A 57,671-nucleotide genomic window follows, 5' to 3' on the forward strand; every position below is an offset into this window, starting at 1 on the left:
AAGCAGATCAAGATCAAGATCAAGAGCGGCTCGCTTCGCATCGTGGTTACTGAGGGTCGCTACGTCAGAGTTGTATAGATAACCATGGCTATCGGGGGCAAGCCCTAATGCCAGTCAGTTAAGCGAACGAAATGCTCAAAGCGGCGAAGATCAAATGTGGGAGGGGGCTTGCCCGCGAAGACGTCGGCCCAGCAAACATTGATGTTGGCTGACCCACCGCTATCGGGGGCAAGTCTCCTTCCACAGTTGGTCATCCACGTATCCGAATCTGGTCACTTACCCCTAGAATGGCTGCTACTCCACCTCTGGCTTTTTTTGGGGCACTCATGCACATCTCTTCCGGCCGCTGGGTCTACGGTTTCTTGCTGACTCTGCTGACCGCCTTTCTGTGGGGCATTCTTCCGGTCAAGCTCAAGCAGGTCCTGCAGGTCATGGACCCGATCACCGTCACCTGGTTTCGTCTTACTGTGGCCGGCACTTGTTTGTTCGTGTACCTCGCCGTCACCAAGCGCCTGCCCAGCCGCAAGGTGCTCGGTCCCAGGGGCGGTTGGCTGGTGGCCATGGCGGTGTGCGGGCTGGTGGGTAACTACGTGCTGTATCTGGTTGGCCTTAAGATGCTCAGCCCCGGCACCGCCCAATTGGTGGTGCAGATGGGCCCGATCTTCCTGATGATCGCCAGCGTGTTTGTCTTCAAGGAGCGTTTCAGCCTGGGGCAGGTCCTCGGCCTGGTGGTGCTGATTATCGGCTTCGGCCTGTTTTTCAATCAGCGCCTCGTGGAGTTGCTGACGTCCCTGGGCACTTATACCGCCGGGGTGCTGACCATCCTGCTGGCCACCTCGATCTGGGTGTTCTATGCCTTGGGCCAGAAGCAATTGTTGACGGTATGGAATTCCTTGCAGGTGATGATGGTGATCTACCTGTTCTGCGCGTTGCTGCTCACGCCGTGGGCGCATCCCCTGGAGGCATTGCAGTTGAGCCCCCTTCAAGGCTGGCTGTTGCTGGCGTGCTGCATGAATACGCTGGTGGCGTATGGCGCGTTTGCCGAAGCGCTGGCCCACTGGGAGGCGTCGCGGGTGAGTGCGACCCTGGCGTTGACGCCGCTGGTGACCTTTGTCGCGGTGGCGCTGGCGGCGTGGCTGTGGCCGGATTATGTCCAGGCCGAAGAGATCAACGCCCTGGGCTACTTCGGCGCATTCGTGGTGGTCTTGGGGTCAGCTGCAGTCGCCCTGGCGCCGTCGCTGCTCGCCGGGCTCAAGGCCCGGCGGCTGCGCATGGCGGTTTAGCTACCGAGCATGTTTTCCGGACGTACCCACTGGTCGAACTCGGCGTCGGTGAGGTAGCCCAGCTCCAGCGCGGCTTCGCGCAGTGTCAGCCCTTCGGCGTAGGCTTTCTTGGCGATCTCTGCCGACTTGTCGTAGCCGATATGCGGGTTGAGTGCGGTGACCAGCATCAGCCCGCGCTCCAGGTGTTCGGCCATTTTCTCGGCGTCGGGCTCAAGACCGGCGATGCAGTGCTCCTGGAAGTTGTTGCAGCCGTCGGCCAGCAGGCGGATCGATTCGAGCAGGTTATGGATGATCACCGGCTTGTACACATTCAACTGCAAGTGCCCTTGGCTGGCGGCCATGCTAATGGTCACGTCGTTGCCCAGCACCTGGCAGGCCAGCATCGACAGCGCTTCGCACTGGGTGGGGTTGACCTTGCCCGGCATGATCGAACTGCCCGGTTCGTTGGCCGGTAGCTTGACTTCGGCCAGGCCGGCCCGTGGGCCTGAACCCAGCAGGCGCAGGTCATTGGCGATTTTCATCAGCGCTACGGCCAGGGTTTTCAACGCGCCGTGCAAAGTCACCAATGGCTCATGGCCGGAGAGGGCGGCGAATTTGTTCGGCGCGGTCACAAAGGGCAGGCCCGACAACGCTGCCAGCTCGGAAGCAATCGCCTCGCCAAAGCCGTGGGGTGCATTGAGCCCGGTGCCCACCGCTGTGCCGCCTTGGGCCAGCTCGCACACGGCGGGCAGGGCACTGCGGATCGCCCGCTCTGCGTAATCGAGCTGGGCGATAAACGCCGAGAGTTCCTGGCCGAAGGTGATCGGCGTGGCGTCCATCATGTGGGTGCGCCCGGTCTTGACCAGCTTCATATGCCGTGCAGCCAGCTCCGCCAGGCCACCGGACAAGGTCGCAATCGCCGGCAGCAACTGCTGATGCACCGCCTGCACTGCAGCAATGCTCATGGCAGTAGGGAAGCAGTCGTTGGAGCTCTGGGAGCGGTTGACGTGGTCATTGGGATGCACCGGGCTCTTGCCGCCGCGGTTATTGCCTGCCAGTTCGTTGGCGCGACCGGCGATCACTTCATTGGCGTTCATGTTGCTCTGGGTGCCACTGCCGGTCTGCCAGACTACCAGAGGGAACTGGTCGTCATGTTGACCCTCGAGGATCTCGTCGGCGGCCTGTTCGATCAGCCGGGCGATATCGGCGGGCAGGTCGCCGTTGCGGTCATTGACCCGGGCGGCGGCCTTCTTGATCAGGGCCAGGGCATGCAATACCGCCAGCGGCATACGTTGCTCGCCAATCGCGAAGTTGACCAGCGAACGTTGGGTTTGCGCGCCCCAATACGCATCATCAGGGACCTGTACTTCTCCCAGGCTGTCGGTTTCGATACGGCTCATCGGGCACCCTCCTTATCCAGTCGTGATTGGTCAGTTTAGGCCCTGACGGCTGCCGTGGGTTCCCTAAATCGGTATTTGTGCCATTGCGCCCCGCAAAACCAGGGCCTGCGTGGGGTGGGGTTGAGCCGCGAGGTTTTTTAGGCGCAGAATGGGCGCCCTTGGGGTCTTACCTCGCCTGCTAGAAAAGGAAACTCGATGACTCGTCTTCGTGCCATCTGTACCGCGGTTGCTCTGGTTTGCGCCAGCGGCCAGGTTTTTGCCGATACCGCCAGCCACAACGCCAGTGCCGAAGCCTTCCTTACCCTGGCCCATGCTGACAAGCTGGGGACCCCGGTGTACATGCAAGTGCAGCAAATGTTCGCCCAGCGCTTCGAACAGACCAAGGCGCCTGCCGCCAAGCAGTCTGTACTGGACAGCTACCAGGCCAAGGCCAACGCTGCCCTGGACCAGGCTATCGGCTGGCCGAAGCTTAAACCGGACATGGTCAAGCTCTACACCACCAATTTCAGCGAATCGGAACTCAAGGACCTGGTAGCTTTCTACCAGTCGCCACTGGGCAAGAAAGTCCTGGAAAAAATGCCACAACTGACCCAGCAATCGGCCCAGATGACCCAGGCCAAGCTGGAAAGCGCGGTGCCGGTGGTGAACAAGCTGTTGGAAGACATGACCAACGAGCTGACGCCAAAAGCCGCCGCACCGGCCAAGAAGAAGTAAGCAGGAATGACCATGCAACAGCGTATCGAAACGGCGCTCGCCGCCCTGGAGCCGCAACACTTGGACGTGCTGGATGAGAGCCATATGCATAGTCGTGGGTTGCAGACCCACTTCAAGGCCGTGCTGGTCAGCTCGCAGTTCGAGGGGCTCAACCGCGTCAAGCGCCACCAGAAGGTCTACGCCACCCTGGGTGACCTGATGAGCGAGTTTCATGCGTTGGCGCTGCATACCTATACGCCTGATGAATGGGCGAAAATCGACGCAGCCCCGGCCTCGCCGACCTGCGCCGGCGGGCATTGAGCGCAGCCCCGACCCGCGCGAGCGGGTCGGGGCGATGCCAGTACCTGGATACACAAAACATCCTCCAGCACCACCTTTCTCCACACCTCATCCCTAGGCTTTCAGGATTACATATCCAGCACTAAGGTCTTGAGGTCATGTCTGCTTCCATCCATCGAAACACGCCGTCCCTGGCTGCATTCGACCCGCGTGGGTTAACTGTTCGTAACATCGATTACCACCGCTCAAGCGCAGAGGTTGAACCGCAGGCGCGCATTCATCGTCAGGTGTTTGGCAGTACGGGCATGATGATTGAACAATGGGACCCACGTCTGTCGCAGTTGTCACGCTCTCAGCCTGACACCCCGGCTAATCAACGCACGGTCTATAGCCTTGGCGGACAAGTGTTGCGCACCGACAGCGTGGACGCCGGCTGGCGACTGACACTGATGGGCGAAGCCGGGAATTTACTGGAAGAGTGGGATGGGCGTGGCGCTCACCAGACTCATCACTACGATCAATATCTACGCCCGGTCGCCGTCTTCGAGCAGGCGGCCAATGACGAGCAAGCGCTGTGCGTCGAGCGTATTGCCTATGCTTTACCCTCGGCTGAAGAGGCTGCACGCAACCGCTGTGGCCAAGTGGTTCGCCACGATGACGGTGGCGGCTCGGTGTTCCACGAATTCTATGGGCTGCACGCGCAGGTTGAGCAGCAGACCCGACGCTTCCGGCAGGCGGATGCTGCGTTGGATTGGCCCCAAGCCGATGCACAACGCGAGGTGCGCCTGGAGCCCGAGAGGTTCCAGACCTCCATTGGGTTTAACGCGCTGGGTGAACGCTTGCATCACACGGACGCCAAGGGTAATCGCGTCGACTACGCCTATGCCGTTGACGGCCTACCGGCGAGTATCTTCGTCACCCCCATGGGCGGCGCGTCTACGCAGGTGCTCAGCCAGCGCGAATATAACGCAGCCGGCCAGGTGCTCAGTGAACGCGCCGGCAACGGTGTTGTGCGCACCATGCAATACCGCGAGTTTGATGGTCGCTTGCGGCAAATGACCGCCCGTCTGCCCGCACAACCGGGCGCAGCGTTGCAAGACCTGAGCTACGACTATGACGGCGTTGGCAACATCGTGCGCATCGATGACCTTGCCCAGCCGACGCAATGGTCGAGCAACACCCGAATCAGTTCGGCCAGCCTTTATGAGTACGACACGTTATCGCAACTGACCAAGGCCACCGGCCGCGAAACCGCCGGCAATACCGCCGGTCCTGCGTTACCGGCGAGGGTGGCGTTTGGCTCGACAGACGACAGCGTATGGCGTCGCTACACCCAGCGGTTCAGCTATGACGTTGCCGGCAATTTGCTTGAGTTGCAGCATGTGCCCAGCAGCGGCACGGGCTTCACGCGGCAGATGAGCGTGGCCGCAGGCAGCAATCATTTTCTGCCGCAGGCCGATGGCAAGACCGCGCCCGGGTTGGGGCAGGGTTTTGACGACAACGGCAATCTGCAAACGCTGGGCGGCGATCAAAAGATGGCTTGGGATGTGCGCAATCAACTGGTGCGCCTCACGCAGCTGCGGCGCGAGGGCGGCAATGACGATGAAGAACGCTACGCCTACGATGCCACCGGTCGGCGCATCCTCAAACGCCGGGTCTCCCAGGCCCGGGGCGTGGTGCATACGGCCGAGGTGCGCTACTTGCCGGAACTGGAAGTTCGCCATGACAGCGCAACGGGTGAGCAACTGAATGTACTCAACCTCGATGTCGGTACTACCACCGTCCGCGTCCTGATTTGGGATCGCCACCCCTCGGGCGTCCGCCAGGACGCGCAGATCCGTTACGGCTTATCGGACCACTTGGGCAGCAGCACTATGGAGCTGGGCGAGCAGGCGCAACTGCTTAGCCAGGAAAGCTATTATCCCTACGGCGGTACCGCGTGGTGGGCGGCGAAAAGCGCCAGCGAGGCGAGCTATAAATTCATCCGTTATTCGGGCAAGGAGCGCGATGCCAGTGGGCTGTCCTACTACGGCTTCAGGTATTACGCGCCGTGGTTGTATCGCTGGATCAGCCCGGACCCGACCGGCGATGCTGACGGTTTGAATTTGTACGCCATGGTCGGCGGCAACCCCGTCAGCAAGATCGATGAGCAGGGGCTGACGGCGACACCGGCTTTGGAACAACCTCGGCAGACTCAACTACGCAGGCTTTCCATCAGTCGCAGGCTCGCGCATATGCAGCTCATTTTGCGACCCAGGATACAAGCGGCTTCATCGGCTGCCATTCGCGATGGTTTATCCGCCTATATTTCCAATACCTTCTGGACGGGTGTCGATCTGGCGGTGTTCAGCAACATCCAGCCGATGGCGCAACGCAATCAAATCTTGCGCATGACCGTTGCGGCACTGGATGCAGTGTCCACGGCACATATGAGCACTGGTATTGTCGGTAACTGGACGCAATATGCACCCCATGTAGGCGCTGTTCTTGCAGGTGCCGCGGGCATGGGATATGCCGTTTATGGCGACTCGATAGGTGATCAAGCCGAGCACAGCTGGGACCCGGTAGCGGTCCAGCGGTTGGGCGGGCATGTGCGCGCGCTCTCCAGGGAACTCGCGCAGCAGGTCCTCCGTGGGCACGGTACTGGCGTCTCCTGGGGCAGCACGCCCCTGCGCGGCAGGTTGACGCGCACCGCCGGGGCGACGGCGGCCTATGCTCTTGCAACCGTGGCCAACGCGGTATACGGCGGGGATGTGCCTGCGCTGATGCAGCCCAATGTCTCACCTGCAATAGAAGCCTACGATGCAGCGGCGGGAACGATGATTCGTGGTGGTCACCCAACGGCTGTCCACGATCCCCATGACCAGACCCTGCAGCTGCCAGACCCTGCCGCGACGATGCACGGTGGGCTGAGCAGAATGTTCAATCAGGTGTGGACGCACTGGGCCGCGTCCGGTGTCGAGGCATTGGCCGTTGCGCTGACGGGCTTGCCCATGGCCGCCCAAGGCCGAATGACACGCAACCTTGTGATGGCGGCCCGCGGCATGATTGCCGCGCTGACCGAATGGCGCAGCTTGTTCGTACAGTTCGCCAGGGGCGGATATTCGACCTTGGCGACGAGCTGGCGCCCAAGCCCACGCTCCAGGTAGGGGGGGAATGGGCCGCCGTCCTGTCGGGTTGCCACGGATTCAAGCCTGCGTTGACCGTTCCCACTCTGCGTGGGAGCGAACAAAAACTGGAAAGCGCACGCGCTTTGACGATCCGGTCAACCGGGCACTTATCGTTCGTCTGTCAGTGCTTTGGAGGGGTAGCTTGCAGCTCTTCGTAGGTATCGTTTTCATCCTCATTGACGGTGTACCAGGCCCAATAGGTGGTACGCCGCATGAATCCTGCTGCGGTCAATGTCTTCGTCGGGCGGCCGAGAGGGTCGTAGAACTGTCGGTCGCTGTGGCCCAGCTCACGCATGGAATGATCATTGACGTAGGCGTGCTTGTCAGCGAAGTAGGGGCGGTAGATGCGAATGACCAGGCCCTTGTTGTTGTATTCAACACGCTCGCTGACGCGCCAGCGGGGGTCGGCATGCACTTGGCGCAGCTGTTTCTTGAAAGTGCCGGGTACCGTATCGGGTATGTTGTCGACCAGCAGGTTGCCCTGGTCGTCGAGCGCATTGGCCAGGCCTGGCTCAGTCTTTTGCTTGGTCTGCAAGGTACGACCAAAGCCATCCCAACAGGTCAAGGTCATGCGGATCTGTTGGGCGGCATCGTCCGGGTAGCGGTCGGCTTGCAACATGAGCCCATGCACCGGGGTCCGGCTGGCTTTGTCGATCAACGCCTGGAGTTGTTTGTCGCTGTCGCTGAGCCCCTGGCGACCGCTACCCTGGCGCGCTCGTGCACTCAGACGTGCCCTCGCACCCGCGCGGATATGCCCGCTGGGGAGCAAATAGGCTTTGGCGACCCACTCCGGCTTGACCATGGCCAAGTCGACCGCGCCCATCCAACTGAACGGGGCGTAGCAGTGTAGGCTGGCCATGCTCTGCAACACGCTTTGCGCGTTTTCTATGGCAAACGCGGGCGTTACATCCTTGAGCGGGCGGTAGCTCTCCAACGCGGCGAAACCCACTGTGAGGTTATGTTCGTGGCCGCGAAAAGTGTTGACGAGCATTTGCCCAAAACCGTCATACAGCGCTTCTTGAATATTGCCATTGGGGTCGACAATTTTTGTCGGCAGCAGCAGGCGATAGTCGTATTCGGCTTTGGTCACACAACCGTCCGGCGTCTTTACACGCACGGTTTGCAGCGTATAGGGGTCATAGTTGAGTGTTGTTTCGCCATGGGCCTTGGTGGTCCGCAGCGCCCTTAACCGATAAAACTGGGTAGCCTTGCCATAGCGCGGAAAGTGCCGGCGAATCGACCATAGACGATTTTCCTCGGGCGGCACCTCGCCGTCGAATAGAAAAAACAGCTCCATGGAGTGATAGCCGCTGTCGCTGAGCTTTTTTACCAGATCAACCGCAGGTTGGTCAGGCATCGCCGGTATGTGCTTGTAGACATTCAGGCCGTTGTCATCCAGCTCTGCGGTTTCCAGGTAGTCAGTCAAGGCCTGGGCATTGGCGACGCCGGGCTCCAGGGTTTTACCGAGGCCACCGGCTTGTCGATAGCGCTGCACCGACAAACTGCTCAGCTCGCGTTTGGCACCTGCGGCCAATGGCCCGTCGTGGTTGTCGATGAACTTTTCATAGGCGATACGCCCAAGCTCTAACCCACCGGCCGCTGGCGCTTTGCCCAGCACCAGGGCATTGTTTCGTTGGCGGTACGGCAAGGCCAGACGCCAGTTTTGTGCGTCGTCCAGATGAATGTGCTGTGCCAGCGTTTCGCTCAGGTAATAGAACTGCTGTGCGCTGTCATGGGTATCGCGCCACCAACGCTTGTGATACTCATCGACCAGCACGGCGGGTGGTGAGCCGTAGGCGCTGGTACGGCGGGCGTAATGCAGGGTGACACCATGCACCAGGCAGCCATAGGCGTCCCAGCGCAGGTTGATCTGGTGCTGGCACACGGGATCGTCTTCCACCCCTTCATACTGATAGCTGATCGACTCCAGAGCTAATGGCAGTAGCCGGGCATAGGGCGTATGGGCATTGTTCGGCGCCAGTTCGCGGATCAGATAACGCTGTTGCTTGACGCAATAGGGTAGGGTGTCGTGCGCCGGCTCCGCCGCTGCCACCTCCACCCGTAGCACACTGCCGCTGAGTGCACGTGCCACTTCGCGTGCCAACGGTGGCGCAGGATCGCTGATCAAGTCGTCGTGGTGATCCAGCGGCTGTGCCCCGGACGTCGCTTTGTAGCGGCTGACCAGCGTGGGGCCCATGGCTTTGGCCTGGGGGTCGTGAGTGCTATGGCCGAGGGTAGGCATGTCGATGGATTGCCCGGTATGAAACCAGGTTTTGGTGCGCACGGGGGCGCTGAAACCCTGGGTGTGTTGCGTGTCTTTGCTGCTCTCGGTGTCGGTTTGCAGCACAAGCCCGAAACCACCAAATTCGCGGTCCGTGCGGTCGTAATAAGCCTGGCGATAGCGCCATTGTTGGGTCAGTTGGTTGCCGGTAATCTCGTCTCGTTGGGTTTGTTGGCTGACCAGCAGCAGCGCAAAGGGTAACTGGCTGATCGCAGGTTGGCCCTTGGCATGCAGCTCGCGTTTCTCGTCCAGCCACTCTTGGGCACTGCTGCGATATTTGATCGACGCCTGGGCGCCCATATTGTTGTAAGTGCGCGTGAGCAGCCAGGGCTTCTGGCTGAAAAAGTCATAGCGCCAGTGGCCGGGGGTCTGGTGGGCTGCGGTCAGGATCAGGCTTGGACAGCCCAGGCCGAGCACATCGATAACGCTGACCTGGCAGTGGTTGTCATACTGCACGCCCTCTGGCCAAGGGACGTTGATCGCCTGTGCCTCAAAGCCGTTGCCGCCTTTGTTGAGGAAAATACTCAAGTGAGTGGCGCTCAAATACAGCAGGTCTGCCGCGCCGCCGCCATTGAGGTCGACGAGCAGTACATGCGCCGCATTGAACGTTTGATAACGAAACGGCAATGTAGCCAATACAAAACCCCGGGCGAAACGACCCCGACCCAGGTTCGGCCAACATTTCACTTCGTTATGCCGGATACGCACCAGATGCTGTTGGCCTGTGGCGAGTACATCGCTGAACGCCACCAGTTCATTGGGTGAGGAGGAAATGATCGGCAACCCATCGTCGGGCGTATACGGCACCTCAGTGGCGGGTGCGAAGCCGGATGTTCGGCGATTTTCATACAGGCGTACGCTACGCGGGCCGATCATCGCAAAGTCATGACGGCCTGCCCCCATCAAGTCAGCGAGCATGCCCTGGGGGTGGAAGAACTCCGACGGGAATGCATCGAACGGCGTATAGACTGACCAATTGTGCTGTTCGTCCTGGCTGAAAAAACCGTTGAGCCCGGTCCCGGCCACCAGCCAGTCCAAACGCCCGTCGCCATCCACATCGGCCAGCGCCTGGTGGATGGGCCGCGTGCTGTCGGCGACCGGCACCCGCGTCAACTCCCGCGCCGCACCGTAGCTCACCTCGTCGCTGGTTTGCGGGTGTTGCGGCCTCAGCGGTTCACGGTAATACCAACTGTTGTCTGCGCGATACAACATACCGGGCAGGCCGTCGCCGTACAGATCTACCAGTTGATAACGATCACCGTCATGCAGCTTGGGCAATGCATTGAATGCCTGGTAGCGGCCCGGGTCGACCTTGAGATGGCTCGATTGATAAAAACACTCCAGCGGCGGGCGGCTCACGCTATTGCCCGCGCTGTCGAAGGCCTGCTCATGGACCCCGCTCAACAGGCTGACATGGCTGGGTGCGTGGTATTCCAGCAGCAAGCGCTTGGCCAGTACCGGATCGGCACCCATTCGCGCTTCTTTGGGGAAGTGGTGAAACATCAGGATCTGGCTGCACCGGCGCAGGGTGCGTAACTCGAAGCCGAAGGCAAAATCCGAGCAGGGGTCGGGTCGTTCCGGCCAGTCCCGGATTTTCTGGTACGTCGGCCGCCGATCCAGTTCAAGGGCGCGTTCACCATAATCAAAGAGCAATTGAAAGTGCCAGCCCACGTCCGGTTTATCGTCGGTCTGCCAGAGGTAAAGCTGCTCGTGCTCACGGGCGGTGAAGTTGCCGTAGCAGACACTTTCCAGGTAATGCCGGGCTCGACAATCCCTGGGGTAGCGCGTGTTATCGGTTTCTTTTGTGTAGTGATAATAAATGTGCTCACCGTGGGCATTCAGGCTTTCCTGCAACAACCACTGCGCCACGTGGTGCGCGTGGTCCGGATCGGCAATTCGGGCCAAGGGGGTTTTTCCGTAAAAGTGCTGACTGCCATCGGCACTGTGTATCAGCCAGAAGCCGGCGGTGTCGGTTGCCGATTGCCAGTGTTCGATACGGTCGAAGCGGGTCTCGACCCTGGGGAAGTGGCGGGTGACCGTATACGCGATGGACAGTGGCAAGCCATTGAATGAAGCAAGGCGGCTGCTGCTGATCACGCCGTTGGCGTCGCGTTCAGGTAGCCAGATTTGCGCGTCGGGGCCCACCAACACATCGTGCATCGTGTAGTCAGGCACGCCATGGGAGGTACGCCGGCTGACGGCGCCCAGGGGCAGCCCCCAGCCCAGGCCGAAGGGGCCGTTACCGGCGCCGCTGTGGTAGGTCAGCGACATGGCCGGCGCATAGCCGCGCGCGGGAGAGATCGGCAAGGGAATTTCAAAGCTTGCTGTACCACTGGAGCCGATATCGCCCCAGCCCTTGCCGGTGCCTTGGATGGCAGCACCGCCTTTGGGCAGTGTCGGGGTATTGACCTGCAGTTTGAGAGTGTCGTCGCTCATGCCTGACCCCAACTGGCTGCGGCGGGGGGGCAAGGGTGTGTGTGGTCAATCAGTTGAGCGAGCAAGGAGCTGCTGTCGGCTTGCATATTCATACGTTCCTTCACTCCCGCCGATGGGTTCGGCGGGCAATGAAAAAACGCTATCACGCAGGTTGACGGGGCCGGGCATAGGTATTTAAACCGCCGCAGCCCAGTATCTGTGGCGATAACGCTTGCTCTCGTTGGGCTGCGTAGCAGTCCCAATGGTATTCAGTCCTTGTAATTAGACACATAAAACATCCTCGTAATACCCCCACTGCACAGAGCAGCTCCCTAGAGTTTTTTTGACCTTAGCTAGTCAGGTCATGAGTTCATGTCTAATTCTTTGCATCGAAATACACCTACCTTGAAGGCCACGGATCCTCGCGGACTGGCTGTACGTACCGTTGAATATCACCGCCAGAGCGTGACCCAGGCTCCGCAGGCACGGGTTACCCGACAGGTTTTTGGGGCCAGTGGTTTTTTGTCCAGTCAGTGGGACCCGCGGCAATGTGCGCGGGGATCTGGCGGTGTGGCATCGCAATCGAACATTTTCAGTCTGTCGGGCGAGACGGTTCGCACCGAGAGCGCCGATGCCGGCTGGCGCCTGATATTACGCGGCGAAGCGGGCCAGCCGTTGCACACCTGGGATTCGCGTCAAGCCCATCAGGAGCAACGCTACGACCGTCTGCTACGCCCGGTGGCAGTATTTGAACAGACTGCGAATGAGCCACGGCCGCGTTGTGTAGAGCGCCTGGCCTATGGGGCAGCCGAGGTGGCCGGCAACCGTTGTGGACGGCTGATTCGTCACGCGGACCCGGCCGGTGTTGTGTTGATGGATGAGTACGGGATCGGTGGGAACGTCATCAAGCAGACTCGACGGTTTCGCATGGACACTTCGGCAGTTGACTGGCCATCGAGCGATGACAATCAAGCTGAACAGCTGGAAACCAAAGCCCATACCACGACCTGGCGCTACGATGCCTTGGGGGCGCTGCTGGAGCAGATCGACGCCAGGGGCAATCGCCGGCACTGGCGCTATGGGCGGCAAGGTTGGCTGCAGGAGGTTGCGCTGACCCTGCGTGAGGGCACACGCCAAGTGTTGATGAACCAGCGCGTGTACAACGCCAGCGGCTTGGTGGAGTCCGAACGGCTAGGCAATGAAGTCACCAAAGTGGCGAAATACGCCGCTGAGGATAATCGTTTGCTGCAGTTGACGGTGTATCGCAAGGGCGAGGCTATCCAGCCTTTACAGGACCTTGTGTACGAGTACGACCCGGTCGGTAATATCCTCAGCCTCAGCGACCAGGCCCAGCCGACTCAATGGCACAGCAATGCGCGCATTGATGCGGTCAGTCGTTACCAGTACGACAGTCTTTACCAGTTAACCCAGGCCAGCGGTCGGGAAAATGCTGTTGGCAGCGGTGGTCAGGCAGCCCCGGGGCGGGTGGCGTTTGGTGCAACCGGCGACGGACTCTGGCGCAATTACACCCAGCATTATACCTACGACGAGCATGGCAACCTGACACGCCTGCGCCATGTGGCGAGCAGTGGCGCAGGGTATACCCGGGACATGAGTGTAGCGGTGGGCAGCAATCGCGCCTTGTCGGTCACTGACGGTGCGGCGCAACACTGGGCGACGATGTTTGATGCCAACGGTAACCAGCAATCGCTGGGCGGCGGCCAACGGTTAGGCTGGAACGTGCGTAATCAACTCACCCATGCCACCCAGGTGCGGCGTGAACAGGGTGATCCTGATGTGGAAAATTACCTCTACGACGGCCAGGGCCAGCGGGCTGCCAAGATCAGAAGCCAACGGGTCGCGGGTAAACCCCATACGCAACTGACGTGCTACTTGCCGGGTTTGCACCTGCATGTACAACCTGGCAAGCGTTTGAACGTGCTGGAGATTGATACGGGCGGCGGTCGTGTCACGGTGTTGCAATGGGAGCACGGTCGCCCCAGTGATATGAGCGCCGAGCAGTTGCAATTCAGCATCCTCGATCACCTCAGCAGCAGTTTACTGGAGCTGGACGAGCACGCGCAGTTGCTGAGCCAGGAGCACTACTATCCGTATGGCATGACGGCGTGGTGGGCTACCAACGATACGCAGCGAGCCAACTATAAGGTTCGCCGCTACGCGGGCAAGGAGCGCGACGCGACAGGGTTGTATTACTACGGATATCGGTATTACGCGCCGTGGCTGCAACGCTGGATCAGTCCGGACCCACTGGGTGACGTGGACGGCTTGAATCTGTATGCGATGGCGCTGGGCAATCCCTTGCGGTTCAGGGATGTCGATGGTGGGCAAACGTTGTTCGGCGAGCAATTCCAACCAGGTCGAGGCGATATCCTTTTCGGCTTGGCGAATACTGTGCGTAGCTATCGTAGCTTCTGGTCGAAGCTGACAGCACGTGGGGACATCATGGCCGCCTATGTCGGAATTGATGAAATAGGGCCGGCAACAGCGGCGCTGGCAGAAAGCGTCAGTGCGCACGTTCGGTACGGGCTCGGCAGGATCAGCCAGGCCAGGTACAGGCAAACGATCAGTGAGCAAGGCGTACAGGTCGCACAGCAGTTCTATGGCGCTGTTGTGGCGAAGTATTCGGGCTGTACATCGACCACCGCCAACCGGGAGTTCGCGAAGAAATTTGTCAGTGATCTTGCTTCTGGCGACTATTCATTCGAGCGCACCCTTGAAGACTACATAGACGTGGACTTGATTGACTTCCAGCATAAGCTGGTCAGCCGCATCAGTAAGTCGGCCTTGAAGACCCTGACGGCTCCTGAAAGCATGCGCCATGTGCATTTTGCTCTTGATGATCTGGACCTGAATCGGGTAATCGATAAGTCCCAGTCTTCTGCCACAGGTTCGGAACTGCGCTGGCTTTATCGGCATCGACAGCAACTGGCAGGCCGCGTGACGTTCTATCGGCATCAACAGCGGGTCGATGCGCCTTGGGAGTCCAACTCGTCCGCGTGGCGCAGCTATAAACCCGCCAGTTCCAGGGCTTCAAGGCGGGCGGTACGCTGATTGAACGAATCACCGTGGCGGTGACTCAGCGGCATCGGCCACGGTGGTTACATGCTTAAGGTTTAGAGGTTTGCCCTGCCGGAGGCGGCTCCCAGGTATCGTTTTCATCCTCGCTGACGGTGTACCAGGCCCAGTAGGTGGTTTGTCGCATTCCCCCTCGGGCCGTGAGAGTACGGACGGGCCGCCCCAGGGCGTCATGAAACTGTGTGTCGCTGTGCAGCAGGGGGTTACCGTCGATGTGCCTATGGTGGTCGGCGTAATAGGTGCGATACACCCGAATAATCAGCCCCCTGGGGCTGTATTCGGTGTGCTCGTTGACGCACCAGCGTGGGTCAGCCTGAACCGTCTGGAGGGCGCCGTTTTCGACCCTCAGGTCACCCTTGTCGTCCACGGCATAGGCCGGCCCCGGCTCGGCTTTCTGTTTACTTTGCAAGATGCGGCCAAAGCCGTCCTGGGCGACCAGGGTCATGTGGATGAGCTGTTCCTGATCGTCGGTATAGCGATCAGCGGCCAACATCAGGCTTCGTGCGGGTTCGCGCCTGATCTTTTGGATCAGGTCAGCCAAGGCTTTCTCACTCGCGCTCAACGTGCTGGCCTTTTTTTTCAAGCGCAACCTGGCGGTGGCGCGTATGTGCCCGTCGGGCAAGAGGTAGCGCTGAGTGACCCAGTCCGCCTGCCTGTCTGCGGTGGCGATCGAGCCCATCCAACTGAACGCGTCGTAGAGCCAGGCTTTGGCCGCTTCGCGCAGGAGGGTTGCGGGTGTTTGAATTGCGAGTTCAATAGGTGTGTCTAGCGGCCTGCGATACGCTGACAATTGCCCGAAACCGATGGACTTTCCCGATTCTTGCCCTTGAATGCTGGTCGCGATCAAACGACCGAACCCATCGTAGAGGGCTTGCTCGGTCGTGCCGTTGGGATCGGTGATACTGATCGGCTGCAGCAGACGGTAGTCGTGCTGGACGCGGGTGATGCAGCCGTCGGGTTGTTTCACCTGGATGACCTGAAGCCCGTAAGCGTCATAGGTCAGCGTGGTTTCGTTCTCGGCCAGCGTCAGGCGCCAGGTGCGTAAGCGATAGAAGTGCTTGGCGTTGAAGTAGCGTGGAAACTGACGGCGGATCGACCAGAGGGAAGGCGCTTGGCGTTCCTGATCATTGGCATGGAAAAACACCGCCATGGGGCGATAGCCGATTCGGCGCAGTCGGCTCGGAAGGTCTTCGGCGGGTTGGCCCGGCATGTCGGGAATGTTCTCCAGCGCCTGCAGCGCGTCAGGGGCCAGCTCCGCGGTTTCTTGATAATCAGCCAGCCCCTGGAAGGTTGCAGTTCCAGGGGCCAGGGTCAGCCCCTTGCCGCCCGGTTCACGATAGTACTGGATCGACAAGCCGCTCAGCTCGCGTGGTGCTCGCGGCCCCAGCGGTCCTGACAGCCGGTTGATCAACGTCTCGTAGTTGATCGCCGTCGTGTTCAACCCGGCAGGTGGCTGGCCGTTGGGCAGGGTCCAGGCGTTGTCGCGTCGACGATAGGGCAAACCCAATCGCCATTGGTCGTCGTTTGATAGATGAATCCATTGCGCCAAGGTTTCGCTCAGGTAAAAGACCTGCTGAGCCGGGTCGTGGGTATCACGCCACCATTGTTGCTGATGCTCATCCTTGAGCAGTGCCGGAGGCGCATCGCGGGCTGCCTTGCGCCGCGCGCCGTGCACAGTGACGTTGTGGACCAGGCTGCCATAGGCGTCCCAGCGCAGGTTGACCTGGTGTTCGCAGACCGGATCATCGGGCACCTGTTCGTATTGATAGTGTACCGACTCCAGCGTCAGCGGCAGCATGCGTGGCGTGGGGTCTGAGCCAGCCTGGGGCAACCGACGGACCAGATAGCGGTACTGCTGCACCGAGCTGGGTGTGCGCTTGGCCGAGTCAAGGTCGAACACCTCCACCCGTACCGGCAGGCCCCTGAGCGCGTAGGCTGCCGCCCGCACTTGCGGTGGCGTGGGCGACGCAATCAAGCTGTCGTGATGGTCTGTCGGTTGCGGCTGTTCGGGTGCATCGTGTATCGCCAGCAATGTGGGGCCGAGTTTGGTGGCGTCGGCGTCATGGCGGCTGTAATGGTCCTGGGGCATGTCCAGCGCTTGGCCGGTGTGAAACCAGCGCTTGGTTTGCGAACCTGCTACGGGAACTTCGCTATTGCGGGTTTCTTCGTCGGTTTGCAGCAACAAGCCGAAACCCTGGAAGGCGCGCTCATCGGCATCGTAATACGCCTGGCGGTAGCTGAAACGCTGAGTCAGCCGCTGATGACTGATCTCATCGCGCCATTCCTGGTGGTTAATCAGGTTGAGCGCGAATGGCAGTTGGCTAACGGCAGGCTTGTCTTCACTTTGATATTGCTTTTTCTCGTCCAGCCACTCCTGGGCGCTGCTGCGATAGCGCACCTCGACTTGCGCGCCGAGGTTGTTGTTAGTGCCGCTGAGCAAACAGGGCTTGCGATCAAAAAAATCGTAGCGCCAATGGCGCGGATGCGGGTGCGTGACGCTGATGACCAGGCTGGCGTAACCATTGCCTTGCAGGTCCGCCACGTTCACCTGGCACAGGGAGTCGTACTGTACGCCGGATGGCCACGGTAATACCAAGGGGGTTGTGGCAAAGCCATTGCCGCCCTTATTGGTGAAAATGCGTACTTCATCGGTCGTCAGGTACAGCAGGTCGCTGGCACCGCAGCCATCCAGATCGGCCAGCAATACGTTGGCGGCGTTGAAGGTCGTTTCTCTGAAGGGCAGGGCAGCCAACACTCTACCCTTGGCGAACCGCCCATGGCCCAGATTGGGCCAGCATTTGATTTCGTTGTGACGGATACGCACCAAGTGCTGCTGGCCGCTGCCAAGTATGTCGCTGAAGCCGACCCAGTCGGCGGAAGAACGGGTGAAGGACGGCAAGTCGTCGCCGTCAACCCTGTGCGCCTGCTCGACGCCCTGTCCGAAACCGCTTTGCCGATTGGCGTACAGGCGCACGCTACGCGGGCCCACGAGCGTGAGATCAGCCAACCCGCTGCCCATCAGGTCGGCAAATATCGCATGGGGGTGCAAGAACTCCACCGGGAACGCGTCGAACCGTACGAAACCCGCTTCTTTGCGTTGAGGGGCCAGGCTGAAGAAGCCGCTCATACCCGGTCGGGCCAGCACCCATTCCAAACGTCCGTCCCCGTTTATATCAAGCAAGGCCTGATAGACCGGGCGTGAACGGTCTGCCACCGCAATAGCAGGCAGTTCTTGAGGGGCAGCGTATGCCACTTGATCGCCTGTGGACGCCTCGGCTCGCTGAGGTGCGCGGTAATACCAGGCTTGATCACCGCGATACAGGATCCCCGGCACGCCTTCGCCGTATAGATCCACCAGTTGATAGCGCTGGCCGTCATTGAGACTCGGCACGTCAACGAAACGCTGGTAGCGCCGGGTATCCAGTTTCAGGCCCGAGGATTGATACAGGTATTCTTGCGGCGGCAGGCTGGTGAGTGTTCCTTGGGCATCAACGGCCTGCTCGTAGACCGCGAGCAGAGTGTTGAGCCCGTTGCGAAAGGTGTGGTGTTCGAGCCTCAGGCGCCTGACCAGTATAGGGCTGGGCCCCATGTCGGGCTCATCCGCAAAGACGTGAAACATCAGGATTTGCCGGCATAGGCGCAGTGTTCGTAATTCAAAGCCAAAGATGAAGTTGGAAAACGCATCTTCGCGTGAGAGCCACGGGGTGAGGGCCTCATAGGAAGGCAGCGCGTCGCTGGCGGTGGTGCGTTGGCCATAGTCGAACAGCAAGTAAAAATGCCATGCCTGACTGGAAAGGTCGTCGCTTTTGAGCAGATACAGTGTCTCTTTTTCCCTGGCCTTGACGTTGCCATAACACACTTTATGCAGATAACGCTGGGCTCGGCAGTCATGGGGGGCAGTGCCGGTATCGGTAGCGGTCTCGGCCAGGTACTGGTAGCCGATATGCTCGCCATGGGCGTTCAGGCTTTCCTCTAGCAGCCATTGCGCCACATGGCTCAGGTTGTCGGGATCAGCGATGCGCGCCGCGTAGGTTTTGCCGTACACATGCCGGCTGCCGTCAGCCGCCTGGATCAGCCAGAACCCGGCGGCGTCGCCGTCTGAGTGCCAATGCTCGATGCGCTCGAAACGCCGTTCGACCCTGGGAAAGTAGCGCGTGACGAGGTAGCGGCGACCCAGCGGCACCTGGTCAAAATGGTCACGCTGCGTCTGTACAAGCGTGCCCTCAGTGGTGCGCTCGGGCATCCAGTGCTGTGCATCCGGGCCCTGGAACGTATCGGCTGCGGTGTAATGGGGGACGCCCTGCTGGGTGCGCCGTGTGACGGCACCAGGCTTGACGTCCCAGCCAAAGCCGAACGCACTGTTACCCGCCGTGCTTTGATAGGTCAATGACAGCGTGGGTGCATAACCACGGCCAGTGGAAATCGGCAACGCAACCTCGAAGGTCGCCGTACCATCGGTGCTCACGTTGCCCCAGCCTTTGGCGACCCCTTCGATGACGGTGCCGGCATTGGGCAGCGAAGGCACCTTCAGGGGCGATTCATTCGCTGGGTTGCTCATGTATCGCTCCTGCCAGGCCTTGCGGTATAGCGCACATGGACAATGATGTCGGTGATGGATTCAAGCAGGGCTTTTTGTTGCAGCGGATTGGTAAAGTTCAAGCGCCAGCACGACACTGCCCCGGTGTATTCAAACGGCAGGTAACGTGGATCGTTGTCGAAGTTGAGGGTAAACAGGCCGTCGTCGTCCAGCCCGCGTGACAAGGCGATTTGCTGGTGTGCCCTGAAGTCGGTCCTGGTGGTGCCGTCGGGCATCTGGATTTCATTTCGGGTCTGGGTCAGTGTCGCCTTGATGTCTTCATAAGGTCCCAGCAAGGCAGGTAGTGAGACGCTGACGTGCTTGATCCGGCGCAGGGTGTGCCCAGGGTAGTCCTCATCCAGCAACGCTTGAGTCAGGGCGAAACTGATCGTACCGCTGCTTACCAGTTGCGCCTTATGCTCAGCCCAGGTTTTGGCGGGAGCGGTGATTTCGGCTGGGCGTTTGTCGGTTGTGACCAGGCACTCGATCAGGCGATGGCGCAGTGACACGGTTTTGCTGATTTCCAGCTCGCGTGGTGTGTGTTGCAGGTACGCGGTGTTCATTTTTACCAGGTTCAGTTTCAAGCTTTCGGCACTTAACAGTCCGCGGGATGTGTGATGCCAGGCCCCAGCTTGAAAGAACTGTCGGCTGTCGGCGGTCTCATACTGCCAGCAGGCTTCAGCGGCCAGGCAGAGGGAGTGGACGCTGTCATACAGCGCGTAATAGAAGGTGCTCAGTTGTGCAGTGAGCCATTGATAGAGTTGTGCTCCGGTAAAGCGCATGCCGAGCATTTGGTAGGCGGACTTGGCTTGGGCCAATGCGGTGCGGGCGCTGTGTAGTTGCAGGCGAGTGGCTTTTTCCTGCTCGGCATGCACCAGCAGCAGGGTGTCGATCTGGGCCAATTCAAGGCGGGCCTGTTGCTCGGCATGGGCCCACTCCTGAGCGCGACGATTTAACTGTTCAGTGCGCTCCAGGTCATTACCGTTGGCGCGAGCGGTGTTGGCTTCGCCCTGGGCGAAGGCCTGGAAGGCATGGAACGCGCCCTCAAAACGCATGCCACCGAACGACGTACCGAAGATATTGGGCGCGAGCATGGCGGCCCCGGCGCCCATCCCGGCAATCGCGACTTTTCTCTCCCACGCGGCGCTCTCCAGATAGTGCTGGCCGGCCGAAATTTCACCGGTGCTGACACCTTCACGCAACTGACGCGTCACGAATTCCAATCGCCCCTCGACGATTGCTCGGCTGCGGCGCAGCGCGTCTTTGTTTTTTTCATCGATGGCCAGGGCCTGGGTCTGCTGGGTCAGCACCAGTTCGGCCAACTGCCAGGCGTTTTGCTGTTGCACCTCAAGGTAGTGCGCCTGTTCCTTGCGCTCGATCAGCGTGAGCAGCGTATTGCCGAACTGCGCCAAGCTGTCGACCGCACTCAAGGCGTGCCCCAGCATGACCTGGAACCGGTAGTGACCCACTTCAGGACGGCTCGGTAGATAGGCACTGGCGCCACTCGCAGCGCCCTGTGCGTTGCGCGTCAGCAACGCGGCAGGTGACAAGGGGGGCGCAAAAAGTGTCTGGCGTAAAGGCTTGCCCGAAATATCCAGATGATGGCGTAGCCCGTGCAGGCGACTCTCCAATGTGTCCCAGCGTGCTACCAGTTGCGTATTCAACGGCCGGTATAAATAGGGGCTGTCTGTAAACCAGGCGTGTTGCCCGGTGAATTTGCACTGCTGGGACAATAGCGAGGTGTATTCGGGTTGATGTTCCAACCGGCGTATTGCCTGGGAGGATGTCGTCGCCAGTGCGTACAGATCACGCGACGTCCAGGTATCGGCGCGCGTGACCGTCGGACGCATGCCGAGCAGGTTCTGCGCCTGGATGTACCAGAGTTTGGCTTCTGCCAGGCTGTCGGGGCTCAGTTGGCGATAAGCCGCATCGCCCCGGTTGATCAAAATATCCACATTGAGGTGGTACAACGCTTTGCGCAGGTATATCGGAAAACTCAGCGCCCGGTAATGCGGGCTCTCGGGGTGTTGGCAGGCGTAGCTCAGCTCCACGGGGTGGCTTGGCAGCGCGCCGAGAGCCCCCTTGTTCGGGTGGTGAGGGTCAAGCAGGTAGTGCAACCAGGTTTCGGCGTAAGCGTATTGCTGTTGCTGGTTGAAGTAATGGGCGATGGTCCAGGGTAAATAGATAAACAGTTCGCGCAGACTTTTACCGTGGGCACCCTGAAAATCCAGAGGATCGGGGGAGGCACCTGCGTCCAGCGCCGGTTCCGTCCAGTCCTCGGGGGATCGTAAAAATGATGAGTCGAAGCCGAGCGTGGCAGTCTGGGTCAATTTACTCGCAACGGTGGTATTGAGCCGGATTGCTGGGATAGCCGGGGCGAAGCTTGTGGAAAAATCAATGTACTCGGTTGTCTCTCCGGTTTTTTGCTGCTGGCGCGTGATACGCGGGGAATGCGCAGACTTGTCAACGGCAACGGATGTGGCAAGGGAGCATTTGACTGCCTTGAGCGCGTAGCCGAGAACCTTCACCTTATTCTCTTGGCTCTCAAGCGTGATGACCCCATGGATCACCGTGATGGCTGAGGCGGGTTGCTCATTGGGTAACGTTATCCGTGTACTCGCCAGGTGCCCGGCTGCTAATTCGGGCGAGGCACCCGCCAGACTTTCGTGTTCGGTGTCCGTGTAGTTAAGGATTTGGGCGGTGTTGTTGTTGATGGCTTGCGGAGTCGGCACGTCGGTGAGTTTGGACTGCATGATGACGTGCTTGTAGAAACGCAAAATGGGCGCGGAAGTGTGGGTGGACTCTAGCCTCACGTCGTTCACAAAGTGCAGTTTCTGGTTGGCGGTCTCGTCACCGGGCAGGTTATAGCCGCTGTAGCGGTCGAGGATCGTCAGGAAGGGATCCTGATAATGGGTATATAAGTGCAGGAATGCATTTTTTTTGAGAAGCTTCCCGGCCAGGGAGAATTCAAAGGCGGTATAGGATTGACCTTCATACCCTCTTCTCAAGTCTTTCCTCGTTACCGTCTCTATTTTGTCGAGGCTGAACAATATGGAGCCTCTGTCATAAATGGCGTTGGAATAGCTTTTTCCGGTCCTGGGGTTTTTGAAAAACATCGAGTGATACGTAGCCTTCACTTCGGGGAATATCGCGCAGTCGATCCTCAGGACTGAGCCGCTGATGAGTTCAACTTCGGATAAAGTCGGGTCATGCAACGCAGAGTTGGTGACCAGGGTAATGCTCACCTGGGCGTAATGGGAGGCAAGGGTGATGCTGTAAGTCTGCAGGAAGGGCTTAGCGATTTTCGAGGTAAAGACGAACTCGTTGGTGACGGGATCAAAATTTGTGGTGGCAGTATCGGTAGCGACTATATCGGTGCTTTTGGATTCAAAGTTCCACTTCTGTTGATCCTCTATCTGGGGGGTGTGAGCTTCCAGGACTACCGTGCTTTTGTCCTCTCCCTGCGCTACGTGAGTCTTGAATTGTAAGTTGTCCTTGTTTATATCGAAAAACAGACGGAAGTATTGGTGGGCGAACGAGGGGAGCACCACGCTGGAAAATACGTTGTCCTGATCGACGCCGCCCAACAAAGCGGTCTGCAGTGGCGTATTTTTTGTGGACTCATAGGCTTCCAGCAACCTCACGGTTTCCTGCGCAACTTCTGAACCCGGCACGATCTTGTATCGGCCAGGGCTGCCCGCACAAGCGACGATTTTTATCCCTAATGACTGATCGACACTGATGGCTTGGAAGAACTCGCCCATTTGGCCGCTGCCATGATTGAGCGTATTGGCCGTTATACCCAGGAACAGGGTGTGAGGGGAACGGCTATCGACCACGGCAATGGTCTGCGTGATGCTGATTAGTTGCGCCGACGTGAGCGCGTTGATGCTGCGCATAACGCAGTGCTCTTCCAGGCCCGTGTGCGGAAGGCTCCAAGTGCCATCCAGTTTTTTATAGGAGAAACACAGGCGAAACTTCACGAACCGGCTGTTCAGCCACTCAGCCTGGCGTTGTTTTTCGTCGTAGTCATCGTTCTCGTGGTCACCATTGCCGTTTCCCGGTGCCTTGAAAGATTGGTAGGGGGCGGGCTTGATGCTCTCGGCCCAAACAATGAACAACCGATGATTGAACATCACGGGGCGGATACTGTGGGCGGGCGTATCGGCGCAAAACGTCAGGTTGAGGGGTGTCCAGTCTGTCCAGGCAAGGGGCGCAGGTCCCTCGGGCTTGACGGTGGAGCGTTTGGACAGGTCCAGCGAACGCCAGTAATAGAGCTCATCGCTGGTGGATTTGCCGACGAAGTAATAGGTGCTGGTATCCCACTGTTTGACATTGCCATCGATGTAGCCATTGAGCGTCTGAATGTTGGCGACCTCTTCGAACCGTGACAGGTAGCCTTGTACGGCGTTCTGCACGGTGTCGGGCTGGATTCGATGCTGGTTGAGCTCGTTTTCCAGTTGCTCGAAGCTCTGGCTCTTGTCCTCGCGCAGCGTGGGGTCGAGGAAGTTTTGCGGGTGATAGCGCAGTTGCTGGCTGGCGCTCCACAGGGGGTAAGTGTGCAGGGAGTTCTGCCAGGCCAGGGTCTCGTGAGACGACATGCCCTGGGTTTCATAACCTGGTTCGAGGCCCGAGTGAATCCGGTTGATGTAATGCTGCAGGCTGGTGATCGCACTGGCGACCGGGCTGGTTGGCACCGCTTGGCTGACTTGTACGTCCAGTAGCCAGTAGTCGTACAGGTCGCTGGGTGCGCGCAACGAGTCTTTAAGGGCGGGGCTGATGCAGTGAGCCAGATAGTAGCTCAGCATGGCATCACGCCAGGCTTCATTGAGGCGCTGGTCGAGGGGCTCAGACATGGTCATTCCTTGAGTCTGCTGGTAGAGAGTAAGCCGTTATTGATGTGCGGCGATGATGGCTTCGCCCACGAGCTTCCATTGACTGAAATCGCTGGCGTTATCCAGTTCGCTGGTGTTGAGCAGCGTTTGGCTGGAGAGCCGGGTGATGGTGCAGGCTTGTCGACAGCGCATGATCCAATCCAGTTGGTCCATGGACTTGACCGTGCCTGTGGGCAAGGTCTCAGTGAGTACCCGCAGTTCTTTTTCGTCCCACCCCAACCATTGGCTGAGCGTGGTATCGAGGGGTTGAGGCCCGTTGCTGTTGGCGCTCTGGAAGTACGCCAAAAGGCTGTCCTGCGCCAGGCCATACGTATCGCAGCAGTCTCTGAAACGCTGCAAAAGATAGAGTGTGCCCAGGCTCAGCTCGATCAGTCCTGTGGGTGATTTTTTGCTGTCAAGCCAATGGGGGTTGATCAGTAATTGACGCAGTGAGGCGCTGTTGACCGGCAACGGCAACAGCGTGGTGATATCCGGCGCCAGCAGGATCAGGTGTTTGGGCTCAGTCTGCGTTTTTTTGAAATGCAGGTTGTAGTAGAGCTTAAGCTCATTGCTGTAAAGGGCCGGCGCCGGGTGTTCCAGGAACTGTTGGATGCACGCCTCAAGTCCCTTTGGCAGTAAGTCGACCCAGCGCTTGAGCGCTGGGTTATCAGTGGCGGGTTCCAGCAGCAATCGCTGGCGCAACTGCGTTACGCTGGTGTTACTGTCCCTGAGCCAGGTGACGGCCCAGTCCAACTGCATGAGTACATCGAGAAAGTCTTTCTCGGTGCTCAATGTGGGGGTGGCCAGCTTGCTCCAGGTGGACGGGCCGAGCAGGTCGGCCAGCTGTTTGCAGTGCAGCACAGAAAGGCCGAAAACCTGGGCGATGCGTGCCAGCCGATAGATCCGGGAGTATGTGACAAGGTTCCTGAGGACAGGGGTGGGGAGCACGTCTGTCAGCAGTTGCAGCGAATCCGGGGTGTCACTCAACGCCAACGCGGCGCAAAGCTGCTGGCGGGTATGCGAATCGAAGACTTGGTCGTCCAGCGCCAGTGGTCGCCCGGACAACAGTGTGCGATTGAACACCTGATCGAATAAGGGTTGCTCGTTGGCGCTGGCCTGTACGGGCAGGCGATCCAGCCACGCCGCAAACTCCAGCGGCTTGAGCCGGTAGCGCCCACGGAGGTAGCGGTAGACACCTAGTGCGCGCAGGGTGGTGTGGCTTATCTGAAGAGCGGCGTTGGCGGTGCCCTCAAGCACCATGGCGTTGACGATCAGCGTATCCAGTTCGGCAAACGGTAGATCGACCCACTTTTGCAGGCGGATCATCCGATGCAGACGGTCGAACCGGTCGGGGCTGGTATTGAGTAGTGTCGCAATTTTCCCGCCGTCGGCGTGGCCGACTTCCAGCTTGGGCAGACGGTCTGTGCCATTGACATAGCGGGCACCATAGATCAGCAACGTTTGTTTAGGCGCCGAGCGGGAGGCATGGGGGGCGAAACTGTTTTGCGCCAGGAGGGCTTGCAACTGGGTACTGTCCAGCGCCGTACATTTCAAAAAGTCGTCAAGGTTTTCTGGTGCACGGGATCTGCCAAAGTAGGTTTCAAATAGTGTGCTCTCCGTGACGGGCGGTTGCGTCAACAGCTTTTGCTGCTGCGGATTCAGTTCGCTTAGCAGGCATTGCGCGTCACCATTGCGCTTTTTGACCGTGCCGTACAGTGCGTTGCCGGCATCGTCAAACGGCAGCCGCTTGCTGAGTCGATAATTCAATTCGCCCAAGGCGTGTTGGGTTCCCGACAGCCCCAGGCGGCATTGCAGGTGATGATGGTGGTAAGGCAGCGTCAAGGGGTAGTGTTGCTTGCTGAGCAGCAGGTGCAACTCTTCTTGCGGGTGATGGTGTTTGATCTGGTTGCGCAACAGGTCATCGATCAGCGTCAGCAGCGGGCGCTGGGCAAAGGTCGTGTCGTGGTCAATCAGTAAGTTTTTCAGGTCCGGGCGCCGCTGGCTCAGGAGGATTTTGTGTTGCGTTCCCGTCCCGTTGTTTTCAAGCTGAGTTGCAAAAAGAAACAGTGTGCGCAGGTAGGCAACCGGTGAGTCGATAGCGGCGATGGCACCGGGATGACAGACGTTCCCCCAATCCTCGTTGAGCAGGCTGGGTACGTTGGATCCCAGGTCGCGTTTGCTACGCGTGGAGGCTGGGGGGGCGTTGACTGGTTGTTGGTCGTACAGCCATTGTAATTGCGTGGCGTAGGACGACGCGTTTTCGTAAGCGTGGGCGCCATCGTCATCATTGTAGCGGGCCAGTTGACGGATGAACTCGGCCTTGGGCAGCTCGACGATGTCGAAGACGCTGGTGAAGCCTAGTTGGTTCATGGCGCTGGTGAAGTCGACCTTCCCAACACCTGGAGGGGCGGGCCGTTCCACCAGTCTGGCCAATAAAGAACGGTTTGAAGTTTCCATGTCATCGATCTTCCTGTGAGCCCAAAGGTGGATCCAATGGACGACGCAAGACGCTATCACGCAGGCTGTACGGGCCGAGGTCAGCCAATGCCGTGAGTGAGCCAGGGAAATATCGGTGACTGAGTGTCGATGCAGTGGTGATGTGGTTTTGCTAGAATGTGCGCCGCGCGGCTTGGCCTGCATTTTTCTGCATCCGGTTCACCCCTTACGAGGGTAGCCACCTGGAGACAACACCCATGACTCAACCAATTGTCGTGGCGGCACTGTATAAGTTCGTCACCCTCGAAGATTACGTCGCCCTGCGCGAGCCCCTGTTGCAGGCGATGGTCGACAACGGCATCAAAGGCACCTTGCTGATCGCCGAAGAAGGCATCAACGGCACCGTTTCCGGCAGCCGCGAAGGCATCGATGGCCTGATGGCCTGGCTGAAAAAAGACCCTCGCATGGTCGATATCGACCATAAAGAGTCCTACTGTGACGACCAGCCCTTCTATCGCACCAAGGTCAAGCTCAAGAAAGAGATCGTGACCCTGGGCGTTGAAGGCGTCGACCCGAATAAGAAGGTCGGCACCTATGTTGATCCGAAGGACTGGAATGCGCTGATCAGCGACCCGGAAGTGCTGTTGATCGACACCCGTAACGACTACGAAGTGTCCATCGGTACCTTTGAGGGCGCAATCGACCCGAAAACTACCAGTTTTCGCGAATTTCCCGACTATATAAAAGCCAACTTCGACCCGGCCAGGCACAAGAAGGTGGCCATGTTCTGCACCGGCGGCATTCGTTGCGAAAAAGCCTCGAGCTATATGCTCAGCGAAGGCTTCGATGAGGTCTACCACCTTAAGGGTGGGATCCTGAAGTATCTTGAAGAAGTCCCTCAGGAAGAGACTAAATGGCAGGGCGACTGCTTTGTGTTCGACAACCGTGTCACCGTACGCCACGACTTGAGCGAAGGCGACTACGATCAATGTCATGCCTGTCGCACGCCGGTGAGCATCGAAGACCGCGCATCCGAACATTATGTGGCCGGCATCAGTTGTCCCCATTGCTGGGATAAGCTGCCGGAGAAGACCCGTCGCAGCGCGATCGACCGCCAGAAACAGATCGAACTGGCCAAGGCCCGCAATATGCCGCACCCGATTGGCTTCAACTATAAGCAAACCCCTTCCGAGGCTTGAGCCATGTCCGCGCGCCTGCTCTATGTAATGGACCCGATGTGTTCCTGGTGCTGGGGCTTTGCTCCGGTAGCGCAGGCGCTGGTTGAGCAGGCCCAGGCGGCCGGCGTGGACGTGCACCTGGTGGTGGGCGGCCTGCGCACCGGCAGCGGCGCGGCGTTGGAGCCGACCACCCGGCGCTATATCCTGGAGCACTGGCAGGCCGTCACCGAGGCCACCGGCCAACCGTTCAAGCTCGAGGGCGCGCTGCCTGATGGTTTTGTCTACGACACCGAGCCGGCCTGCCGCGCCATCGTCACGGCGCGCAGCCTGGCGCCGGATTGCGCATGGACGTTGCTGGGCCTGATCCAGCGTGCATTTTATGTCGGGGGCCGCGATGTGACCCTTGCCAGTGTGCTGGTGGAACTGGCGGAGCAGGCGGGCATACCACGCATCGAGTTTGCCGGCGCTTTCGACCGCGCCGAGCAGCATGCGGCGACGGCGGCCGATTTTACCTGGGTGCAGGATTTGGGCATCGCTGGCTTCCCTACCTTGCTGGCCGAGCGCGATGGCCAACTGGCCTTGCTGACCAACGGCTACCAATCGCTGTCCGAACTGTCGCCTTTGCTCGCCCGCTGGTTGGAGCGAGCCGCCTGTGTATGAACAACCCCAACGCACCGACCGCCTGACCTGGGCGGAAATCCGCCGCCTGGCCCTGCGCCACAAGAGATCCCTGTGGGTCGCCAACGGTGTCGCTGTACTGGCGACCCTGTGCAGCGTGCCCATCCCGCTGCTGTTGCCATTGCTGGTGGACGAAGTGCTGCTCGGCCATGGCGACGCTGCGCTCAAGGTGATGAACCACGCATTGCCCCTGGGTTGGCAGAAAGCCGCCGGCTATATCGGCCTGATGCTCTTGGTGACCCTGGCCCTGCGTTGTGGCGCGCTGGTGTTCAACGTGGTGCAGGCGCGCCTGTTTGCGCGCTTGGCCAAGGACATCGTCTATCGCATCCGCGTGCGCCTGATCGAGCGCCTCAAGCGCATCTCCCTGGGCGAGTACGAAAGCCTGGGCAGCGGAACGGTCACCACGCACCTGGTGACCGACCTGGATACCCTGGACAAGTTCGTCGGTGAAACCCTCAGCCGTTTTCTGGTAGCGATGCTGACACTGGTCGGCACCTCGGCGATCCTGGTGTGGATGCATTGGCAACTGGCGCTGCTGATCCTGTTGTTCAACCCGCTGGTGATCTACGCCACAGTGCAGTTGGGCAAACGCGTCAAGCACCTCAAGAAGCTCGAGAACGACAGTACTTCGCGTTTTACCCAGGCGCTCACGGAAACCCTGGATGCCATCCAGGAAGTGCGCGCCGGTAATCGCCAGGGCTTTTTCCTTGGGCGCCTTGGCCAGCGTGCCCAGGAAGTGCGCGACTACGCCATTCATTCCCAATGGAAAACCGACGCGTCCAGCCGCGCCAGTGGTTTGCTGTTCCAGTTCGGTATCGACATTTTTCGTGCTGCGGCCATGCTGACCGTGCTGTTTTCCGACCTGTCCATCGGCCAGATGCTCGCCGTGTTCAGCTACCTGTGGTTCATGATCGGCCCGGTGGAACAACTGCTGAACCTGCAATACGCCTACTACGCGGCCGGTGGTGCGCTGACGCGGATCAACGAGCTGTTGGCGCGTGCCGATGAACCGCAATACGCAGGCGGCGCAGATCCGTTCAGTGGGCGCCAAACCGTCGGCATCGAGGTGCGTGGCCTCGACTTCGGCTACGGCGAAGACCTGGTGCTTGACCAATTGAACCTGGCCATCGCACCGGGTGAGAAGGTTGCGATTGTCGGCGCCAGCGGCGGCGGTAAAAGTACCCTGGTGCAACTGTTGCTGGGGCTTTACACCCCGCAGGCGGGCAGTATTCGTTTTGGCGGTGCGACCCAGCAGGAGATCGGCCTGGAAACCATTCGCGAGAACGTCGCGGTGGTGCTGCAACACCCGGCGCTGTTCAATGACACCGTACGCGCCAACCTGACCATGGGCCGCACGCGTTCCGACCAAGCCTGCTGGCAGGCACTGGAAATCGCCCAGTTGGAGGCTACTGTCAAGGCACTGCCGCTGGGCCTGGACAGCGTGGTAGGGCGCTCTGGCGTGCGCTTTTCTGGTGGGCAACGGCAACGCCTGGCCATCGCCCGCATGGTGCTTGCCGAGCCTAAGGTGGTGATTCTGGACGAAGCCACTTCGGCGCTGGATGCGGCTACCGAATATAACCTGCACCAGGCACTGGCGCGGTTTCTCAGTGGGCGTACTACACTGATCATCGCCCACAGGCTGTCTGCAGTGAAGCAGGCTGACCGGGTGCTGGTATTCGATGGCGGGCATATCGCCGAGGATGGCGATCATCAACAACTGATCGCCGATGGCGGATTGTATGCAAAACTGTACGGACATCTGCAACAAGTGCGTTGATTTAGCTTAGGCTGTGCTATCGGAAGCGGATTTTCGCGTGCGTATTGAGCTGTGCATGTGCAAGGGACTTCATGAAGCAAAAGCGGACTCTCGGAACGCCACGGTTGTTGGGTATTGTCTGGCCCTTTATCGCCGTTGTCTTGTTCCAGGCATTGTTAGGCTGCGGCAGTCTCTACGTGCTTTCTGCGGTGCGTGGCTATGTGGCTGGTGAAAGCTTGTGGTCCAAGGGCCAGAAGGACGCGATCTACTACCTGACGCTGTATGCCGATAGCCGTGACGACGCCACTTACCTCAAATACCAACAGGCCATTGCCGTGCCCCAGGGCGGGCATGAGTTGCGTGTCGCCCTGGACAGTGCCACGCCTGACCTGGCTGCCGCACGCCTGGGCATCCTCAAGGGCGGCAATCACCCGGATGACGTCCCCAGCCTGATCTGGCTGTACCTTAACTTCCGTCATTTCAGTTATCTGGAAAAAGCCATTGAACTGTGGACAGTTGGCGATGCTTATCTGGAACAACTGGATGAACTGGCCCGGGAGATGCACCGCGCCATCGGCACTGACCAGGTCACGGACAATGACGTGCGTAGCTGGAAGGCGCGCATCATCGCCATCAACGAGGGAGTGACCCCAGCCGCAAAGGCGTTCAGCGATGCCTTGGGCGAAGGTTCGCGGGTGATCCTGCGCCTGTTGTTGATCACCAACCTGGCCACCGCCCTGGGCTTGATCGTGCTGGCGCTGCTGCGCACCCATAAGTTGCTGGCCCAGCGCCATGCATTCGCCGATGCCCTGCAAGCGGAGAAGGAGCGTGCACAGATCACTCTGGAGTCAATTGGCGATGGGGTGATTACCACTGACGTCGACGGTGCCATTGCCTATATGAACCCGGCGGCCGAGGTGTTGACCCACTGGAAGTCGGAGCAAGCCCAGGGGTTGCCGCTGGCGGCATTGTTCAAGTTGCTGGATGAAAACGCCGAGCCCGACGGTTTCACCTTGATCGAGCACATCATCAAGGGCCAGCTCAGTGGCGGCAGCGAGCATTCCAAGCTGATCCAGCGCCTGGACGGCAGCACCGTCTCGGTCACCCTGGTCGGCGCGCCGATCCGCAGCGCCGGCAAGATCAGTGGTGCGGTGCTGGTGCTGCACGACATGACCCAGGAGCGTCAGTACATCGCCAACCTTTCCTGGCAGGCGACCCACGACGCCTTGACCGGCCTGGCCAACCGTCGCGAATTCGAGTTCCGCCTTGAACAGGTGCTGCAACACGCCACACGCCAGCAAACTGGGCGACATGCGCTGATGTTCCTCGACCTCGACCAGTTCAAGCTGGTCAATGACACCTGCGGCCATGCCGCGGGCGACGAGTTGCTACGCCACATCTGTGCGCTGTTGCAATCGGACTTGCGCGAGGGCGACACGTTGGCGCGCCTGGGCGGCGATGAGTTCGGCATCCTGCTGGAGAACTGTCCGCCGGCGGTGGCGGAAAAGATCGCCGAGAGCTTGCGTCATACCGTGCAGAGCCTGCACTTTGTGTGGAAGGGCCGGCCGTTCATGACTACCGTCAGTATTGGCCTGGTGCATATCTCGCAAACCCCGACCACCCTGGAAACCTCGCTGCGCGCTGCTGACATGGCCTGCTACATGGCCAAGGAAAAGGGCCGCAACCGCGTGCAGGTCTACCACGCCGACGATTCCGAGCTGTCCCTGCGCTTTGGTGAGATGGCCTGGGTGCAGCGGCTGCACATGGCCCTTGAAGAAGATCGCTTTTGTCTCTACGCCCAGGAAATTTCGCCTTTGGGCCAGACCGAAGCCGGCAACGGGCACATCGAAATTCTCCTGCGTCTGCATGATGAGGCGGGGCGAATCATCCTGCCTGACAGTTTCATCCCCGCGGCCGAACGTTACGGCTTGATGACTTCCCTGGATCGCTGGGTGGTGGAGAACGTATTCAAGATTATCGCCCGTTGCATGCATGAACGTCCGGGCCGCCCCATGGCGATGTGTGCGATTAATCTGTCAGGCATAACTATCGGAGATGATGACTTTCTCGGTTTTTTGCGTGAGAAATTCGGCACTTACAACATACCGCCAGAAATGATTTGTTTTGAAATAACTGAAACCAGTGCTATAGCCAATTTGGGTAGTGCGATTCGCTTTATTAATGAACTCAAAGCCTTAGGCTGCCATTTTTCTCTCGATGACTTTTGCGCCGGAATGTCCTCATTCGCATATTTGAAACATTTACCTGTAGACTTCCTGAAGATCGATGGAAGTTTCGTAAAGGATATGCTGGACGACCCGATTAACCGCGCCATGGTCGAAGTGATCAACCACATCGGCCACGTCATGGGTAAGCGTACGATTGCCGAGTTTGTTGAAACACCCCAGATCGAACAGGCGTTGCTTGAGATCGGTGTGGATTACGCTCAGGGCTACCTGATTGAACGCCCGCAGTTGTTTACCTTTGATAGCTTGCAGTGTCGACCTGCGCGACCGCAGCCACTGTTATTCAAGGCGCCCGGCACTTTCCGCTGAAACATTTGCTGGTCTGTACAATCACACTTAAAAGGAGCCCTACAGTGATCGACACCTTCAACAGAACCGGCCCGCTTATGGAAGCCTCGAGTTACCCCGCCTGGGCGCAGCAATTGATCCAGGCCTGTAGCGAGAGCAAGCGCCGGGTTGTCGAGCACGAACTGTATCAGCGCATGCGCGACAACGCCCTCAGCGCCCAGACCATGCGCCACTACCTCATTGGTGGTTGGCCGGTGGTCGAACAGTTTGCCTTGTACATGGCGCAGAACCTGACCAAGACCAAGTTTGCCCGCCACCCGGGGGAGGACATGGCACGACGTTGGCTGATGCGCAATATCCGTGTGGAACTCAACCATGCCGATTATTGGGTGCACTGGGCGCGTGCCCACGGCGTCAGCCTGGAAGAACTGCAGGCGCAGGACGTACCGCCGGAACTGCACGCACTGAGCCATTGGTGCTGGCACACCAGTTCGGCCGATCCGTTGATCGTCGCGATTGCCGCCACCAACTACGCGATCGAGGGGGCGACTGGGGAGTGGTCCGCCGTGGTCTGCTCGACCGGTGTGTATGCTGCCGCCTTCCCTGAGGAAGATCGCAAGCGCGCGATGAAGTGGCTCAAGATGCACGCCCAGTACGACGATGCCCACCCGTGGGAAGCCCTGGAAATCATCTGCACCCTGGCCGGCACCAACCCGAGCAAGGCGCTCCAGGAAGAGCTGCGCCAGGCGGTGTGCAAGAGCTATGACTACATGTACCTGTTCCTGGAAAGCTGCATGCGCCTGGAGACCGCGCAGAAAGACCAAGACAAGGCGGCGGTTCGCGAGCGCCCAATGCGCGTCGCCAGCGAGGCGTGAGGTAAGTGCGATGGCGGGGGCTTACCCCGCCATTGCCAAGCGGTTACGGCCTTCGCGCTTGGCCACGTACAACGCGTTGTCTGCCCGGCGCAGCAAGCTTTCAGCCGACTCGGCCGCCAATAGCGTCGAGCAGCCCAGGCTCACCGTCAATTCGATCCGCGTGCCCTCCACCCAGTAGTCCTGGGCTTGTGCCGCCTGGCGCAGGCGTTCACCGACCATCCTCGCGGCCTCGCGACCGGTGTTGGACAGCAGGATCAGAAACTCTTCCCCGCCAAAGCGGAACACCATGTCCACGTTACGCAACTGGCGCTTGATCGCCCCGGCCACGGCGCGCAGCACGCTGTCGCCAGCGGCGTGACCATGGGTGTCATTGATTTTTTTGAAATGGTCGATGTCCAGCATCAGCAACGACAGAGGGTGCAGGTGCCGTCTGGCCATGTCGATTTCCCGTTGCAGGGTCTGGTCCATGGCGACGCGGTTGCCGGTTTCGGTCAGCGGGTCACGCAGGGCGCTGCGGGTGGCGGCGCGGTAGAGCAGGGCGTTGCGCATCGGGTAAAGCAACGTTACCAACAGCGCCTCGAGCTGGTTCAGCTCCTCTTCGATCAGGCGTTGGTTACGGCGCAATACCAGTTCGCCCAAGTGCTCGCCCTCGTGGCTCAAGGTGTAGCTCACCGAATGGTGGCCACGATGGCCGAACTCCAGGCGCAGGTCGCTGGCGGCATGGCGATATTGCAACGCATCCAGTGGTACCAAGCGCTGTATTTCGCGAAAGAACAGACTGAGGATACGCTCCGGCTCAAGGCTGGTTTGCAGCTGCTGGCTCAATTGCTGGCGAAGTTCGGTGAGTGTTGCAGGGCGACGTGGGCGAAGGGAAGGCTGACCCAATCCCAGGCGCTGCAATTTGGCACTGTCGAAGTCAATTGCGTTGGTCTGGGTGGGTGTTTTCATAAACGAATGGCCTCTAAGCACTTGGCTGTCTTACAGGCGGGATGAGAGTGGCGAACGCCAAGCGTCTTACTGTTCCTTCAGTACCGTAAAACATTGGAAACAGTTTAAACCGCTTTGCCTCGGGTTATAACCCCGGGGCACTGCCGCACGTCTTGTCATCGCCCAACCTGCTTGAAGAGTATTAGAGCGAGATTCGTGCCAAGTTTATGCAGTCAACAAAACTCCTTATAAATCAATCGACTGTATTTAATGTCAGAAAAGTCTGGAAAACAATGGCGCCAGTTATTTGGCTGGTTGGAGCTAGAGTTGCTACCGCTTGCTCAGTTTTACTCTTTGCGGGTCAGGTTGTTTGCCGAAAATAAAAAATATCTGGATTGAGCCGCAAATACAGCACGGCTCCCATCACGATAAAATCCAGGCATACGTTAAGGTCGAGAGGTATCGCCGAGCAGCAAGGCTAGACCAGGGTGCTGCGATCGATCTGTGCGATTGAAGTAACCCCGGTCAGGGTCATCGCCACGCGCATTTCCTTGGCGAAGATATCCAGCAGGTTCTCCACCCCGTGCTGGCCCTCGGCGGCCAGTGCATAGGCGGCGGCACGCCCGAGCAGGCATGCCTTGGCACCCAGGGCGAGCATGCGCACCACGTCGAGCCCGGAGCGAATGCCGGAGTCCACCAGCACGGTCAGGTCGTCGCCCACGGCTTCGGCAATCGGCGGCAACGCCTTGGCCGTGGACAGCACGCCGTCGAGTTGGCGGCCGCCATGGTTGGAGACCACGATACCGTCGGCGCCGAAACTCACCGCATCCTTGGCATCCTGTGGGTCGAGGATGCCCTTGATGATCATCGGGCCTTTCCAGAACTCGCGGATCCATTCCAGGTCTTTCCAGCTGATCGACGGGTCGAAGTTGTTGGCGAGCCAGCCGATGTAATCTTCCAGGTGGGTGGGTTTGCCCAGGTACTTGGAGATATTGCCCAGGTCGTGGGGGCGACCCATCAGGCCTACATCGAAGGCCCATTGCGGTTTAGTGATTGCCTGCAACATGCGCCGTTGCGCCGCGTATGGGCCGGACATGCCCGAGTGAGCATCGCGGTAGCGCGCGCCGGGTGTCGGCATATCCACAGTGAACACCAGCGTGGTGACTCCAGCCGCCTGCGCCCGCTCCAGCGCGTTGCGCATAAAGCCTCGGTCCTTGAGCACATACAGTTGGAACCAGATCGACTGCGGGCTTTGCGAGGCCACTTCTTCAATCGAGCACACCGATACCGTCGACAGGCAGAAGGGAATGTTTTTATTGGCCGCCGCCTTGGCCGCTTGCACTTCCCCGCGCCGCGCATACATGCCGGTCAGGCCCACCGGGCTGAGGATTACCGGCATCGCCAGTTCAGTGCCGAACAGCTCGGTGCTCAGGCTCAGGTTGTCGACATTGCGCAGGATGCGCTGGCGCAGGCTGATCTCGGCCAGGTCCGAACTATTGGCGCGCAGCGTGTGCTCGGCATAGGCGCCGCCGTCGATGTAGTCGAACAGAAAGCGCGGCAACTTGCGCTTGGCTGCAGCGCGGTAGTCGGAAGCGGACGAGATGATCATCTACGGTGTCTCCACAGGGCAAAGTGCTACACCATAAGCAAAGTTGTGACATGATAAAAACAACTTTTATCGCTGCTATCCAGTCGCAAAGGGAATACTGATGAACCTGCGAACCTTGCGTGCATTTGTCGAAGTGGTACGCCAAGGCGGCTTTTCCCAGGCGGCCGACACGGTGGCGCTGACCCAGTCCACCGTCAGCAAGGCGGTCAAGACCCTGGAGGATGAGTTGGGCACGCCGCTGCTCAATCGCCTCGGCCATAAGAACGAACTTACCGCTGCCGGTGAAATTGCCTACCGCCGCGCCCTGGTGATACTCGCCGAACGCAACGACCTGGTGGCTGAAATCAATGACCTGCGCGGCCTCAAGCGTGGTGTGCTACGCATTGGCCTGCCGCCCGTAGGATGTGGCGTGTTGTTTGCCGCTATGTTTGCCGCTTACCGCAGCCGTTACCCGGACATCGATATCGAACTGACCGAATACGGCAGTAAAAAACTGCGTGAATGCCTGGAGGCGGGGGAGGTCGACCTCGCGGCCCTGCTGTTGCCGGTAGATGAAGGCTTCGACTACCAGCCAGTACGCAACGAACCCCTGATCGCCGTGCTGCCTATCAGTCACCCGTTGGCGCATCGCAAGCGCATCGACTTTACCGACCTGGCGGACTCGCCATTTATCCTGTTCGAAGCCGGCTTCGCCCTCAACGCCAAGATCCTCAGCGCTTGCGAGCGCAAGGGCGTGACCCCCAAAGTCACCGCCCGCAGCGGGCAGATCGACTTTATCGTCGACCTGGTCGCCGCCGGCCTAGGCGTTGCCTTTCTGCCACGCATGCTGGCGCACAAGCATCAACACGCCGGCATCGCCTTGCTCCACCTGGACGAACCCCACACCGACTGGCACATCGCCCTGGCCTGGCGCGCCAGTGCCCACCTGCCACCTGCGGCGCGGGCCTGGCTGGATTTGGCCCTGGAGCCGGGGTTCTCGAGCGGTCATGGGAGTTAATTGCGACGAACGTCAGGGAACGCTTGACTTCTTCTTTTTAATCAGTAACATACGGCGCATTCCGCGATAGCTCAGTTGGTAGAGCAAATGACTGTTAATCATTGGGTCCCTGGTTCGAGTCCAGGTCGTGGAGCCAGATAGAGAAAAGCCTGTAGAGATACAGGCTTTTTTTTGCCTGGGATTTGACCCAGCAATCCAAACGCTTAGCGCGATTCCCATGACGCCATCTCTAATCCTTCGATTCAGAGGTAAGGCCAATGAAAGTCGCTGCAGTCGTTTCAACCAAACGCGGGCCGGGTAAAACCACGGTTGGCGCCAAACCAGGCGCGTTCTGCGCCGACGCGGGTCTTCGTACTCGTCGATCTCGATACCCAGCCGTCACTGTCCTCGTTCTATACGCTAACGCATGAGGCGCCGGGAGGGACCTTCCAACCTTTTTGGTTTCAAAGCGTACAAGGATTAACCAGGTTTACGATAGCGGTCATCGTCATGCTTGCTCTCCCATGCCCCGTGGCCTTTACATAATCCTTTTCAGTGCCCACTAAGGTTCGCTTTCCTGGTTGGAGCATGGTGTCCACGATGAGTTTTTTCTTCGCTATATCCGGTTTAAAACTCGGCTCTACTGGCCAAATCTGCACGGCGTAGTGTTGCGCGAACAAAAACAGATTTGGAGTGGTGTCTACCGGCGTTTGTAGGTGCGCGCACATGACATCGCTGGCTTGTACTTCAAAAATTGTTTTGTAGTGGGGCTTGTCGTAACTGGCCAATATCAATTTTGTCCGAGTCTGAACCCCCAGCGCTTCCTGAGGATGGCAAGGCGTCAGTTCACCATAGGCGTAGGCGCACCAATTCACCTGGGTCATTGTGACAATTTCTTCAGGTTTTAATGACAAGTCTTTCTGGATGCTCAACTGGTCTTGCGGCTTTTCGTAAGGGATTGCTGCACAACCAGTGAGCAATGTGAGCGTGAGCAGAGTGATGAAATTGAAATACATTGCTTTCCTATCCTTGGTGGAGCTCGATTCGCAGCGATTCTACCGTCAAAAGCCTGCGTGGATTCAACGCAGGGTCAGATGAATTCAACGCTATTGAGCCCCAAGCAAGCCAGGAAGATCCTGTGGCTCGTCGGCATCCGTCGATTTACCCCCTGTGGCGGTGTAGCAGTCGTCTGCGCTGCGCCTGCCATCAGGGTAGACAATAAAGCCCCCGCGCCCATTGTGACATTCGTGCAGGTATACCGACGCCAGCTCGCGTTGCTTATCAACATGGGCATTCAAGCGCGCGATATAGATACCGACCGCAACCGACACACAAACAATCAGCACCACACAGGCGACCAACTGGTTGGCATAGCTGGCGTCGACGTCGTCAGCATGCACAGGTGACATACCACGACCCTGAGTGCTCGATGTTGTGGCCAATCGGAAACCAGCTATTGCCTCCCATACGCATCCGCTGAGCTTGTGGTGGCAGGCAACCGAGCAGCAGTGTGAGGAAAATCAAGGCTAGCAGGACGCCTTTGATCATCGAAGACAGGTTCATGGCGATGACGAGCTCTGGACTAGAGGAACTCCAGCTTAATCAGCGCTGGGTTAACGTCAGGTAAACACCCGTAGGGAACCGCTCGACTTCCGTTATCCTTCAAACCTCTGCGCACTCCCTGTCCGAGGTTTTTTCCGTGCATATCCACTTGCTGTTGGTCGAGGACAACCTGGATCTGGCCACCACCGTCATCGAGTACCTGGAGATCAGCGGCATCGTCTGCGACCACGTCACTAACGGCCAGACCGGGCTCAACCTGGCCCTCAACCAGCATTACGACGTGATTCTCCTGGATATCATGCTGCCGCGACTGGACGGCCAGCAATTATGCGAGCGGTTGCGTCAGCAAGGCATTCAGACCCCCATCCTGATGCTGACCTCGCTGGACGCTTTATCAGACAAGCTCGCCAGTTTTGCTGCGGGCGCCGACGACTACCTGGTCAAGCCGTTCGAGCTGGCTGAACTGCTGGCCAGGATTCGCGCACTGAGCCTGCGCCGCAGCGGTCAGACCAGTCGCCTGCAAGTAGATGATCTGGTGATGGAACTGACCACCCGCAAAGTCAGCCGCGCGGGGCAGGAGCTGCATTTGTCACCCATTTGCTGGACCTTGTTGGAAAGCCTGATGCGCGCAAGTCCCCAACCCGTTCCCCGAGAACGCCTGGAAGCGAAGATCTGGGGCGATGAGCCACCTGACAGCAATACGCTCAAAGTACACATGCATCGGCTGCGTAAGGCGGTAGACAAACCCTTCGGCCGGCCGTTGATCCATACCCTGCCGGGTGTCGGCATTCAGGTGAAAGCCCATGCGTAACGGCCTGAGCTTGAAATGGGTGATCAGCGGGAGTTTCCTGTGTCTGATTGCGGTGGTGCTGGTGATCTACAGCAGGCTGCTGCCTGAATTTACCGTGCGCGGCTTGTTCTATACCGCCAGTGCGATGATGGAAGAGGAAGCCCAGTATTTTGTCAGGCACTACAAGCAGGACCCGACCACACCGACTCCGCACAATTATTTCTATACCAGCGTCATCGGCAAGGAGGCGTTGCCGCAGGACGTCCGTGAGTTGCTCAATACACCGCCGAATCTGTCCTTCGGTGCGGTGAATATCTTCGGCGATCTCTATTCCGATGACGACGACGAGCCATTCCAGATCATCCTTGAACAGCCCCTGGGTGACGGCAAAACCCTCTACATGTACGACATCGACCACGATAAAGAGGCCGGGGGGGAGGTCGAGACGCCATTGTCTGACGCCTATTTTGATCAGGTCATAGAGAGCGTTAAGTTCATCAGCCTGGCGGTATTCGTGCCGGCGCTGATCATCATCGCTTTGCTGGTGTGGTGGTTGGTCCGTCCGCTGGGACGTTTGGTCCAATGGTCCGGCACCTTGAAAAACCCTGATGCCCTGGCCAGCAGGCGGCCTGGTTTCAACTTCAAGGAGTTCAATATGCTGGCCGATGCCCTGGCCAAAAGTGTCGAGCAAGTGCAGGCCGCCAGCCAGCGTGAAGGCCGCCTGTTGCGCTACACCAGCCATGAACTGCGAACGCCATTGGCGGTGCTCAAGGCCAATATCGAACTCCTGGCCCTGCAATCCGGCGGTGTGCTGCCTCCCTCCTTGCAGCGTATAGAACGCTCCGTGCTGAATATGCAGCTTATCGCCGAGACCTTACTGTGGATGAGTCGCGAGCACGCCGAATCGCTGCCGGAGGAAGACGTTAACTTGAGCGAAGTGGTCGGCGAACTGATTGAGAAGCACCGCTACCTGATCGGTAACCGGGATATCGAGCTGAGCATCGACATCCACGACGAACCTTGCCGGCTGCCCCCTACTGCGTGCCGCATCGTGATCGGCAACTTCCTGCGCAATGCACTGCAATACGCCGAAGAGGGCGCAGTAGATATCAGCTTCAAATACCCTCGGCTGGTGATTGCCAATCACATCAGGGAGATCAAGCCGCGCCAGGAATCCGACGACTATGGCTATGGCCTTGGGTTGCAGTTGATGCGCCAATTGTGCGCAAAGTTGAACTGGCAGATTGACGTGATCCGCGAGCAACAACGCTTCACCGTCATCCTCGATTTCACCCGCGTGATGCCGAGCGCTGCAAATAGATAGTGCAACCGTGTTCTTCCTTACGGCTGTGATGTTTTCAACAGCGCTGGCGTGCCGTGACGAATGGGCGCTGCCGTAGATGCCGCGATGTCCCAGGTCAACAGCAGATGGTTGATCGCCGCATCGATCTGCTCATGGGGTGTGTTATCCCGTGCCTGGATCGACACGCCCTGCAAGAAGCAATCGAACAGGGTCGCCATCGCCTCAACATTCAGCGTGTCCGGCAACTGGCCGGCCTGGATCGCCCGCTGTATACACGCGACAATTCCCGCCCGGGTTCGCGCCCGGGATTGGGTCAGCGCGTCCACCACCCGCGCATGCTCCGGGCTCGGCGCGCTCATCACCCCCAATGTCACCATGCAGCCCTTGGGGTGGGCGTCGTCGCATTGCATGCGCGCTGACTGGCGCAATGCGGTTTCGACGGCCCGGCGTGGCGGCAGACTTTCATCCCACAAGCATTCGGTGACCTGGGCGTAGGTTGCCAGGTAGCGCTGCACGCACTCATCGAACAGTGCTTCCTTGGAGCCGAACGCGGCGTAGAAACTCGGTGCGGAAATGCCGCCACCCAGGCCCGTCTTGAGTTGAGCAAGGGAGGTGGCGTCGTAGCCGTGCTGCCAGAACAGGTGCATGGCCTGTTCAACGGCCTCTTCTCGGTCGAAGCTGCGGGGGCGGCCCATTTGCGCCATGACGGCAATCCTCTTGGGGAGATGAGATAAATACTAGTCGATACATAAGTCGTTGACAATGCGACGCCAGGTCGCGCAACATTTGTATCGATCAGTACTTAAGTCCGCCAAGGAGTTTCCCATGACACCCTCACTCAGCCTATCGGCGTCGTCTGAACGCTTGCCCATCGGCGCGCTGCTCGCTCTGGCCATGACCGGTTTCATCTGCATCGTCACCGAAACCCTGCCCGCCGGGCTGTTGCCGTTGATCAGCGCAGGCCTAGGCATTTCGCCGTCCATGGCCGGGCAGATGGTCACCGCGTATGCGCTGGGCTCGGTGCTGGCGGTGATCCCCATGACCATCGCTACTCGCGGCTGGCGCCGGCGCAATGTGTTGCTGCTGACCATCGTTGGTTTTTTGTTGTTTAACTCCATCACCGCGTGGTCGTCTCACTATGGCGTGACCCTGGTGGCGCGCTTCTTTGCCGGCGTTTCGGCAGGGTTGGCCTGGAGCCTGCTGGCCGGTTATGCGCGGCGCATGGTAGCGCCACAGCAACAAGGCAAGGCCCTGGCCTTGGCGATGGTCGGCACGCCGATTGCGCTGTCACTGGGTGTGCCGCTGGGCACCTGGCTCGGTGGCCTGGTGGGTTGGCGTACCACATTCGGCCTGATGTCGGCGCTGACGCTAGGGCTGATCGTGTGGGTGCTGGTGAAGGTCCCTGACTACCCGCCACAGCCTGCGCATCAGCGCATCCCCCTCGGCAAAGTACTGACCACGCCCGGCGTGCGCCCGGTGCTGGCGGTCGTCATCAGTTGGATGCTGGCCCACAACATTCTGTACACCTACATCGCGCCATTCGTGGCGCGGGCTGGCTTGGCGGACAGGGTCGACCTGGTGCTGCTGGTGTTCGGTGTTGCCGCATTGGCGGGTATATGGCTGACGGCGCGTTTGGTCGAGCCGATGCTGCGCAAAACCGTGTTGGCGAGCCTGGGAACATTCGCGGCGATCTGTGTGGCGTTCGGCCTGCTAGGCAGCCAGCCGGCAGTGGTCTACCTCGGCGTGGCGATATGGGGACTGAGCTTTGGTGGCGCCGCCACCCTGCTGCAAACCGCCCTGGCCGATGCCGCCGGTGACGGCGCGGATGTGGCGCTGTCACTGAACGTAGTGGCATGGAACAGTGCGATTGCCGGCAGTGGCGTGATCGGCGGGCTGCTGCTGGATCGCTGGAGCGTGGCCGCGTTTCCCTGGGCGATGCTGGTATTGATCATCCTCGCGTTGCTGATCGCCTGGACGGCGCATGCCCATGGTTTCAAGCCGGGACGGCGGTCTGCCAATGGGCCTGCGGTGGTGGGGCACTGACCGGCCGATCGCCTAAGCGAGTTTCACATTCATGGTGATGTGGGCGGTGAACACCTTGATGTCGCCCGCATCGAAGATCTCTACCGGCACGATCTTGTCCCCAGCAGTCTGCCAATCGATAGCGCTGCCGTCGGCGACGGCGCGGATATCGGTTTTTGCCTTGGCCAGGTATTCCACGTTCATGCCTTTGGGAATCCAGCGTGCACCTGGGGGAATCGAAGCGTCGGTCATCATGCCGCCAGCCAGTTCGGCGGCGTTGCACAGCGCGATGGCGTGCACCGAAGCCAGGTGATTGGTGATTTCCTTGCGAAACGGCACGGTGACCACCGCGTGGTTGGGCTTCAGCTCAGCGATTTGCGGCGTGATCGTGCTGAAGTAAGGGGCCATTTGGCACGTCAGGTTGCTGAATGCGGCGGGGCCGACGCTATTGAACATGCTCAGGGCTTGGCTCATAGGAATATCCTCAGAAGTGGTTTGCAGAATAATATTCTGTAACCGAACAATATTCCGTTGTTTCCCGGTCTGTCAACCAGGCTTTCTCTGGCGGTCGCTCAACCTATAAACTGTTTTTATTTGGCGTCCCCCCATGCACTCCATCGATCTTATCGAGCGCACCTTTCCCGGCCGGCGCAGCGACCTCAAACGCACCATCCTGCGTGAAGCGCTGGCGTGCTTTAACGAGGCGGGTATCGAAGCGACCAATATCGAAACCATCCGTGCGCGCTGTGATACCAGCGTCGGCGCTATCTATCACCACTTCGGCAATAAAGAGGGCTTGGTGGCGGCGCTGTTCTTCGCTGCGCTGGAAGACCAGGCCAGTTTGCGTGATCGCTACCTGCAAGCGGCGGATACGGCCCACGCTGGCGTGGTCGGCCTGGTGTACAGCTATGTTGAATGGGTCAGCGCGCAGCCGGAGTGGGCACGGTTTGTTTTCCAGAGCCGTTTCGCCGTGTCCAACGGCCCGTTCAAGGACGAGCTGATTGCGCGTAACCAGCAGCGCAACCAACAGTTGAAGGCCTGGATGAGTGGGGAAGGGCGCAAGGAATATTTCAGTCATTTGCCTGCAGAACTTATCCCTTCGTTGATCATCGGCGCGGCGGAAAGCTATTCGCGTGCATGGCTGTCGGCAAAGGTCAAAAAGAGCCCCTTTGAGTACCGTGAGCTGCTGGCCGAAGCAGCGTGGAATTCCTTGAGCCTCAAATAGGACCCGCACCTTAAGGGTCTATACTGGCCTTCTTCAAATACATCGAGATCCCCATGAGCACCTCTGTTTCCCTCCCTCCGGCGCGCACGCCCATCGCGCCACTGATAGCCTTTGTCATCCTGGTGGCGGGCGCCCTGTTCCTGCAAAACACAGTCGGCGCGCGCCAGGTGCTGTTGCTGGTGGTCGGCGCCGCCCTGGGCCTGACCCTCTACCATGCCGCCTTCGGTTTCACCTCGGCCTGGCGCGTGTTTATCAATGATCGGCGTGGCGCCGGCTTGCGTGCGCAGATGGTGATGCTGGCGGTAGCGGTGCTGCTGTTTTTCCCGGCGCTGGGCGCAGGCAGCCTGTTCGGCCAGCCCGTGGTGGGGCTGGTGGCGCCTGCCGGGGTGTCGGTGGTGTTCGGGGCGTTTATCTTCGGGATCGGCATGCAACTGGGGGGCGGTTGTGCATCGGGCACCTTGTTCACCGTGGGCGGCGGTAATGCGCGCATGCTGGTGACGCTGTTGTTCTTTATCTGTGGCTCGTTGATCGCCACCCACCATGTCGACTGGTGGTTTGCACTGCCGTCGTTCCCGGCGGTTTCCATCGTCAAGAGCTTCGGTGTGCTGCCGGCATTGGTCCTGAGCCTGGCGCTGTTCGCACTGATTGCGCTTGTCAGTGTGCGCTTGGAAAAGCGCCGTCACGGCGAGCTTGAGCAAGGCGTGCAAAGCGAGCATCAAGGCCTGCGCCGATTCCTGCGTGGGCCGTGGCCGCTGGTATGGGGCGCCGTTGGCCTGGCGTTGCTCAACTACGCCACCCTGGCCCTGGCCGGGCGGCCGTGGGGCATCACCTCGGCGTTCGCGCTATGGGGCGCCAAGGTGGCGAGTGGGTTGGGCGTGGATGTGGCGAGCTGGGCGTTCTGGCAGATGCCGGCCAATGCCAAGGCGCTGGCCGCGCCGGTATGGGAAGACATTACCAGCGTCATGGATATCGGCATTGTCCTCGGCGCGCTGCTGGCTGCTGGCCTGGCCGGGCGTTTCGCGCCCAGCCTGAATATTCCGGCGCGCTCGTTGATTGCGGCGGTGATCGGCGGCCTGATGCTCGGTTATGGTTCGCGCCTGGCCTACGGCTGCAACATCGGCGCCTATTTCAGCGGCATCGCTTCGGGCAGCCTGCACGGTTGGGTGTGGCTGGTGGCAGCGTTTATCGGCAACAGCGTGGGCGTGCGTCTGCGGCCGTTTTTCTTCGCGGGCGAACGGCCCCAGGTGGCCTTGAGTGGGTGCTGAGCGGCCCGCTCACATTCGCTTGGCGCGCATGGAGGATTCCGGACTATTGCCCGCCATCGAGCGCTCTGCCGCCCAAGCGTTCCGGGCAATCGAGGGGCTGGGCTGGCTGGCGGATGCCGCGCCGATCAGCGTCGAGCGCCATCGGCAGTGGATCGCCTTGATGACCTGTTGGGTAGTGGTTGATGAACGCGGCCAGCCCCAGGGTTTCCTCAGCGCAGAGTCTGTCGGTGACGACCTGCATATCCATGAAGTGTCGGTGGCCCAGCCGCTGCAAGGCCAAGGCTGGGGCCGCAAGTTGGTGGAAACGGCGATGGGCCATGCACGTGCTCGGCACCTGCGTGCGGTGACGCTGACCACTTTCCTGCAGGTGCCGTGGAATGCCCCGTTCTATCGGCGCCTGGGGTTTGTAGCGCATACCGATCAGCGTTTGGAAAATCTCCTGGCGGATGAGTATGCCCATGGCTTCGAACCTGGCAGCCGATGCGCCATGGCCTGCTCGGTAGGAAGTCCGAATCCGTCCTGAAGTAGTCCGTCGCGCGTCTGTCGTGCGAAGTGTGTTGCCCATACCATGGCTGCATCGTTCAGCCACTGATACAAGCCACAAGGACAATCCATGAGCCGTAAAGCCCTGATCGTGATCGACGCCCAGCATTCGTTCCGGCATTCAACCTACTGGTCCGAAAATGACCTGCCCGATTACCTGGAAAAACAACAGGCCCTCATCGATGGTTGTGTTCAGCAAGGCATCCCGGTGGTACAAGTCTTCCATGTTGAAGACCAGGGGCATTTCTCCATGCAATCGGGCAACGTCAGGGCATTGAGCGAGTTGTCGATCGATCCGCAGTTGGTAATCCACAAGCGCTACCACAGTGCCTTTTCCGGTACGCCACTGGCTGCTCGCCTGACGAAGATGGGCGTCACCACGCTGATCATCAGTGGCATTCGCACCGAGCAATGCTGCGAGACCACCACACGGCAGGCTTCGGACAGCGGCTTTACGGTGGATTTTGTCAGCGAGGCGACGCTGACCTTCCCGATGACCCATGTGTACAGCGGCCGGGTCTACACGCCGGCTGAGATTCGCCAACGCACGGAGCTGGTCCTGGATGACCGATTTGCGCGCATTGTGACGGTCGCCCAGGCCCTGGCGGGATGAGTCAATGAGCGTGCCGGTGCTGTTCGTGTTGCTGCCCAATGTGCTGATGCTCGACCTGGCGGGGCCTGCCGAAGTGCTGCGCCTGGCCGCGCAAGTCGACGACCCGACGGCTGTGGATTTCGACTTGCAATACGTCAGCCCCGTGGCGTCACTGCACACGTCCATCGGCTTGCCGCTGACAGGGTTGGCGCCACTGCCACCGGCCCTGGCCCCCGGTACCCTGGTCGTGTTGGTGGGGTCCACGATGAAGGTCGACAAGGTGCACCAACAGGCTTTCGAGTCGGCCAGCAACCACCTGACCCACTGGCTGCAAAGCGTCTTCGCGCCCTCCGCGGAACGCCTTGTGTGCGTATGCGCCGGTGCATTGAGTGCCGCCAGGGCCGGATTGCTCGATGGGCGCCAATGCACCACGCACCACTCGTTGTGCGCCACCTTGCAAGCCATGGCGCCCAAGGCCCGGGTCCTGGAAAACCGCCTGTACGTGACCGATGGCCCGGTCAGTTGCAGCGCCGGTGTCACGGCCGGTATCGACCTGATGCTGCACCTCGTCGCCGAACTGACCGGGCCACGGCTGGCGTGTGCGGTAGCGCGGGACATGGTGGTGTACCTGCGCCGCAGCGGCAGCGACCCGCAGTTGTCACCCTGGATTTCCGGGCGTAATCACCTGCATCCGGCGGTGCATCGGGTGCAGGACGCTATCGCAGCAGCCCCCTGTGAAGCCTGGACCGTGACACGTATGGCCGCCCTGGCCTGCACCGGCAGCCGCCACCTGGGGCGCTTGTTCCAGGAGCACGTAGGGATCAGCCCGCTGGATTACCTGCACCGCCTGCGCCTGGCCGTGGCCCGTGAACTGCTGGCCGAGTCTGACCTGGCCATTGAAACTATTGCCGAGCGCGCAGGCTTTGGTTCGGCGCGGCATCTGCGGCGTATCTGGGGCAAATATGAAGCGGCCACCCCTTCAGCGGTGCGCCTTATTCAGCAGGCGTCTCGGGGGACGTGACAGGGCTTTCACCGGCCTCGGTCTCCAGCTTCAAACGGTCGGCCTTGCTGATGTATTTATCTTTGCTTTTTGGCGCCAGCTTGGCACTGGCCTTCTTGGCTTTGGCCTTGAAGAGCTGCTGGAGTTTTTTCTGGCGGTTCATGTCTTGCTGCCTGGGGAGGAAAGGAGTGGATGATACCAGCTTGAAAAAACATGGCCGGGCCTGGGTCGCTTTTTCGCGGCAATCTGTGCATTGAACGGGGCTGGGTTTTACCAATAATCAGGTCGGGTATCCAGCGCAAACGGAAGCCCCCCAATGAGTATCCATACCCGCACTAAACGCACCACCGTTCCCCAATTGGTTGCCATGAAGGGCCAGCAGAAGATCGTCTCCCTCACCGCGTATTCCAGTGCTATCGCCAAGCTGATCGACCCGATTGTCGACTTCATCCTGATCGGTGACTCCACCGCCATGGTCGGCTATGGCCGCGCTTCGACCTTGAGCATGCAGCTCGAAGAAATCATCGGCCACACTCGGGCGGTGGTCGACAGTACCCGCTTGGCCTGTGTGATCGCCGATATGCCGTTTGGCAGTTACCAGGAATCCCATGAGCAGGCGTTTCGCAATTGTGCCCAGGTGCTGGCGCGTACCGGTTGCGATGCGGTCAAGTTGGAGGCCAATCAGGCCCTGGCCGGTACCGTGGAGTTTCTGGTTGCACGGGGTGTACCGGTGATGGCCCACGTGGGGCTGATGCCGCAGTTCGTCAATGTGATGGGCGGGTTCAAGGCCCAGGGGCTTACGCCTGAAACAGCTGCAATGATTGCGGCAGATGCCCGCGCCAATCTGGAGGCCGGTGCTTTCAGCCTGCTGCTGGAGGGCGTGGCCGAGGGCGTGGCGCGCCAGATCACCCTGGACTCGAGCAAACCCACGATCGGTATCGGTGCATCGCCGGCATGCGACGGTCAGGTGCTGGTCACCGAGGACGTGCTGGGCCTGGGCGGCGGTTCGATGCCGCGCTTCGTCAAGCAATACGCTGACGTGGGGGCGGTGATTCGTGACGCGTGCGAACGTTTTGCCGACGATGTGCGCCAGGGTCGTTTTCCCGAAGACCGGCACTGCTACGGGCTTTGACGCAACGCCTGGGCCAGTAGCTGGACGGCCTGGGTAATGTCCTTGCTCCAGTCGAGTGTGTAGCTCAGGCGCAGGTGATGAGACCAGGCGCCTTGCTGGCTGAACAGTTCGCCGGGGGCGATGACGATACGCTGGCTTAGCAAGTGCGCGAACACCTGGCGCATCTGCACGGGGCGCGTGGCCTCCAGCCAAAAGCTTGCGCCACCGTGGGGGGCGACCACGCGCCATAGGTCATCGCCATAGGTGTGCATCAAGGCCTTGAGCTGGGTCATGCGCTCCAGCAGCAGTGCCCGCAACGCCTTCAGGTGAGCGTCGAAACGTTGGGTCGTGAACAGCCTGGCAATGGCCTTCTGGCGGATCGGCGAAAGGCGGAAACCGCGCTCCAGAAACAGCCGCTGCAACGGCGCCCCGGCACTGCGACACAGCACATAGCCGTAGGGCGCCTCCGAGCCGATGACTTTGTCGAAGGTCGAAAACACCAACAGTTTCTGCGGGTCGGCATAGTCACGATAGCGCGCCGGTTGCGGGCCAAAGTACAGCTCGCCGTAGGTATCGTTTTCGAACAGCCAGATATCGCGCTCGGCTAACCACTGGCAGATCTGCTGTTTGTCCTGTGGCGGCACTACGCCGCCCTGGGGCATATTCACCGTCGACGACAGTACCGCCAGTCGGATCGGCTCACGCTTGAGCAGCACACTCAAAGCGTCCAGGTCAAAACGCCCATCCGCGCCGAGCGGCATCTCGATCACGCGGATCTTCGCCGCCTGCAATTGTCGCAGGATCGCCCACGAACAGGGTGACTCCACCAACGCGAGCGTGCCGGCCAGCTCCAGGGCATTGAGCGAGACCTCCAACACACTGTGCAGGTCCGAGCCGATATAGACCTGGTCGGCCTGCCAATAGTGCTCCGTGGAGCGGCTGTAACGTTCGGCCAGGGCGGCGCGCAACTCGGGTTCCCCCATTGGCAGATACAGCGGCGCCAGTGAGCGCGGGTACCGCCGGGTCAGTTCGCGTTCCAGCATCAACAAAGGCTGCTCCAGCGACAGCAGCATCGCCGGCGCGTCACTGCACAGGGCCAGCATGCCGGGTTGGCGTGCGTTGGCGAAGACCTGGTCGAGCAGGGGAGATGAGCTTGGGTTGATGACGGCAGCCGAGCCTGGGGCGATAAAGAAACCGAGCTTGGGCCTGGCCTGGATCCGCCCTTGTTCCTCAAGCAATGCATACGCGTACTTGGTGGTCGACACCGACACGCCCAGGCGCAGGGCCAGTTGGCGCAGGGACGGCAATTTGCGTTCGCCGTCGGTAGGGCAGGCCTCGATCAGCTCGATGAGGTAGCGGTACACCGCCTGATAGGCAAAGGTGTCTTTGCTTCTTTTCATACTTATTTGAACCGCTGTTCTGTAGGAGCGAGCTTGCTCGCGAAGCACTTCAGCACGCCACGTTTTACCTGGAAGCGCGCGTTATCGTTGAGATTTTTCGCGAGCAAGCTCGCTCCTACATCATCAAACCCTGATCAACGTGCCAAAAACTGGCTGATCAACGTGATCACCTGCTGCTGGATAATCGGTCGTGGCCGTGCCCCCGGACCATCCTGACAAATGATGCTGTCGCCGGGCACATCCGCGTCGAGCACCGCCGCTGCGCCCGGTTTGCATTGCGACATGAAGCTGAAGTGGTTGGCGTCGCTGATCTGCACGTACTGCGTCGAGGCTTTTGGCAACCGCTTGGCCATGTCGGCCGATTCCATCTGCGCCGGCAAATCCGCTGACGGCACACCGGCGGCGATCACCAAGGCCCGCACCGGAAGCGCCGCCAGGCTTGCATCGGTAAACCCGCGCGACAGGCCCAGGTCCAAAGACACCACGGCGCTGACGCGTTTGTCGCTCAAATCCGCGGCTAATTGCTCCTTCCCATTCGCAGTGCCCTCAGGATTCATCTCACGGTAGGCGGTACACGCGACCAGCGTCGGATGGGCGCTGCAGTCCCGGGCAAACAGCGCCGGGTCGAAACGCGCACCGGCCGCCTCCATCACCGTCCAACCCCCGAGGGAGTGACCCACCACCGCGATCCGGCCGTTATCCACCGCACCGAATGGCTCGGGCTGAGCCAACAGTGCATCGATGGCCCGGCTTAAATCCCTGGGCCGTTGCCACAACTGCGCAGCGGCCTCGGCGCTGCGATCCTGGCTGGTAGTGCCTGGGTGGTTGACCGCCGCCACGATATAACCCTGCTGCGCCAACGCACTGGCCAGCCACGCCTGTTTGCCCCAATTGCCACCGTAGCCGTGGGAGAGCACCACCAAAGGATGCTTGCCCGGCGTCGGCGCTGCATCCGCAACCGCCAGCACGCCGATGAACACCACATTGTCGGCGATCAGCTTGGGTTTGGCAGTGGCGGCGGCGGGGTACCACACAGCCATTTCCAACGGGCGGTTGTTGTGGGTGTCGGGCAGGTTGGTAGTTTGGAAGCCGACGGGGTTGTCAGCGGCGAATGCGGTAGCGCTCAGGCACATCAGCAGCAGAGCGGCGAGGCGGGCTTTCATGCTTTTTTCGTCCTTGAAAGGGAGGGCGCAGCATGACCTGAAACGGTCGGTTCAGGTAGAGGGGAGGCGGGACTACGAAGTGGCTGACAGAGTCCTACTGCTTGGTATTACAGATGCGGACTTCACGTTTTTAGGAAGTAGCTGGCTTACTTGAAGCTGTAAATCATGCAGTGTTGGAGCGTAAATCCTACTGGATGTGTCGACACTGACCTTTAATTAAAGGGTGATGATTATGGAGCTTATAGGTGCATCACTTGGTCCTGTTGTCCGTGACTTGAGCCCAGCCTCGGTGTTGCCTCTTCGAGACCCTATCGGCGCGCCTGCCGTTGTTGAAGCCGATGCTGACAACACCTTATCGATCCTGGCGAGGCAACTAAGTGACGCTGCCAACCATGACGCCGGCATGCGTCAAGCAGACCCAGGCAACAACCTCTCCAACCCGCTCGATGCGATCAGCGACGAAAGATATTTCGCTGACAAAGCTCAGCATGATGCTGAGGTTCCCGATACTCACGTTCTGGAATTGCTTGAGCGCGCCAAGCAAGCCACCGCCTTTGCCAACGGTTTGGCCAGTAACCCTTTCAAAGGACTCGCGGTCGATCAATTGACGCTGATTGCTCGCGACGAAAGCGGTACGTTCACCGTCAACGAACGGCGCGCAGCCTGGCAGGAGGTTCGCCTGAATGAACAGTGGGTCAGCGCCTCTTCAGGTTCCGCCATTGGGCGTGAACTCATGATTTCTCGGCTCTTCCTGGGGCATGAACCTGCGGTGGCCGAAGGCACCCTGACCTCTAGCAATATGGCCCAAAGCAGTTACGACTTCCTGACTCGTGATGATCGCAGCCTGTTGTCAGACATGTACGCCTATGCGCAGGAGCAAGGAGCCGACTTGGCATATGTCGACATGCTGGCCTACGACCTCGGCAACTACCGCCATCACGACAATGGTCGCCAGCTCTTGAGCGGTAATAATGGCTACAACCAGGAGGGGCGCCGGGTGACGTTCAACTTCAAGGAGCATGATGTAGCTGCGGCATCACGCATTCTGTACGGCTCGGCCATTGACTCTACCCGCCTCGAACAGGGTTTTTTACGTCATGTCCTGAACCCGGACTTCGGCGCGCTGAGCAATATGGGCAGCATCGCTTTCCTTGAGCAGATAGTGCTGAAATTTTCCAGTGCAGGTGCCACGCAAGCTTTGCTGGGCAGGGAGTTCGCGACTTATACACCGATAAGTATCAACGACAATATGGTGGTCACAGTAGCCGAAGAGGTAACGCTCACGTTTGATGAGCCCGTGCTTATCAACACCGATGGCATCTGGACCATCACCGAAAAAGGTAAGGCCGCGGGTTACACCATGGACCCGGCCACCGGAAAACCGCGTCGGGCGGCTGCGCCTTCAGTCGACGACAGGCAGCCGCACAGCGTCGTCGATGAGGCCGTAGCCGACCCTTTGAAGACGCGCTCTCTGGTAGACACCCTTGCAGGCACCCCCGATCAGTCCACCCCGCGATGGCGCTGGCCTGGGTATTTATTAAAATTGATGAAAAATCCAAAACCATGAGGAGGGGTGCAATCACACGCCTTGGCCACCCACTGACTTAGGTTTAAAGCCAACTTTAAGGTCAATGGTTTTCGAAGGTAAACCCGAGGGTGTGGCATGTGCAGAATGCGCAGCTGCTGATTAATCGTCTGCGCGAGGAAGGGGTGGCTCCAGCGTCTTCCAAGAGAAAGGGCGCCCACCAGGCTCCGAGGGCCTGACGGGCGCCTAGGCGCTGCCGAGTCGTCGTGAAGTCGATCATGACGACGCAGCGGTCTATCGGTTGGCTGCAAGACTAGCTAACCGTTGAAGCACTTTCCCTCGCCATCAATTTGTCCACCAACAAAACCCCCAATTCACTCAACTGATGAATCGCCAACGCGACATCGCGCTGTTTACCTGTCAGTTCATCCGACAGATCAAGCAGCAAGGCGGTTACCGAGGAAAAGGTTTCGTAGCTGTTGGCGATGAGCATTTCGTTGCTGGCATCGTCGGCAACGCTGAACAGCGGTGAGGGAGATGGTTCGGCGTGGGTGTTAACGGCTGCCTGATCAAGCTTGAGGTTTGGATCGTTTGGAGGGTTGGGCGTGACTTTATACATGTGTGTTGTACCTGTTTTAGGGCCAACACCTCTTCGCTACTAAACGAAAGGGTGGCGGCTGTACGCAGGTTAGTAGACCGGGGAAACACACAAAGCCGGCGCGCCCGAGGGCGCCCTGCGTACAGCCACCATCAAGCACAGACAAGAACATCTGATCGATGAGGCTCATGCACTTTATGTTGTCACTCGGGCTACTAAACCCGATCACTGAGTTGTCAGCGACCGAGCCACCTTAGAGACGCCCATCCAAGCGCACAAGCCGGCGGATTCTGACGCAACTGTAGGCAACGGAGCAAGGTGGTGCAGCGCGCTGTAGGACATGTCTACGGGCTATCGCTACTCGTAGGCGAACTGGTCAATCAACCCCAAACGCGGAACACGACTGTTTGGCTCTAATATTGCGCCTGGAGCAATGACGGCATTCGCGCCGATTTTGCAGCCGTCGCCTACCAGGGCACCAAATTTGTTCACCCCTGTGTCGATCACATCGTCTGCGTAGCGGATCTGGATATCCGCCCCATCCAACTCATTCCGGTAATTGGCGATGATTGCACCGGCTTCAATATTTACCCCTTCGCCAATCAATGAATCGCCGACAAAGTTGAAGTGTGCCAGCTTGCTTGCGGCCAGCATGAAGGTGCTTTTCAGTTCGCAGCTTGGGCCCACAATGCAATGGCTGCCCAGATAAACGCCGCCGCGCAGGTACGCTCCCGCTGCTACGAATGAGCCTTCGCCGATGATGATCGGGCCTTTCAACACAGCGCCTTCTTCGACAATGGCGCTTTCGTGGATGGCACAGTCTCCGTGGCGCCGGTAGCCCGTGCCGAGGCGTGACAGCAAGGCCAGAACCTGGTTTTCGCAGTCTTGAGACACCCGCCACGCGGCAGGCTGCGTCACGCCAAGGGAGGGCCATTGAGCGATGAATGTACTGATCTCAGGTAGCTTCATGCAGAGCGCTTCCGATGTCGGGGTGGGAGGGTAGAGCCCGCTGTGACGATAGGGTGTGGGCTCAGGCGACATCTTAATAGCGTCTGCCCCGGTTTACTTAATACCAAAGAAAGTCGCGGGTTGACGTTGCGCGGAAAAATGCTGCCTCAACAGCAACCCAGTGCAAATGTGGGAGGGGGCTTGCTCCCGATTGCGGCAGGTCAGCCAACCTCTCAATGGCAGATACACCGTTATCGGGAGCAAGTCCCCTCCCACATTGGATGTGTGTTGCTGGTTTTAAAAAAGCACTGGTAGATGCAAGATGTAGCCAGTAGGCTACAGGCGGACAAAAGATTCTCGATGCCCTGAGAGGTCAATGACATGAGTAAGTCGACGTTCAAACCAGAGGACATGCCGATCCTCGAGCTGGATACATCCGGTACCAGCGCCTATGAGGCTTCACGCTTCCTTGATAGCCCGGAAACCATCAGTGCCTATCTTGCGCAAAGCATGGCGTGCCATGACCCGCAAATCCTTATGAAGGCGCTGGCCGAGGTTGCCAAGGCCCAGGGTGTGAACAAAGTTGCCGAAGCGGCGGGGGTGAATCGGGAGAGCCTGTATAAAACCCTGAAAGGCGGCTCAAAGACGCGTTATGAGACGGTCCAGAAGCTGATGTTGGCATTAGGGGTGGAACTGACGGTGCAACCGATTGCCGCGACCGCAATTAAAAAAACGGCCGTCATTGGCAAAACCTGATGGACCCAAAAGAGGACGGTTTATTTGATTGAAAATAGAGACGTCCCTTTTTGTCCACAGAGGGCCATTCCCTTACGAACGGGATCAAACGATTTAAGAGAGAAGCAGAGTTGATGTGCGCCTGGTCTTGTAGGAAATCGACCTCTTGCAGCGTAAGGTTATTCCCATAATACTGGTTATATATCCAGTGTTTTCGGGGCTGCGCGCTCATGAAACGAAAATGAGTGAAAAATGGGCCAGTGGCAAAAAAAAGCAACTCCGTTAGGTTGAGGTCCTCTCCTTCAAGAAAGGAGAGTTCTTAATCAAATCAATGGAGTCACAAAATGAACAAACCACAAACCCAGACACCTCTTCGCCATGGTCGTGTCACATCCCCTTCCAGCCGTGGCGCAGTCGCCGTGGATCTTGGCCTGCTGGAGACCTGGCAGGTCAATGAAATGGAAGGCGGCAAAAACTTCCCGGCACTGATGGCCGGTCCGTTCCCGGCGCCTTATCAAACCGACAGTGACAGCGTCACCCCACCAGCCGACGGCTTCATCCTCAGCGGTGGCAAGACCGATGCGCGTGACTGCATCAACTTCACCAACGAGGAAATGGCCAAGAAACTCAACCGCGCCTTCACCTGGCCGTTACTCAATGTCGAGCCGGGTCAGACCTTCAAGGTCACCTGGGCATACACCGCGCCGCACACCACCCGTGGCTATCGCTGGCTGATCACCAAGGATGGCTGGGATCCGAAACAGCGCATCACCCGCGCACAGCTGGAAACCCAGCCGTTCGCTGAAGACTTTTATGCCCAGGTGCCGTACTACAGCCATGCCGGCGAACTGAAGGCCAAGGTCAATCATGAAGTGAAACTGCCGGCCAACAAAAAGGGCCAGCACGTGATTGTATTGATGTGGATCGTCGCCAACACCGGCAACGCCTTCTATCAAGCTTTCGACGTGGACTTCAAATAAGCCCGCATCATTAAACCCACAGGTTCTGAAGGATTAGAACATGTCAAAGATCGACTTTACCTCACTGCAATCGCCACTGAACGATGCCGCTTCGCTGATGCCCAGCATTGCCGGCAAAAAGATCCTCATGGGCTTCTGGCACAACTGGCCTGCCGGCCCGAGCGACGGCTACCAGCGTGGCCAGTTCGCCAATATGAGCCTGGCGGATGTACCAAAGGATTACAACGTGGTGGCCGTGGCCTTCATGAAGGGCAACGGTATCCCGACCTTCAAGCCGTACAACCTGTCCGACGCCGAGTTCCGTCGTCAGGTGGGCGTGCTCAACAGCCAGGGCAGGGCGGTGCTGATTTCCCTGGGCGGCGCCGATGCGCACATCGAACTGCATAAAGGCAACGAACAGCCACTGGCCAACGAGATTATCCGCCTGGTGGAAACCTATGGCTTTGATGGCCTGGACATCGATCTTGAACAGAGCGCGATTGATTTCGCCGACAACAAGACTGTCCTGCCCGCCGCGTTGAAATTGGTCAAGGACCACTACGCCGGTCAAGGCAAACACTTCATCATCAGCATGGCGCCGGAGTTTCCGTACCTGACCACCGCCGGCAAATACGTCGGCTACATCCAGGCGCTGGAAGGCTATTACGACTTCATCGCCCCGCAGTATTACAACCAGGGCGGCGACGGGATTTGGGTGCAGGAGGTCAACAGCGGCAACGGCGCCTGGATTGCCCAGAACAACGATGCGATGAAAGAGGACTTCCTGTTTTACCTGACCGAAAGCCTGGTGAGCGGAACGCGCGGGTTTACCAAAATCCCGGCAGACAAGTTCGTGATTGGCCTGCCTGCGAACGTCGATGCGGCTGCCACCGGTTATGTGATCAACCCAGCAGCCGTGACCCATGCATTCAAGCGTTTGTACGACAAAGGATTGTCGATCAAGGGCCTGATGACCTGGTCGGTGAATTGGGACAACGGGATCAGCAAAGACCACGTGCCCTACAACTGGGAATTCAGCCGTCGTTATGGGCCGTTGATCAATGGCACTGCTGTCTCTGGCCTTGAGGAGGATACGGCGGATCTCGAGGTCGCCAATCAGCAGTAGCGCAAAGAGACCTCTGGCAGACGTGCCAGAGGTCAAACAGCTAAGCTTCTGATCTGACTGAAATCCGATGCCTGTTTGGGCATCGGATTTTTTGCGTCACGCTCAAATTGAGCTGAGCGTTCATAAAGCCGATTTACCGCACCAAACAAGGCCGCTTGTTATCAAAGCCCCAACCCGGGATCAAGAATTGCATCGCCACACTGTCATCCCGCGCCCCAAGGCCCATGCCTTTGTACAGCTCATGGGCCTTGGCCACGGCTTCCATATCGATATCCACACCCAGGCCCGGCTTGGCCGGCACCTTTACGTAGCCCCCTTCAATCTTCAACGGCTCCCGCGTCAGGCGCTGGCCGTCCTGCCAGATCCAGTGGGTGTCGATGGCGGTGATCTCACCCGGTGCGGCCGCGGCCACCTGGGTAAACATCGCCAGGGAAATATCAAAGTGGTTGTTGGAGTGTGAGCCCCAGGTCAGGCCCCAGTCGTTGCACATTTGTGCGACGCGCACCGAGCCTTGCATTGTCCAGAAGTGCGGGTCGGCGAGGGGGATGTCCACCGATTGCAGCTGGATGGCGTGGCCCATTTCGCGCCAGTCGGTGGCGATCATGTTGGTAGCGGTTTTAAGGCCCGTCGCGCGGCGGAATTCGGCCATGACTTCGCGGCCCGAGTAGCCGTTTTCTGCACCGCACGGGTCTTCGGCGTAGGCCAGCACATGATGCTGGTCACGGCAAAGGCGGATGGCTTCTTTGAGTGACCAGGCCCCGTTTGGG

The 57,671-nt window shown here is 59.3% G+C and carries 40 protein-coding genes, 1 tRNA gene and 3 pseudogenes (1 of these 44 running past the window's edge); 27 read left to right on the plus strand and 17 right to left on the minus strand.

Translation table 11 applies throughout. From position 1 onward, the window contains the following. Positions 1–326: 326 nt before the first annotated feature. Positions 327–1,283, plus strand: coding sequence for a DMT family transporter (locus tag QZR30_RS21980; protein ID WP_046071884.1), 957 nt, complete (start codon positions 327–329; stop codon positions 1,281–1,283). On the opposite strand, the gene QZR30_RS21985 is transcribed toward QZR30_RS21980, so the two are convergent. Further along, positions 1,280–2,662, minus strand: coding sequence for a class II fumarate hydratase (locus QZR30_RS21985; RefSeq protein ID WP_046071885.1), 1,383 nt, complete (start codon positions 2,660–2,662; stop codon positions 1,280–1,282). The two genes, QZR30_RS21980 and QZR30_RS21985, sit on opposite strands and share 4 nt — an antisense overlap. Positions 2,663–2,857: 195 nt before the next feature. Between QZR30_RS21985 and QZR30_RS21990 the strand changes: the two genes are divergently transcribed. The 3 genes from QZR30_RS21990 (at position 2,858) to QZR30_RS22000 (ending at position 6,804) form a co-directional block, all read left to right on the plus strand. Then, positions 2,858–3,376, plus strand: a complete 519-nt coding sequence (locus QZR30_RS21990) for a DUF2059 domain-containing protein (protein WP_003236690.1) — start codon at positions 2,858–2,860, stop codon at positions 3,374–3,376. Between the two features lie 6 nt (positions 3,377–3,382). Continuing rightward, positions 3,383–3,676 (plus strand): BolA family protein, encoded by a 294-nt coding sequence (locus QZR30_RS21995; RefSeq protein ID WP_046071886.1) that lies wholly within the window; start codon positions 3,383–3,385, stop codon positions 3,674–3,676. Between the two features lie 137 nt (positions 3,677–3,813). Further along, positions 3,814–6,804, plus strand: a complete 2,991-nt coding sequence (locus QZR30_RS22000; RefSeq protein WP_311904152.1) for an RHS repeat-associated core domain-containing protein — start codon at positions 3,814–3,816, stop codon at positions 6,802–6,804. A 142-nt stretch (positions 6,805–6,946) separates the two neighbouring features. Here QZR30_RS22000 and QZR30_RS22005 read toward each other — a convergent pair whose 3' ends face one another. Further along, on the minus strand, positions 6,947–11,542 hold the full coding sequence (locus tag QZR30_RS22005) for a SpvB/TcaC N-terminal domain-containing protein (RefSeq protein WP_311904154.1): 4,596 nt from the start codon (positions 11,540–11,542) through the stop codon (positions 6,947–6,949). A 549-nt stretch (positions 11,543–12,091) separates the two neighbouring features. Here QZR30_RS22005 and QZR30_RS22010 point away from each other — a divergent pair. Continuing rightward, positions 12,092–14,593 carry an RHS repeat-associated core domain-containing protein gene (locus QZR30_RS22010; RefSeq protein WP_311904155.1) on the plus strand — a complete coding sequence of 834 codons (2,502 nt, stop codon included), beginning with the start codon at positions 12,092–12,094 and terminating at the stop codon, positions 14,591–14,593. Between the two features lie 55 nt (positions 14,594–14,648). Here QZR30_RS22010 and QZR30_RS22015 read toward each other — a convergent pair whose 3' ends face one another. The 3 genes from QZR30_RS22015 to QZR30_RS22025 are packed head-to-tail and all read right to left on the minus strand — an operon-like array spanning position 14,649 to position 26,524. Continuing rightward, entirely contained in the window at positions 14,649–19,175 is a 4,527-nt protein-coding gene (locus QZR30_RS22015; protein WP_311904157.1) for a SpvB/TcaC N-terminal domain-containing protein, read from the minus strand. After that, positions 19,172–24,049, minus strand: a complete 4,878-nt coding sequence (locus QZR30_RS22020) for a neuraminidase-like domain-containing protein (RefSeq protein WP_311904159.1) — start codon at positions 24,047–24,049, stop codon at positions 19,172–19,174. The genes QZR30_RS22015 and QZR30_RS22020 overlap by 4 nt, the downstream gene beginning before the upstream one ends. 36 nt (positions 24,050–24,085) lie before the next feature. After that, positions 24,086–26,524: a Tc toxin subunit A gene (locus QZR30_RS22025; RefSeq protein ID WP_311904161.1), complete on the minus strand. Its 2,439-nt coding sequence runs from the start codon at positions 26,522–26,524 to the stop codon at positions 24,086–24,088. 236 nt (positions 26,525–26,760) lie between these two features. Here QZR30_RS22025 and trhO point away from each other — a divergent pair, with 236 nt between their 5' ends. From trhO to QZR30_RS22050, 5 genes are all read left to right on the plus strand, one after another. Continuing rightward, complete coding sequence (trhO, locus tag QZR30_RS22030; RefSeq protein WP_043047608.1) at positions 26,761–27,702, plus strand: oxygen-dependent tRNA uridine(34) hydroxylase TrhO; 942 nt, start codon at positions 26,761–26,763, stop codon at positions 27,700–27,702. A 3-nt stretch (positions 27,703–27,705) separates the two neighbouring features. Beyond that, complete coding sequence (locus QZR30_RS22035; protein WP_046071892.1) at positions 27,706–28,341, plus strand: DsbA family protein; 636 nt, start codon at positions 27,706–27,708, stop codon at positions 28,339–28,341. Further along, entirely contained in the window at positions 28,334–30,136 is a 1,803-nt protein-coding gene (locus QZR30_RS22040) for an ABC transporter ATP-binding protein (RefSeq protein WP_059397731.1), read from the plus strand. The genes QZR30_RS22035 and QZR30_RS22040 overlap by 8 nt, the downstream gene beginning before the upstream one ends. A 71-nt stretch (positions 30,137–30,207) precedes the next feature. Next, positions 30,208–32,670: an EAL domain-containing protein gene (locus QZR30_RS22045; protein ID WP_046071894.1), complete on the plus strand. Its 2,463-nt coding sequence runs from the start codon at positions 30,208–30,210 to the stop codon at positions 32,668–32,670. A 77-nt stretch (positions 32,671–32,747) separates the two neighbouring features. Then, entirely contained in the window at positions 32,748–33,524 is a 777-nt protein-coding gene (locus QZR30_RS22050; protein ID WP_442967585.1) for a TenA family transcriptional regulator, read from the plus strand. Positions 33,525–33,545: 21 nt separating this feature from the next. Here the strand turns inward: QZR30_RS22050 and QZR30_RS22055 are convergent, their stop codons facing one another. Beyond that, positions 33,546–34,472 carry a GGDEF domain-containing protein gene (locus QZR30_RS22055; RefSeq protein ID WP_046071896.1) on the minus strand — a complete coding sequence of 309 codons (927 nt, stop codon included), beginning with the start codon at positions 34,470–34,472 and terminating at the stop codon, positions 33,546–33,548. Positions 34,473–34,929: 457 nt separating this feature from the next. Continuing rightward, a complete protein-coding gene (lldD, locus tag QZR30_RS22060) occupies positions 34,930–36,060 on the minus strand; it encodes an FMN-dependent L-lactate dehydrogenase LldD (RefSeq protein ID WP_068967522.1) in 1,131 nt (376 codons plus the stop codon). A gap of 100 nt (positions 36,061–36,160) precedes the next feature. Between lldD and QZR30_RS22065 the strand changes: the two genes are divergently transcribed. From QZR30_RS22065 to QZR30_RS22075, 3 genes and pseudogenes are all read left to right on the plus strand, one after another. Further along, positions 36,161–37,057: a LysR family transcriptional regulator gene (locus QZR30_RS22065; RefSeq protein ID WP_046071898.1), complete on the plus strand. Its 897-nt coding sequence runs from the start codon at positions 36,161–36,163 to the stop codon at positions 37,055–37,057. A gap of 60 nt (positions 37,058–37,117) precedes the next feature. Beyond that, a tRNA-Asn gene (locus tag QZR30_RS22070) sits at positions 37,118–37,193 on the plus strand. Between the two features lie 121 nt (positions 37,194–37,314). Next, positions 37,315–37,486, plus strand: a pseudogene (locus QZR30_RS22075) (ParA family protein); the annotation flags it as partial. Between the two features lie 14 nt (positions 37,487–37,500). On the opposite strand, the gene QZR30_RS22080 reads toward QZR30_RS22075, so the two are convergent. Both QZR30_RS22080 and QZR30_RS22085 read right to left on the minus strand, forming a co-directional pair. Next, entirely contained in the window at positions 37,501–38,052 is a 552-nt protein-coding gene (locus QZR30_RS22080; RefSeq protein WP_059397729.1) for a hypothetical protein, read from the minus strand. Positions 38,053–38,142: 90 nt separating this feature from the next. Further along, positions 38,143–38,445: a hypothetical protein gene (locus QZR30_RS22085; protein WP_046071900.1), complete on the minus strand. Its 303-nt coding sequence runs from the start codon at positions 38,443–38,445 to the stop codon at positions 38,143–38,145. A 290-nt stretch (positions 38,446–38,735) separates the two neighbouring features. Between QZR30_RS22085 and QZR30_RS22090 the strand changes: the two genes are divergently transcribed. Together QZR30_RS22090 and QZR30_RS22095 are read left to right on the plus strand one after the other, a co-directional pair. Continuing rightward, positions 38,736–39,410 (plus strand): response regulator transcription factor, encoded by a 675-nt coding sequence (locus QZR30_RS22090; protein ID WP_046071901.1) that lies wholly within the window; start codon positions 38,736–38,738, stop codon positions 39,408–39,410. Continuing rightward, a complete protein-coding gene (locus QZR30_RS22095; RefSeq protein ID WP_311904164.1) occupies positions 39,403–40,713 on the plus strand; it encodes a sensor histidine kinase in 1,311 nt (436 codons plus the stop codon). The genes QZR30_RS22090 and QZR30_RS22095 overlap by 8 nt, the downstream gene beginning before the upstream one ends. A gap of 17 nt (positions 40,714–40,730) precedes the next feature. Here the strand turns inward: QZR30_RS22095 and QZR30_RS22100 are convergent, their stop codons facing one another. Then, on the minus strand, positions 40,731–41,396 hold the full coding sequence (locus tag QZR30_RS22100; protein WP_311904166.1) for a TetR/AcrR family transcriptional regulator: 666 nt from the start codon (positions 41,394–41,396) through the stop codon (positions 40,731–40,733). Positions 41,397–41,517: 121 nt separating this feature from the next. On the opposite strand from QZR30_RS22100, the gene QZR30_RS22105 reads away from it, so the two are divergent. Beyond that, on the plus strand, positions 41,518–42,735 hold the full coding sequence (locus QZR30_RS22105; RefSeq protein WP_311904168.1) for an MFS transporter: 1,218 nt from the start codon (positions 41,518–41,520) through the stop codon (positions 42,733–42,735). Positions 42,736–42,747: 12 nt separating this feature from the next. Here the strand turns inward: QZR30_RS22105 and QZR30_RS22110 are convergent, their stop codons facing one another. Beyond that, positions 42,748–43,188 carry a hotdog fold domain-containing protein gene (locus QZR30_RS22110; RefSeq protein WP_311904170.1) on the minus strand — a complete coding sequence of 147 codons (441 nt, stop codon included), beginning with the start codon at positions 43,186–43,188 and terminating at the stop codon, positions 42,748–42,750. 133 nt (positions 43,189–43,321) lie between these two features. Between QZR30_RS22110 and QZR30_RS22115 the strand changes: the two genes are divergently transcribed. The 5 genes from QZR30_RS22115 to QZR30_RS22135 all read left to right on the plus strand — a co-directional run bounded on the left by QZR30_RS22115 (position 43,322) and on the right by QZR30_RS22135 (position 47,360). Next, a complete protein-coding gene (locus tag QZR30_RS22115; protein ID WP_046071906.1) occupies positions 43,322–43,939 on the plus strand; it encodes a TetR/AcrR family transcriptional regulator in 618 nt (205 codons plus the stop codon). Positions 43,940–43,992: 53 nt separating this feature from the next. Next, on the plus strand, positions 43,993–45,204 hold the full coding sequence (locus tag QZR30_RS22120; RefSeq protein ID WP_274355155.1) for a YeeE/YedE family protein: 1,212 nt from the start codon (positions 43,993–43,995) through the stop codon (positions 45,202–45,204). A 28-nt stretch (positions 45,205–45,232) separates the two neighbouring features. Next, entirely contained in the window at positions 45,233–45,727 is a 495-nt protein-coding gene (locus tag QZR30_RS22125) for a GNAT family N-acetyltransferase (RefSeq protein WP_056848036.1), read from the plus strand. Between the two features lie 90 nt (positions 45,728–45,817). Next, positions 45,818–46,360, plus strand: coding sequence for a cysteine hydrolase family protein (locus tag QZR30_RS22130; RefSeq protein WP_311904175.1), 543 nt, complete (start codon positions 45,818–45,820; stop codon positions 46,358–46,360). A 4-nt stretch (positions 46,361–46,364) separates the two neighbouring features. Then, positions 46,365–47,360 carry a GlxA family transcriptional regulator gene (locus QZR30_RS22135; protein WP_311904176.1) on the plus strand — a complete coding sequence of 332 codons (996 nt, stop codon included), beginning with the start codon at positions 46,365–46,367 and terminating at the stop codon, positions 47,358–47,360. Here the strand turns inward: QZR30_RS22135 and QZR30_RS22140 are convergent. Then, on the minus strand, positions 47,332–47,502 hold the full coding sequence (locus tag QZR30_RS22140; protein ID WP_068967515.1) for a DUF2986 domain-containing protein: 171 nt from the start codon (positions 47,500–47,502) through the stop codon (positions 47,332–47,334). The genes QZR30_RS22135 and QZR30_RS22140 overlap by 29 nt on opposite strands. Before the next feature lie 153 nt (positions 47,503–47,655). On the opposite strand from QZR30_RS22140, the gene panB reads away from it, so the two are divergent. Next, complete coding sequence (gene panB, locus QZR30_RS22145; RefSeq protein WP_046071910.1) at positions 47,656–48,471, plus strand: 3-methyl-2-oxobutanoate hydroxymethyltransferase; 816 nt, start codon at positions 47,656–47,658, stop codon at positions 48,469–48,471. Here panB and QZR30_RS22150 read toward each other — a convergent pair. Further along, complete coding sequence (locus QZR30_RS22150; RefSeq protein ID WP_311904177.1) at positions 48,459–49,850, minus strand: aminotransferase-like domain-containing protein; 1,392 nt, start codon at positions 49,848–49,850, stop codon at positions 48,459–48,461. The two genes, panB and QZR30_RS22150, sit on opposite strands and share 13 nt — an antisense overlap. A 134-nt stretch (positions 49,851–49,984) precedes the next feature. Beyond that, the gene (locus QZR30_RS22155) at positions 49,985–51,013 is read right to left on the minus strand and encodes an alpha/beta hydrolase family protein (protein WP_311904178.1); all 1,029 of its coding nucleotides are present in this window, start codon (positions 51,011–51,013) and stop codon (positions 49,985–49,987) included. Positions 51,014–51,245: 232 nt separating this feature from the next. Here QZR30_RS22155 and QZR30_RS22160 point away from each other — a divergent pair, with 232 nt between their 5' ends. Both QZR30_RS22160 and QZR30_RS22165 read left to right on the plus strand, forming a co-directional pair. Continuing rightward, the gene (locus tag QZR30_RS22160) at positions 51,246–52,580 is read left to right on the plus strand and encodes a hypothetical protein (RefSeq protein ID WP_311904179.1); all 1,335 of its coding nucleotides are present in this window, start codon (positions 51,246–51,248) and stop codon (positions 52,578–52,580) included. A 73-nt stretch (positions 52,581–52,653) separates the two neighbouring features. Then, positions 52,654–52,777 (plus strand): annotated as a pseudogene (locus QZR30_RS22165) (MerR family transcriptional regulator); the annotation flags it as partial. Between the two features lie 74 nt (positions 52,778–52,851). Here QZR30_RS22165 and QZR30_RS22170 read toward each other — a convergent pair. Further along, on the minus strand, positions 52,852–53,157 hold the full coding sequence (locus QZR30_RS22170) for a DUF6124 family protein (protein WP_056847983.1): 306 nt from the start codon (positions 53,155–53,157) through the stop codon (positions 52,852–52,854). 336 nt (positions 53,158–53,493) lie between these two features. Continuing rightward, positions 53,494–54,105, minus strand: coding sequence for a DapH/DapD/GlmU-related protein (locus tag QZR30_RS22175; protein ID WP_311904218.1), 612 nt, complete (start codon positions 54,103–54,105; stop codon positions 53,494–53,496). A 360-nt stretch (positions 54,106–54,465) separates the two neighbouring features. Here QZR30_RS22175 and QZR30_RS22180 point away from each other — a divergent pair, with 360 nt between their 5' ends. The 3 genes and pseudogenes from QZR30_RS22180 to QZR30_RS22190 all read left to right on the plus strand — a co-directional run. Further along, on the plus strand, positions 54,466–54,840 hold the full coding sequence (locus QZR30_RS22180; RefSeq protein ID WP_311904180.1) for an addiction module antidote protein: 375 nt from the start codon (positions 54,466–54,468) through the stop codon (positions 54,838–54,840). A gap of 323 nt (positions 54,841–55,163) precedes the next feature. Then, complete coding sequence (locus tag QZR30_RS22185; protein ID WP_046071917.1) at positions 55,164–55,799, plus strand: lytic polysaccharide monooxygenase auxiliary activity family 9 protein; 636 nt, start codon at positions 55,164–55,166, stop codon at positions 55,797–55,799. Positions 55,800–55,839: 40 nt separating this feature from the next. After that, positions 55,840–56,841, plus strand: a pseudogene (locus QZR30_RS22190) (chitinase); the annotation flags it as partial. A 196-nt stretch (positions 56,842–57,037) separates the two neighbouring features. On the opposite strand, the gene gudD reads toward QZR30_RS22190, so the two are convergent. After that, on the minus strand, positions 57,038–57,671 hold the 3' portion of the coding sequence (gene gudD / locus QZR30_RS22195; protein WP_056847988.1) for a glucarate dehydratase. Its footprint extends 692 nt past the window's final position; only the last 634 of its 1,326 coding nucleotides appear in the window; the start codon falls outside the window, past its right edge — the gene reads right to left on this strand; it ends in the stop codon at positions 57,038–57,040.

The organism is Pseudomonas sp. rhizo25 (assembly GCF_031931935.1).
Lineage (GTDB): Bacteria > Pseudomonadota > Gammaproteobacteria > Pseudomonadales > Pseudomonadaceae > Aquipseudomonas > Aquipseudomonas synxantha.

Excerpts from the sequence above, each read along its gene's own strand:
- QZR30_RS22085 (WP_046071900.1), bottom strand. The coding sequence starts at position 38,445 with ATGTCACCTGTGCATGCTGACGACGTCGACGCCAGCTATGCCAACCAG.
- QZR30_RS22095 (WP_311904164.1), top strand. The coding sequence starts at position 39,403 with ATGCGTAACGGCCTGAGCTTGAAATGGGTGATCAGCGGGAGTTTCCTG.
- QZR30_RS22185 (WP_046071917.1), top strand. The coding sequence starts at position 55,164 with ATGAACAAACCACAAACCCAGACACCTCTTCGCCATGGTCGTGTCACA.
- QZR30_RS21990 (WP_003236690.1), top strand. The coding sequence starts at position 2,858 with ATGACTCGTCTTCGTGCCATCTGTACCGCGGTTGCTCTGGTTTGCGCC.
- trhO (WP_043047608.1), top strand. The coding sequence starts at position 26,761 with ATGACTCAACCAATTGTCGTGGCGGCACTGTATAAGTTCGTCACCCTC.
- QZR30_RS22125 (WP_056848036.1), top strand. The coding sequence starts at position 45,233 with ATGGAGGATTCCGGACTATTGCCCGCCATCGAGCGCTCTGCCGCCCAA.
- QZR30_RS22175 (WP_311904218.1), bottom strand. The coding sequence starts at position 54,105 with ATGAAGCTACCTGAGATCAGTACATTCATCGCTCAATGGCCCTCCCTT.
- panB (WP_046071910.1), top strand. The coding sequence starts at position 47,656 with ATGAGTATCCATACCCGCACTAAACGCACCACCGTTCCCCAATTGGTT.
- QZR30_RS22025 (WP_311904161.1), bottom strand. The coding sequence starts at position 26,524 with ATGGAAACTTCAAACCGTTCTTTATTGGCCAGACTGGTGGAACGGCCC.
- QZR30_RS22110 (WP_311904170.1), bottom strand. The coding sequence starts at position 43,188 with ATGAGCCAAGCCCTGAGCATGTTCAATAGCGTCGGCCCCGCCGCATTC.
- QZR30_RS22055 (WP_046071896.1), bottom strand. The coding sequence starts at position 34,472 with ATGAAAACACCCACCCAGACCAACGCAATTGACTTCGACAGTGCCAAA.
- QZR30_RS22065 (WP_046071898.1), top strand. The coding sequence starts at position 36,161 with ATGAACCTGCGAACCTTGCGTGCATTTGTCGAAGTGGTACGCCAAGGC.
- QZR30_RS22045 (WP_046071894.1), top strand. The coding sequence starts at position 30,208 with ATGAAGCAAAAGCGGACTCTCGGAACGCCACGGTTGTTGGGTATTGTC.
- QZR30_RS22180 (WP_311904180.1), top strand. The coding sequence starts at position 54,466 with ATGAGTAAGTCGACGTTCAAACCAGAGGACATGCCGATCCTCGAGCTG.
- QZR30_RS21980 (WP_046071884.1), top strand. The coding sequence starts at position 327 with ATGCACATCTCTTCCGGCCGCTGGGTCTACGGTTTCTTGCTGACTCTG.
- QZR30_RS22155 (WP_311904178.1), bottom strand. The coding sequence starts at position 51,013 with ATGAAAGCCCGCCTCGCCGCTCTGCTGCTGATGTGCCTGAGCGCTACC.
- QZR30_RS22020 (WP_311904159.1), bottom strand. The coding sequence starts at position 24,049 with ATGTCTGAGCCCCTCGACCAGCGCCTCAATGAAGCCTGGCGTGATGCC.
- QZR30_RS22005 (WP_311904154.1), bottom strand. The coding sequence starts at position 11,542 with ATGAGCGACGACACTCTCAAACTGCAGGTCAATACCCCGACACTGCCC.
- QZR30_RS22170 (WP_056847983.1), bottom strand. The coding sequence starts at position 53,157 with ATGTATAAAGTCACGCCCAACCCTCCAAACGATCCAAACCTCAAGCTT.
- QZR30_RS21985 (WP_046071885.1), bottom strand. The coding sequence starts at position 2,662 with ATGAGCCGTATCGAAACCGACAGCCTGGGAGAAGTACAGGTCCCTGAT.
- QZR30_RS22115 (WP_046071906.1), top strand. The coding sequence starts at position 43,322 with ATGCACTCCATCGATCTTATCGAGCGCACCTTTCCCGGCCGGCGCAGC.
- QZR30_RS22135 (WP_311904176.1), top strand. The coding sequence starts at position 46,365 with ATGAGCGTGCCGGTGCTGTTCGTGTTGCTGCCCAATGTGCTGATGCTC.
- QZR30_RS22050 (WP_442967585.1), top strand. The coding sequence starts at position 32,748 with ATGGAAGCCTCGAGTTACCCCGCCTGGGCGCAGCAATTGATCCAGGCC.
- QZR30_RS22120 (WP_274355155.1), top strand. The coding sequence starts at position 43,993 with ATGAGCACCTCTGTTTCCCTCCCTCCGGCGCGCACGCCCATCGCGCCA.
- QZR30_RS22130 (WP_311904175.1), top strand. The coding sequence starts at position 45,818 with ATGAGCCGTAAAGCCCTGATCGTGATCGACGCCCAGCATTCGTTCCGG.
- lldD (WP_068967522.1), bottom strand. The coding sequence starts at position 36,060 with ATGATCATCTCGTCCGCTTCCGACTACCGCGCTGCAGCCAAGCGCAAG.
- QZR30_RS22080 (WP_059397729.1), bottom strand. The coding sequence starts at position 38,052 with ATGTATTTCAATTTCATCACTCTGCTCACGCTCACATTGCTCACTGGT.
- QZR30_RS22015 (WP_311904157.1), bottom strand. The coding sequence starts at position 19,175 with ATGAGCAACCCAGCGAATGAATCGCCCCTGAAGGTGCCTTCGCTGCCC.
- QZR30_RS22140 (WP_068967515.1), bottom strand. The coding sequence starts at position 47,502 with ATGAACCGCCAGAAAAAACTCCAGCAGCTCTTCAAGGCCAAAGCCAAG.
- QZR30_RS22160 (WP_311904179.1), top strand. The coding sequence starts at position 51,246 with ATGGAGCTTATAGGTGCATCACTTGGTCCTGTTGTCCGTGACTTGAGC.
- QZR30_RS22000 (WP_311904152.1), top strand. The coding sequence starts at position 3,814 with ATGTCTGCTTCCATCCATCGAAACACGCCGTCCCTGGCTGCATTCGAC.
- QZR30_RS21995 (WP_046071886.1), top strand. The coding sequence starts at position 3,383 with ATGACCATGCAACAGCGTATCGAAACGGCGCTCGCCGCCCTGGAGCCG.
- QZR30_RS22035 (WP_046071892.1), top strand. The coding sequence starts at position 27,706 with ATGTCCGCGCGCCTGCTCTATGTAATGGACCCGATGTGTTCCTGGTGC.
- QZR30_RS22150 (WP_311904177.1), bottom strand. The coding sequence starts at position 49,850 with ATGAAAAGAAGCAAAGACACCTTTGCCTATCAGGCGGTGTACCGCTAC.
- QZR30_RS22100 (WP_311904166.1), bottom strand. The coding sequence starts at position 41,396 with ATGGCGCAAATGGGCCGCCCCCGCAGCTTCGACCGAGAAGAGGCCGTT.
- QZR30_RS22105 (WP_311904168.1), top strand. The coding sequence starts at position 41,518 with ATGACACCCTCACTCAGCCTATCGGCGTCGTCTGAACGCTTGCCCATC.